This window comes from Shewanella sp. ENK2, from assembly GCF_043568515.1.
In the GTDB taxonomy this organism is placed as follows: Bacteria; Pseudomonadota; Gammaproteobacteria; order Enterobacterales; family Shewanellaceae; genus Shewanella; species Shewanella japonica.
On the sequence record NZ_CP171406.1, the window covers coordinates 1,895,418 to 1,953,088 of the forward strand.

General features: G+C 40.8%; 41 protein-coding genes, 3 rRNA genes and 8 pseudogenes (2 of these 52 cut by a window edge). 30 read left to right on the forward strand and 22 right to left on the reverse strand.

All coding sequences use genetic code 11. The features are described 5' to 3' along the window. A pseudogene (locus ACGEDC_RS08435) lies at positions 1–5 on the reverse strand (multidrug effflux MFS transporter); it reaches 1,197 nt to the left of the window's first position. Positions 6–104: 99 nt separating this feature from the next. Between ACGEDC_RS08435 and ACGEDC_RS08440 the strand changes: the two are divergent. Next, complete coding sequence (locus tag ACGEDC_RS08440) at positions 105–524, forward strand: MarR family winged helix-turn-helix transcriptional regulator (protein WP_394497631.1); 420 nt, start codon at positions 105–107, stop codon at positions 522–524. Positions 525–657: 133 nt separating this feature from the next. On the opposite strand, the gene ACGEDC_RS08445 is transcribed toward ACGEDC_RS08440, so the two are convergent. Beyond that, positions 658–2,001 (reverse strand): alanine/glycine:cation symporter family protein, encoded by a 1,344-nt coding sequence (locus ACGEDC_RS08445; protein WP_394497633.1) that lies wholly within the window; start codon positions 1,999–2,001, stop codon positions 658–660. A 155-nt stretch (positions 2,002–2,156) separates the two neighbouring features. Here ACGEDC_RS08445 and mioC point away from each other — a divergent pair, with 155 nt between their 5' ends. The 19 genes from mioC (at position 2,157) to deoD (ending at position 21,423) form a co-directional block, all read left to right on the forward strand. Continuing rightward, entirely contained in the window at positions 2,157–2,609 is a 453-nt protein-coding gene (gene mioC / locus ACGEDC_RS08450) for an FMN-binding protein MioC (protein ID WP_192021811.1), read from the forward strand. A 452-nt stretch (positions 2,610–3,061) separates the two neighbouring features. Then, positions 3,062–4,951: a tRNA uridine-5-carboxymethylaminomethyl(34) synthesis enzyme MnmG gene (mnmG, locus tag ACGEDC_RS08455; protein ID WP_394497636.1), complete on the forward strand. Its 1,890-nt coding sequence runs from the start codon at positions 3,062–3,064 to the stop codon at positions 4,949–4,951. Positions 4,952–5,070: 119 nt separating this feature from the next. Next, positions 5,071–5,691 (forward strand): 16S rRNA (guanine(527)-N(7))-methyltransferase RsmG, encoded by a 621-nt coding sequence (rsmG, locus tag ACGEDC_RS08460; protein ID WP_119969580.1) that lies wholly within the window; start codon positions 5,071–5,073, stop codon positions 5,689–5,691. Positions 5,692–5,749: 58 nt separating this feature from the next. Beyond that, positions 5,750–6,532: a ParA family protein gene (locus ACGEDC_RS08465; RefSeq protein ID WP_055025458.1), complete on the forward strand. Its 783-nt coding sequence runs from the start codon at positions 5,750–5,752 to the stop codon at positions 6,530–6,532. A gap of 15 nt (positions 6,533–6,547) precedes the next feature. Continuing rightward, positions 6,548–7,441, forward strand: a complete 894-nt coding sequence (locus ACGEDC_RS08470) for a ParB/RepB/Spo0J family partition protein (RefSeq protein ID WP_394497639.1) — start codon at positions 6,548–6,550, stop codon at positions 7,439–7,441. 224 nt (positions 7,442–7,665) lie between these two features. Continuing rightward, positions 7,666–8,049 (forward strand): ATP synthase subunit I, encoded by a 384-nt coding sequence (locus tag ACGEDC_RS08475; RefSeq protein WP_055025456.1) that lies wholly within the window; start codon positions 7,666–7,668, stop codon positions 8,047–8,049. A gap of 12 nt (positions 8,050–8,061) precedes the next feature. After that, the gene (gene atpB, locus ACGEDC_RS08480; RefSeq protein WP_055025455.1) at positions 8,062–8,883 is read left to right on the forward strand and encodes a F0F1 ATP synthase subunit A; all 822 of its coding nucleotides are present in this window, start codon (positions 8,062–8,064) and stop codon (positions 8,881–8,883) included. 32 nt (positions 8,884–8,915) lie between these two features. Then, the gene (gene atpE / locus ACGEDC_RS08485) at positions 8,916–9,173 is read left to right on the forward strand and encodes a F0F1 ATP synthase subunit C (RefSeq protein WP_012157432.1); all 258 of its coding nucleotides are present in this window, start codon (positions 8,916–8,918) and stop codon (positions 9,171–9,173) included. Positions 9,174–9,199: 26 nt separating this feature from the next. Further along, a complete protein-coding gene (gene atpF / locus ACGEDC_RS08490; protein ID WP_055025454.1) occupies positions 9,200–9,670 on the forward strand; it encodes a F0F1 ATP synthase subunit B in 471 nt (156 codons plus the stop codon). 16 nt (positions 9,671–9,686) lie between these two features. Next, positions 9,687–10,220, forward strand: a complete 534-nt coding sequence (atpH, locus tag ACGEDC_RS08495) for a F0F1 ATP synthase subunit delta (protein WP_055025453.1) — start codon at positions 9,687–9,689, stop codon at positions 10,218–10,220. Between the two features lie 14 nt (positions 10,221–10,234). Further along, the gene (atpA, locus tag ACGEDC_RS08500; RefSeq protein ID WP_055025452.1) at positions 10,235–11,776 is read left to right on the forward strand and encodes a F0F1 ATP synthase subunit alpha; all 1,542 of its coding nucleotides are present in this window, start codon (positions 10,235–10,237) and stop codon (positions 11,774–11,776) included. A gap of 51 nt (positions 11,777–11,827) precedes the next feature. Then, a complete protein-coding gene (atpG, locus tag ACGEDC_RS08505) occupies positions 11,828–12,688 on the forward strand; it encodes a F0F1 ATP synthase subunit gamma (RefSeq protein WP_055025451.1) in 861 nt (286 codons plus the stop codon). Between the two features lie 33 nt (positions 12,689–12,721). Next, positions 12,722–14,113 carry a F0F1 ATP synthase subunit beta gene (gene atpD / locus ACGEDC_RS08510; RefSeq protein WP_055025450.1) on the forward strand — a complete coding sequence of 464 codons (1,392 nt, stop codon included), beginning with the start codon at positions 12,722–12,724 and terminating at the stop codon, positions 14,111–14,113. Positions 14,114–14,146: 33 nt separating this feature from the next. Further along, entirely contained in the window at positions 14,147–14,575 is a 429-nt protein-coding gene (locus ACGEDC_RS08515) for a F0F1 ATP synthase subunit epsilon (RefSeq protein WP_055025449.1), read from the forward strand. A 194-nt stretch (positions 14,576–14,769) separates the two neighbouring features. Next, positions 14,770–16,137: a bifunctional UDP-N-acetylglucosamine diphosphorylase/glucosamine-1-phosphate N-acetyltransferase GlmU gene (gene glmU / locus ACGEDC_RS08520; protein ID WP_394497646.1), complete on the forward strand. Its 1,368-nt coding sequence runs from the start codon at positions 14,770–14,772 to the stop codon at positions 16,135–16,137. 173 nt (positions 16,138–16,310) lie between these two features. Further along, positions 16,311–17,084 (forward strand): DeoR/GlpR family DNA-binding transcription regulator, encoded by a 774-nt coding sequence (locus ACGEDC_RS08525; RefSeq protein ID WP_080917547.1) that lies wholly within the window; start codon positions 16,311–16,313, stop codon positions 17,082–17,084. A gap of 28 nt (positions 17,085–17,112) precedes the next feature. Continuing rightward, the gene (gene glmS / locus ACGEDC_RS08530) at positions 17,113–18,942 is read left to right on the forward strand and encodes a glutamine--fructose-6-phosphate transaminase (isomerizing) (RefSeq protein ID WP_394497649.1); all 1,830 of its coding nucleotides are present in this window, start codon (positions 17,113–17,115) and stop codon (positions 18,940–18,942) included. Between the two features lie 490 nt (positions 18,943–19,432). Then, on the forward strand, positions 19,433–20,659 hold the full coding sequence (locus ACGEDC_RS08535; protein WP_220754413.1) for a NupC/NupG family nucleoside CNT transporter: 1,227 nt from the start codon (positions 19,433–19,435) through the stop codon (positions 20,657–20,659). Positions 20,660–20,712: 53 nt separating this feature from the next. Then, entirely contained in the window at positions 20,713–21,423 is a 711-nt protein-coding gene (deoD, locus tag ACGEDC_RS08540; RefSeq protein WP_394497652.1) for a purine-nucleoside phosphorylase, read from the forward strand. Between the two features lie 67 nt (positions 21,424–21,490). Here deoD and ACGEDC_RS08545 read toward each other — a convergent pair whose 3' ends face one another. The 6 genes and pseudogenes from ACGEDC_RS08545 to ACGEDC_RS08570 form a co-directional block, all read right to left on the reverse strand. After that, positions 21,491–21,850, reverse strand: a complete 360-nt coding sequence (locus tag ACGEDC_RS08545) for a hypothetical protein (RefSeq protein ID WP_394497654.1) — start codon at positions 21,848–21,850, stop codon at positions 21,491–21,493. 211 nt (positions 21,851–22,061) lie between these two features. Next, on the reverse strand, positions 22,062–22,313 hold the full coding sequence (locus ACGEDC_RS08550) for a hypothetical protein (RefSeq protein WP_394497656.1): 252 nt from the start codon (positions 22,311–22,313) through the stop codon (positions 22,062–22,064). 148 nt (positions 22,314–22,461) lie between these two features. Beyond that, positions 22,462–23,211 (reverse strand): phosphate ABC transporter ATP-binding protein PstB, encoded by a 750-nt coding sequence (pstB, locus tag ACGEDC_RS08555; RefSeq protein WP_394497658.1) that lies wholly within the window; start codon positions 23,209–23,211, stop codon positions 22,462–22,464. A 58-nt stretch (positions 23,212–23,269) separates the two neighbouring features. After that, a complete protein-coding gene (gene pstA, locus ACGEDC_RS08560) occupies positions 23,270–24,139 on the reverse strand; it encodes a phosphate ABC transporter permease PstA (protein WP_282167354.1) in 870 nt (289 codons plus the stop codon). A 2-nt stretch (positions 24,140–24,141) separates the two neighbouring features. Further along, positions 24,142–25,046: pseudogene (gene pstC / locus ACGEDC_RS08565) on the reverse strand (phosphate ABC transporter permease subunit PstC). Between the two features lie 100 nt (positions 25,047–25,146). After that, a complete protein-coding gene (locus tag ACGEDC_RS08570; protein WP_055025424.1) occupies positions 25,147–25,956 on the reverse strand; it encodes a phosphate ABC transporter substrate-binding protein in 810 nt (269 codons plus the stop codon). A 550-nt stretch (positions 25,957–26,506) separates the two neighbouring features. Between ACGEDC_RS08570 and ACGEDC_RS08575 the strand changes: the two are divergent. Next, positions 26,507–27,705: pseudogene (locus tag ACGEDC_RS08575) on the forward strand (potassium/proton antiporter). 18 nt (positions 27,706–27,723) lie between these two features. Here the strand turns inward: ACGEDC_RS08575 and ACGEDC_RS08580 are convergent. Together ACGEDC_RS08580 and ACGEDC_RS08585 are read right to left on the reverse strand one after the other, a co-directional pair. Beyond that, positions 27,724–27,918, reverse strand: coding sequence for a DUF2061 domain-containing protein (locus tag ACGEDC_RS08580; protein WP_055025422.1), 195 nt, complete (start codon positions 27,916–27,918; stop codon positions 27,724–27,726). A gap of 209 nt (positions 27,919–28,127) precedes the next feature. After that, complete coding sequence (locus tag ACGEDC_RS08585; protein ID WP_394497661.1) at positions 28,128–28,862, reverse strand: NUDIX hydrolase; 735 nt, start codon at positions 28,860–28,862, stop codon at positions 28,128–28,130. 327 nt (positions 28,863–29,189) lie between these two features. On the opposite strand from ACGEDC_RS08585, the gene ACGEDC_RS08590 reads away from it, so the two are divergent. Beyond that, positions 29,190–30,338, forward strand: coding sequence for an endo-1,4-beta-xylanase (locus ACGEDC_RS08590; protein WP_394497663.1), 1,149 nt, complete (start codon positions 29,190–29,192; stop codon positions 30,336–30,338). Between the two features lie 116 nt (positions 30,339–30,454). Here ACGEDC_RS08590 and ACGEDC_RS08595 read toward each other — a convergent pair whose 3' ends face one another. Both ACGEDC_RS08595 and ACGEDC_RS08600 read right to left on the reverse strand, forming a co-directional pair. Further along, complete coding sequence (locus ACGEDC_RS08595; RefSeq protein WP_065108835.1) at positions 30,455–31,357, reverse strand: 1,4-dihydroxy-2-naphthoyl-CoA synthase; 903 nt, start codon at positions 31,355–31,357, stop codon at positions 30,455–30,457. Between the two features lie 83 nt (positions 31,358–31,440). Continuing rightward, positions 31,441–31,791, reverse strand: coding sequence for a hypothetical protein (locus tag ACGEDC_RS08600; RefSeq protein WP_394497666.1), 351 nt, complete (start codon positions 31,789–31,791; stop codon positions 31,441–31,443). Positions 31,792–31,956: 165 nt separating this feature from the next. On the opposite strand from ACGEDC_RS08600, the pseudogene ccoG reads away from it, so the two are divergent. From ccoG to ACGEDC_RS08625, 5 genes and pseudogenes are all read left to right on the forward strand, one after another. Beyond that, positions 31,957–33,383 (forward strand): annotated as a pseudogene (ccoG, locus tag ACGEDC_RS08605) (cytochrome c oxidase accessory protein CcoG). A 529-nt stretch (positions 33,384–33,912) separates the two neighbouring features. Then, positions 33,913–35,454 (forward strand): 16S ribosomal RNA (locus tag ACGEDC_RS08610). Positions 35,455–35,803: 349 nt separating this feature from the next. Continuing rightward, positions 35,804–38,695, forward strand: a 23S ribosomal RNA gene (locus ACGEDC_RS08615). Between the two features lie 168 nt (positions 38,696–38,863). Further along, positions 38,864–38,979: ribosomal RNA gene (rrf, locus tag ACGEDC_RS08620) — 5S ribosomal RNA — on the forward strand. Together the 16S, 23S and 5S rRNA genes form the textbook arrangement of a ribosomal RNA operon. Before the next feature lie 665 nt (positions 38,980–39,644). Continuing rightward, on the forward strand, positions 39,645–42,155 hold the full coding sequence (locus ACGEDC_RS08625) for a bifunctional diguanylate cyclase/phosphodiesterase (protein ID WP_394497668.1): 2,511 nt from the start codon (positions 39,645–39,647) through the stop codon (positions 42,153–42,155). 7 nt (positions 42,156–42,162) lie between these two features. Here the strand turns inward: ACGEDC_RS08625 and ACGEDC_RS08630 are convergent, their stop codons facing one another. Further along, positions 42,163–43,107 (reverse strand): alpha/beta fold hydrolase, encoded by a 945-nt coding sequence (locus ACGEDC_RS08630; protein ID WP_394497670.1) that lies wholly within the window; start codon positions 43,105–43,107, stop codon positions 42,163–42,165. A gap of 152 nt (positions 43,108–43,259) precedes the next feature. Further along, a pseudogene (locus tag ACGEDC_RS08635) lies at positions 43,260–45,094 on the reverse strand (DUF885 domain-containing protein). 225 nt (positions 45,095–45,319) lie between these two features. Here ACGEDC_RS08635 and add point away from each other — a divergent pair. Then, positions 45,320–46,314: pseudogene (gene add, locus ACGEDC_RS08640) on the forward strand (adenosine deaminase). A 62-nt stretch (positions 46,315–46,376) separates the two neighbouring features. Here the strand turns inward: add and hemN are convergent. From hemN to ACGEDC_RS08665, 5 genes and pseudogenes are all read right to left on the reverse strand, one after another. Then, positions 46,377–47,753 carry an oxygen-independent coproporphyrinogen III oxidase gene (gene hemN, locus ACGEDC_RS08645; RefSeq protein WP_080914512.1) on the reverse strand — a complete coding sequence of 459 codons (1,377 nt, stop codon included), beginning with the start codon at positions 47,751–47,753 and terminating at the stop codon, positions 46,377–46,379. Positions 47,754–47,998: 245 nt separating this feature from the next. Beyond that, positions 47,999–48,418, reverse strand: a complete 420-nt coding sequence (locus tag ACGEDC_RS08650; RefSeq protein ID WP_394497673.1) for a DUF2489 domain-containing protein — start codon at positions 48,416–48,418, stop codon at positions 47,999–48,001. Positions 48,419–48,546: 128 nt separating this feature from the next. Continuing rightward, complete coding sequence (gene yihI, locus ACGEDC_RS08655) at positions 48,547–49,086, reverse strand: Der GTPase-activating protein YihI (RefSeq protein ID WP_065110308.1); 540 nt, start codon at positions 49,084–49,086, stop codon at positions 48,547–48,549. Positions 49,087–49,141: 55 nt separating this feature from the next. After that, positions 49,142–49,803, reverse strand: a pseudogene (locus ACGEDC_RS08660) (methyltransferase domain-containing protein). An 813-nt stretch (positions 49,804–50,616) separates the two neighbouring features. Beyond that, complete coding sequence (locus ACGEDC_RS08665; RefSeq protein WP_055025819.1) at positions 50,617–51,237, reverse strand: c-type cytochrome; 621 nt, start codon at positions 51,235–51,237, stop codon at positions 50,617–50,619. Positions 51,238–51,404: 167 nt separating this feature from the next. Between ACGEDC_RS08665 and yihA the strand changes: the two genes are divergently transcribed. Continuing rightward, complete coding sequence (gene yihA / locus ACGEDC_RS08670) at positions 51,405–52,067, forward strand: ribosome biogenesis GTP-binding protein YihA/YsxC (protein ID WP_055025820.1); 663 nt, start codon at positions 51,405–51,407, stop codon at positions 52,065–52,067. Positions 52,068–52,694: 627 nt separating this feature from the next. On the opposite strand, the gene polA is transcribed toward yihA, so the two are convergent. Then, the gene (gene polA / locus ACGEDC_RS08675) at positions 52,695–55,454 is read right to left on the reverse strand and encodes a DNA polymerase I (RefSeq protein WP_394497677.1); all 2,760 of its coding nucleotides are present in this window, start codon (positions 55,452–55,454) and stop codon (positions 52,695–52,697) included. Positions 55,455–55,839: 385 nt separating this feature from the next. On the opposite strand from polA, the pseudogene elbB reads away from it, so the two are divergent. Beyond that, positions 55,840–56,492 (forward strand): annotated as a pseudogene (gene elbB, locus ACGEDC_RS08680) (isoprenoid biosynthesis glyoxalase ElbB). 101 nt (positions 56,493–56,593) lie between these two features. Here the strand turns inward: elbB and glpG are convergent. Together glpG and glpE are read right to left on the reverse strand one after the other, a co-directional pair. Then, positions 56,594–57,448, reverse strand: coding sequence for a rhomboid family intramembrane serine protease GlpG (gene glpG, locus ACGEDC_RS08685; protein ID WP_394497679.1), 855 nt, complete (start codon positions 57,446–57,448; stop codon positions 56,594–56,596). After that, positions 57,445–57,671 carry the 3' portion of a thiosulfate sulfurtransferase GlpE gene (glpE, locus tag ACGEDC_RS08690; protein ID WP_055025824.1) on the reverse strand. It continues 82 nt past the right edge of the window, so 227 of the gene's 309 nt are visible here — the last part of the coding sequence; its start codon lies beyond the right edge, outside the window; its stop codon occupies positions 57,445–57,447. Before glpE ends, glpG begins: the two co-directional genes overlap by 4 nt.

Here is a 57,671-nt window from a genome sequence, read left to right on the forward strand (position 1 = left end):
TGCATTTACACCTCTAAAGTACCTTTCCAGAAAGATACTAGCTAGATTTTAGCTTTCTAGCAAGATATATTACTTGCAACACCCACTGATTAAATGAATAGATTTTGCCAAAACAGGAAAGTGTCGATAGCATTTTACAATCAACAAAAATTAATTGGCCTGAAGCATACGACCATATTTCTCCGTCGATTCTTAAATTGCTCAGAGCTCATCATCACATCAGAACAGATCTCGAAGAGCTATTAGGTCATTACCAAATACAAGGTGCAGACTTCGGTATTCTGGCAACCTTAAGAAGAAGTGGCGAGCCTTATTGTTTGTCACCAACCACCCTTTACCACTCTCTACTATTCAGTTCAGGCGGTTTAACAAAAGTCCTAAACAGGATGAAGCAAGCTGAGCTAATAGAAAGACTGGATAATCCTGACGACAAGCGTAGCAAGCTGGTTAAGTTATCACCAATGGGAAAAGAACTGGTTGACGCTATCATCGTTGAGCTTCATAAAAATGAGCAAAAAAATTAGCAATTTTGTCAGAAGATGAGATAAAGCAACTAGATATACTACTTAGTAAACTACTCTTGAGTTGGAATTAACACTAAACAGCAATAAAAAATGCCAGCTAAATGTTAGCTGGCATTTTATCTATTTCTATTCATTAATGATGATTTGTAGTCAATGACTTATTGGCAAGTTTGGCAAAGTAACGTTTAGATTCTGCCCTCACCTTTGGCGCAAGTAAAATAGCAGACGTCATCGTCGGAATAGCCATTAAGGCATATGCCGCATCAATAATATTAACAATTTCTTGAATACTTGCCGTTGCAGCAAATAAAATCGCACACAAGAAAAAGTACTGATATAAACGTAACCGTTGACGACCAAATAAAAATGCAAAGCACTGGCCACCATAAAATGCTTGAGTAAAAATGGTACTGATACTGAAAAACACCACACACAATATCAACAGATAAGGCCCTACTCCTGGCATTGTCATTTCAAACGCTTGGGCAGATAAATTAACCCCTTGTGCTTCACCTGTTTGCCAAACCCCAGAAATCAAAATTATCATTGCTGTTGCAGTACACACTAACAAAGTGTCAATGGCTGGACCAAGCATAGCGACAAGGCCTTCTTTAACAGGTTCATTGGTTCTCGCACTACCATGAGCCATTACTTCGGTACCAATACCCGCTTCATTTGAAAAAGCCGCACGACGAATGCCAATTAGCATAGTACCTAATATGCCGCCTCCAACTGAGTTTAATGAAAAAGCCTCTGTAAAAATTAATGCAAAGTAATGAGGTATTTCAGTTATATGAGTCGCAATAACATAAAAAGCACAGCTCATATAAATGAGGATCATCAATGGCACCACCTTTGATGCCACAGATGCAATACGTTTGATCCCGCCTAAAATAACGCTAGCAACAATCAGCATAACGACGATACCCAGTGATAAATCGATCCAAAAAGTAGATTCATTAGCTGGAAAATATCCTGGTTTTACAATTAGCCATTCACGAATAATCTGTACCAGTTGATTAGAGTTAAATAATGGAAAGTTACCCACTAGGCCTACAACACAAAAGAAAACTGCTAAAAAGTGCCACTTTTTAGATAACCCTTGAGTAATAATGTACATAGGGCCACCTTGTACATCGCCATTTTCATCTTTACCTCGATACATTATCGCTAAGGTACAAGTAAAAAATTTGGTCGCCATTCCAACAATGGCACTGATCCACATCCAAAAAATAGCGCCTGGACCACCCACCATGATTGCGACAGCGACACTGCCGATGTTGCCCATTCCAACGGTACCTGCCATTGCACTGGAGAGTGCACCAGCGTGACTAATATGCCCTTCTGCACCTTTATCTGGATGTTTACCCCTTACAATATTAATGGCATGACCAATATATCGAAACGGAATAAACCTCGAATAAATAAGGAAAAAAGCCCTCCACCCACAAGTAATACCAACATATGTGGGCCCCAAGCTAAATCGGCTATTTGGGCAGTAATAGAAACAAGAGACATGAAAAGTTATATTTTTGTTAAATGTAACTATTGAAAATACGGACAAAAACCGCTTTGTGCAATGATAAATCAGCGTAAACTATGACAATTAACGGTTAATTCAAAGGCAATAATATGGCAAAAATCGAAATTTTAGTCGGTACAACGCAAGGTGGTACTGAATATGTAGCAGACGATATGGCTGCAGAATTAGACAAATTAGGCCACGAAACTCAAATACATCTCGCTCCTAATTTATCTGAATTAGACCCCAAATCCCTATGGATGATCGTCAGTTCTACACATGGAGCAGGTGATCTTCCCGACAATATAGCGCCTTTTTATCAACAATTGATCGCCACAAATGATGATCTTACAGAGCTAAAATATGCGTTATGCGCTATTGGTGATTCAAGTTACGATACTTTTTGCCAAGGCCCAGAAAAAATAATTTCAAGGTTAGATCAACTCGGTGCAATCTCATTTGTGAATAAGATCCAAATCGATGTTCAAATGGATCCAGTACCTGAAGATGCCGCGCTTGCTTGGTTAGCTCAATGGCAATCGTCGATCACTTCCACTAATTAAGTTAATATCTTCATTTATACTCACAATAACAGCCAACCTTATCCACAATAAGTTAATTTACAAGATAACTATGTGGATAAGGTATTATTTTATCCGATCATAACTTTGTATTGATCCACACCTGATCTGGTTAAAGATCCCCCTGTGGATAAGTAGCCGATCTATCCCCAACTTATATTTAATTAGATCGCAGTTAGAACACAAGAACGTTTATCCATTACCCATTGAATATAAAGAAAAATTAGGCTTACCCACAGAAAAGTACGATCCTAATAATAAACATAACAAAGAGATCTTTAAAAAGATCTTAAGATCTATTAAGCAAACCTCCTCTGATCGAAAGACGAAAATTGATCATTCCCGAAAAGCAAACCAGGTGCTAAAATACTCGGCTCAGAGAGTCTTTCGTTTAAAGATCTAAATTAGAAATTTATTTTATCCAAGGTTACAAAATGCATTTTCATGAACGGTTTGATGTAATTGTTGTTGGTGGTGGTCATGCCGGAACCGAAGCAGCCTTAGCTGCTGCCAGAATGGGATCAAAAACCCTATTACTAACACACAATATTGATACCCTTGGACAAATGTCTTGTAATCCAGCCATTGGTGGGATTGGCAAAGGCCATTTGGTAAAAGAAATTGATGCCTTAGGCGGTGCAATGGCAACCGCAACTGACTTTGCAGGTATCCAATTTAGAACATTAAATTCAAGCAAAGGCCCAGCTGTTAGAGCGACTCGTGCACAAGCTGATAGAGCTTTGTATCGTCAAAAAATACAACAAATTTTACAACATCAACCCAATCTACGTATTTTTCAACAAGCTGTAGACGATTTAGTTGTTGAAAACAATAAAGTTTTAGGTGTTGTTACTCAAATGGGCTTAGCATTTGAAGCACCAAGCGTTGTATTAACAACCGGTACTTTCCTAAGTGGTAAAATTCATATCGGCTTAGAAAATTACAGCGGCGGAAGAGCAGGTGATCCACCTGCAATTGCACTCGCTAATAGACTAAAAGAATTATCAATTCGTGTTGGACGTCTAAAAACGGGCACGCCACCAAGAATTGATGCAAACACGATTGATTTCGATAAAATGCAAGAACAAAAAGGTGACAGTCCGTTACCTGTCATGTCATTCATTGGTGATGTTAGCCAGCATCCTGAACAAGTTTCTTGTTACATCACACATACCAATGAAAAAACTCACGATATTATTCGTGGAGGACTCGATCGTAGCCCAATGTACTCAGGTGTTATTGAAGGAATTGGTCCAAGATATTGCCCATCGATCGAAGATAAAATTAATCGTTTTGCAGACAAAAACTCCCATCAAATTTTTATTGAACCAGAAGGGTTAACCACTAATGAGATCTACCCTAATGGGATCTCAACAAGTCTACCTTTCGATGTACAATTGAATTTGGTTAGATCTATTCAAGGTATGGAAAATGCTGAGATCATTCGTCCTGGATACGCCATTGAATATGATTATTTTGATCCAAGAGATCTTAAAAACTCTTTAGAAACTAAAAATATTGATGGTTTATTCTTTGCTGGACAAATTAACGGTACAACCGGATATGAAGAAGCGGGTGCACAAGGTTTGTTAGCTGGTATGAATGCATCGTTGCAAGTACAAGGCAAAGAAGTTTGGTGTCCAAGACGCGATCAGGCATACATTGGCGTATTGGTTGACGATTTATCAACACTTGGCACAAAAGAACCTTACCGCATGTTTACCAGTCGTGCTGAATACCGTTTGTTACTTCGTGAAGACAATGCTGATTTACGTCTCACTGAAAAAGGCCGTGAATTAGGCTTAGTTGATGATGAGCGCTGGCAGAAGTTTAGTGAAAAACAAGAGTTAATTGAAACTGAATTACAGCGTTTACGCAGTAATTGGGTTCATAAAAACTCACCGTTACTGGATGTATTGAATCCTGAATTAAATACACCTATTTCACGTGAAGCATCATTTGAAGATTTATTACGTCGTCCAGAAATGGATTACGGTAAATTAATGAGTTTAGAAGGTTTCGGCCCAGGTGTTGACGATCCGCGTGCTGCAGAGCAAGTTCAGATCCAAGTGAAATATTCAGGCTATATTCAAAGACAGCAAGGTGAAATTGACAAAGCAATCCGTCATGAAACGACTGTTTTACCATTGGATTTGGATTATCAAGAAGTGCAAGGTTTGTCGAATGAGGTCATTGCTAAGATGAATGAGCATAAACCTGAAACCATTGGCCAAGCTTCACGTATTTCTGGAATGACCCCAACCGCCATTTCAATTTTGCTTGTACACCTTAAAAAACGTGGTTTATTACGTAAAAGCGCATAAATCGCAGTAAAAAGTTGTGTTTTAACCAATAAGGGAAGCATTGAGACTTCCCTTAGTCATTTCTGCCATTCATAATACCCGATGATTAACGATTCCCTTTGATTTAGAGGTCACTTAGCGTGTTAGCCGATCAACTTAAGATTTATCTTGCTGAAACTGGTATATCAGCAACAGAAACTCAACAACAACAGCTTGTTGGGTTTGTTACCATGCTAAACAAATGGAATAAAGCTTATAACTTAACTTCGGTTAGAGATCCTGAACAGATGTTAATCCGTCATGTTATGGACAGTTTAGTGGTTTCTCCTTATCTTAAAGGGCAGCGTTTTATTGATGTTGGGACTGGACCTGGTTTACCTGGGATCCCACTAGCAATTCTTAATCCCGATAAAGAGTTTGTGTTACTTGATAGTTTAGGAAAACGTATTCGTTTTCAAAAACAGGTTCAATTTGAATTAAAGATTAATAACATTACTTCAGTTGAAAGTCGTGTTGAGGCTTATGAGCCCGATCAAAAATTTGATGGCGTAATTAGCCGTGCTTTTGCATCAATTGAAGACATGTTGACTTGGTGTCATCACTTACCAGCTGACAATGGCCAATTTTATGCGCTTAAAGGCCAACTTAGTGATGCAGAAATGGCCAGTATTCCTAACGAGTTTACAGTCACTGAAACCATTTCGTTAACAGTGCCAAAGCTCGATGAACAAAGACATCTGTTAAAACTGACCAAGAAATAATAGTCAGGAAAAAAATAAATATTATCGGACATCGTAAATAAGTCCTTAGGGTGAACACGTGGGTAAAATCATTGCCGTAGCCAACCAGAAAGGTGGCGTTGGAAAAACAACAACTTGTGTTAATTTAGCAGCATCACTTGCAGCCACAAAACGCAAAGTGCTGTTAATCGATCTTGATCCGCAAGGTAATGCCACTATGGGCAGCGGTGTCGACAAATATGAAGTTGAAAATACCGCATACGAATTGCTTGTTGAAGAAAAGCCGTTCGAAGAGATAGTGATCAAAGATACGACCGGTAAATATGATCTTATTGCGGGTAATGGTGATGTAACTGCAGCAGAAATTAAGCTAATGGAGTTTTTTGCAAGAGAAATTCGATTAAAAAATGCTTTGGCAGCAGTAAAAGATGATTATGATTTCATTTTTATTGACTGTCCGCCGTCGCTCAACATGTTGACGGTCAATGCGATGTCTGCCGCTGACTCTGTATTAGTGCCAATGCAGTGTGAATATTATGCATTAGAAGGCTTAACTGCATTGATCGATACCATCACCAAATTAGGTGCGATGGTTAACCCTAATTTGAGCATCGAAGGGATCTTACGAACCATGTATGATCCTCGAAATCGTTTATCTAATGATGTGTCCGATCAGCTAAAACAACATTTTGGCGAAAAAGTATATCGCACCGTTATTCCAAGAAATATCCGTTTAGCTGAAGCGCCTAGTTTTGGTGCTCCTGCGATGTATTATGATAAATCAAGTGCTGGCGCCAAAGCCTATTTAGCTTTAGCGGGTGAAATTATTCGCCGTGCAGAGCAACAAACAGAATCAAAGTAAGCGTAAGGGAATAAAATGACGTTAAAAAAACGTGGTTTAGGTAAAGGTTTGGATGCATTACTAAGCAACAGTAGCGCTGCTAATAGAAAAACAGAACAGACTCAACCTAACATCAATATCGACCAAGCGCCGAAAGAAGATGGTTTATTAATGCTAGATGTGGATTTATTGCAATCTGGTAAATATCAGCCGCGTAAAGACATGTCACCAGAAGCACTGGATGAATTAGCTGAATCTATTAAGTCACAAGGTATCATTCAGCCTATTGTTGTTCGTAAAGTTGATACTGAAAGATACGAAATCATTGCTGGCGAACGTCGTTGGAGAGCATCGCAAATTGCTCAATTAGAGCAAGTTCCTTGTATTGTTAAGCAAGTACCTGATGAATCCGCCGTAGCAATTGCCTTGATTGAAAATATCCAGCGTGAAGACCTTAATGCAATGGAAGAAGCCATTGCATTACAACGTTTACTTGAAGAATTTGAATTAACCCATCAACAAACGGCTGATGCTGTCGGAAAATCTAGAGCAAGTGTTTCTAACTTATTACGATTAAACAGTTTAAATGAGCCAGTAAAACGTTTATTAGAGTATGGCGATATTGATATGGGTCACGCTCGAGCATTATTGGCTATTGAAGGTGATGAGCAAACAAACCTTGCTCGATTAGTCGCTTCTAAAGAAATGACAGTTCGTGAAACTGAACGATTAGTGAATAAAGCCCTAAATCCTACCAAAGAAGCCGAAAAGCCAGCTAAAGATCATGATGTAACCCGCTTGGAGCAACAGTTAATTGAAAAATTAGGTGCTAAAGTGGCTATAAATCATGGCAGTAAAGGTAAAGGTAAAATTGTAATAAACTACCAAGATCTTGCTGAATTAGATGGAATACTTAGCAAAATCCACTAAATCCTCCAACAAAGTCATTTCAATAGTAACTTTGTAACAAGGCGTAAATTTGAGATTTTAGAAATTTAGTCTCAAATCACGCCTAATATCACTGTTTAACCTCTCATCAAAGTTGCAAACAAGGTGTGAAAAGGTATACTTTGCATGCTTTTTTCCTGTCTGAGTTGTTAATGATCACATTAACCGCCCAGAAGAGAAATAAGCATTAATGCGGAGATTAAAAATTGAGTAAGGTTTTAGCGCGTCGTGGCCGGTGGTCAGCCTATAGAATAGTGTTGTTGCAGGCGGCGGTAGCTGGGGGAACTTCAATTTTATTTTTCGCTCTGTGGGGAGCTCAGTATGGCTTATCTGCTTTAGCAGGTGGTCTCATTGCTGTACTCCCTAATTTTGTATTCGCAACCCTTGCTTTCTCTCATGCGGGAGCTAAAGCGTCAGGAAAAGTCGTTTGGATGTTTTTCTTGGGGGAAGCGGTAAAGTTGCTGCTAACCATTGTGTTATTCGCCATTGCATTTGGCATGCTGAAAACGCCATTTATGCCGTTATTTAGCTGTTATTTGTTGGCGCTATTAATACCTTGGACAGCCCCTTTATACTTCAAGCAAAATTAAGTGAGATTAATCATGGCGACAACTGGTGAAGCATTAAATGCTTCCGAGTATATCCAGCATCACCTGACTAATGCGAAAATGTGTTCTGCTGATGGCGGAATTGCTTTTAACTATGCATGTCAAGATGCCGGGTTTTGGACTTGGCACATTGACTCACTTTTGTTTTCAGTAGGTCTTGGGGTTCTATTTTTGTGGGCATTCTTCAAAGTAGGACAAAAAGCAACAACTGGCGTTCCAGGTAAATTTCAATGTTTCGTTGAAATGTGCGTGGAAGGTGTAGATAAAATCGTTAAAGACTCATTTCATGGTCGTAACGCGGTTATCGCACCATTAGGTCTGACTATTTTTGTCTGGGTTTTCCTGATGAATTTAATGGACTTAATTCCGGTTGACTTTGTACCTGAAGCCGCAAACAGATTTTTAGGTGTTCCTTACCTTAAAATTGTACCAACAACTGACTTAAACGTAACTCTAGGTATGGCCTTGAGTGTGTTTGCGTTGATTGTTTTTTACAGTATTAAAGTTAAAGGATTTGGTGGTTTCACAAAAGAAATGACCTTACAACCTTTCAACCATTGGTCACTGATTCCAGTTAACTTGATTTTGGAAACAGTTACTTTGGTTGCGAAGCCGATTTCATTGTCGCTTCGTCTGTTTGGTAACCTGTATGCAGGTGAGTTGATCTTTATTCTGATAGCACTGATGCCTTGGTGGGCTCAGTTCGCATTATCAGTGCCTTGGGCTATTTTCCATATTTTGGTTATTGTGCTGCAGGCGTTTATCTTCATGATGCTTACGATTGTATATCTAAGCATGGCACATGAAGAACATTAATTTAATAAAATTAGTTATTTATCGGAGATAAAATGGAAACTGTAATTAGCTTTACAGCAATAGCTGTTGCAATCATGATTGGCTTAGCAGCGCTAGGTACTGGTATTGGCTTTGCTATCTTAGGTGGTAAGTTCTTAGAAGCTTCAGCTCGTCAACCAGAACTTGCTCCAGCATTACAAACTAAGATGTTCATCGTAGCTGGTCTACTTGATGCGATCTCAATGATTGCAGTTGGTGTTGCATTATTCTTCGTATTCGCTAACCCATTCTTAGGTCAATTAGCTGGCTAATCGCCCCCTTAGAAGGAGTTGTCGTTATGAGTATTAACGCTACCCTGCTAGGCCAAGCGATTTCTTTTGCACTCTTCGTGTGGTTTTGCATGAAGTTTGTATGGCCGCCATTGATGAACGCTATCGAAGAACGCCAGAAGAAAATTGCCGATGGGCTAGCTGATGCAGGACGTGCTGCAAAAGATCTAGAGTTGGCTCAAGCGAAAGCTAATGAGCAACTAAAAGAAGCGAAGGCGACTGCTAATGAAATTATTGAGCAAGCTAATAAGCGCAAAGCTCAAATAGTTGAAGAAGCTAAAATTGAAGCTGATACCGAACGTGCGAAAATTATCGCTCAAGGTCAAGCTGAAATTGAAAACGAACGTAATCGCGTTAAAGATGACTTGCGTAAGCAAGTTGCTACTCTTGCCGTAACTGGTGCAGAGAAAATTCTTCAACGTTCGATTGATCCAGAAGCTCACAGTGACATAGTTAATAAACTTGTTGCTGAAATTTAATTAAGGAATCGGAGTTATGGCTGAAATAAGCACCATTGCTCGTCCTTATGCAAAGGCAGCTTTTGATTTTGCTGTTGAACACAAAGCAATTGAAGATTGGGCAGAAATGCTTAACTTCGCGGCATTGGTAAGTGAAAACGAATCAATTAAACCGTTGCTTGGTGGTTCATTGGCTAGTGCACAACTTGCCTCACTATTTATCGAAGTATGTGGTGAGCAAATGAATGCGCAAGGTCAGAACCTTATTAAGGTGATGGCTGAAAACGGTCGTTTAGAGATACTACCAACAGTATCTTTACTTTTTGCTGAATACCGCAATGAGTGGGCTAAAGAAGTTGAAGCAACTGTTGTTTCAGCGACTGAGCTGAGCTCTGAGCAACAAGAGCAAATTAGTGTTTCTCTTGAGAAACGTCTCGCACGCAAAGTTAAGCTGAATTGTAGTGTAGATGCATCGCTTATTGGCGGTGTAATTATTAAATCAGGCGACCTAGTCATCGATGGCTCGGTTAGCGGTAATTTATCGCGCTTGTCTGATAAGCTACAATCGTAATTGGGAGTTTGAGCATGCAACTGAATTCCACTGAAATCAGCGATCTGATTAAGCAGCGGATCGAGCAGTTCGACGTCGTTAGTGAAGCTCGCAACGAAGGTACAATCGTTGCAGTAAGTGACGGCATCATTCGCATTCACGGCCTTGCCGATGTAATGCAAGGTGAAATGATCGAACTGCCTGGTGGCCGTTTTGCAATCGCGTTGAACTTAGAACGTGATTCTGTCGGTGCCGTAGTAATGGGTCCTTATGCTAATTTAGCAGAAGGCGCAAAAGTTAAGACCACTGGTCGTATTCTTGAAGTACCAGTAGGTCGTGGTTTATTAGGCCGCGTAGTTAACACCCTTGGTGAGCCAATTGACGGTAAAGGACCAATCGATAACGATGGTTTCTCTCCTGTTGAAGTAATTGCTCCTGGTGTAATTGAGCGCCAATCAGTAGATCAACCAATCCAAACTGGTTATAAAGCCGTTGACTCTATGATCCCAATTGGTCGTGGACAACGTGAATTGATCATTGGTGACCGTCAGACTGGTAAAACAGCGATGGCTATCGATGCAATTATCAACCAGAAAGATTCAGGCATTAAATGTGTATACGTTGCTGTAGGCCAAAAGGCTTCTACAATTGCTAACGTAGTACGCAAGCTTGAAGAGCACGGTGCATTAGCTAACACTATCGTTGTAGTAGCAACAGCTTCTGAAGCTGCAGCATTACAATACTTAGCACCTTACTCAGGTTGTTCAATGGGTGAATACTTCCGTGACCGCGGTGAAGATTCTTTAATCGTATATGATGATCTATCTAAGCAAGCAGTTGCTTACCGTCAGATCTCTCTACTATTGAAGCGTCCACCAGGACGTGAAGCATACCCAGGTGATGTATTCTATCTACATTCTCGTTTATTAGAACGTGCTTCACGTGTAAACGAAATCTACGTAGATAAATTCACTAACGGTGAAGTAAAAGGTAAAACCGGTTCTTTAACTGCGTTACCGATTATTGAAACCCAAGCAGGTGATGTATCTGCATTCGTACCGACCAACGTAATTTCTATTACAGATGGTCAGATCTTCCTTGAGACTGACTTATTTAACTCTGGCTTACGTCCAGCTGTTAACCCTGGTATTTCTGTTTCTCGTGTTGGTGGTGCGGCTCAGACTAAGATCATCAAGAAACTGTCTGGTGGTATTCGTACCGCGTTAGCACAGTATCGAGAGCTTGCTGCGTTCTCACAATTTGCATCTGACTTAGATGATGCAACTCGTGCTCAACTTGAGCATGGTGAGCGTGTTACCGAACTTATGAAGCAAAAGCAATATGCTCCAATGAGCATCGCTGCCCAAGCTATCTCAATCTTCGCAGCTGAAAAAGGCTACTTGAAGACTGTTGAATTAAGTAAAATCGGTAGCTTCGAAGCTGCTCTGCTTTCATTCATGAACAGCGAACATGCTGAGCTTGTTAATACTATTAATGAAACTGGCGATTACAACGCAGACATTGAAAGTCAATTAAAAGCTGGCCTGGACAAGTTCATTGAAACCCAAACCTGGTAATAATTATCGAGGTGTCGTAAGGCGCCTCAGGTCCCAGATTGGAGAGTAGAAATGGCCGGCGCTAAAGAGATTAAAACCAAGATCGCGAGTGTTAAAAACACTCAAAAGATCACTTCTGCAATGGAAATGGTGGCTGCCAGCAAAATGCGCAAAGCGCAGGATCGCATGGAGTCGAGCCGTCCATATGCAGAGCATATGCGTAAGGTGATCGGTCACGTAGCGCAAGGTACTCTTGAATATAAACATCCATATTTGGAAGTTCGAGATGCCAAGCGGGTTGGTTACATTGTTGTGTCAACCGACCGTGGCCTTTGTGGTGGTCTGAACGTTAACCTTTTCAAAAAGGTTGTGTCAGATGTGAAGGATTGGAAAGACCAAGGGGCAGAAGTTGAATTTTGTCCAATTGGTGCACGAAGTGTGCAATTCTTCAATAGCTTTGGTGGAGAAATCTCTGCCCATGCCTCAGGTTTAGGCGATGCGCCTAAGTTAGCCGATTTAATCGGTACCGTGAGAGTTATGCTACAAGCTTACAACGAAGGCAAACTGGATCGTCTGTTTATCGTATTCAACAAATTTGTGAATACTATGACTCAGACTCCTGTGATCGAACAGCTGCTACCTTTACCTAAATCGGAAGAAGAAGTAGCTAAGTATCCTTGGGATTACATTTACGAGCCAGATCCAAAAGATATTTTGGAAGTATTGTTGACTCGTTATGTTGAGTCTCAAGTTTATCAAGGTGTTGTTGAGAATATTGCGTCTGAACAGGCTGCCCGTATGGTAGCAATGAAGGCTGCAACTGATAACGCTGGTGAGCTGATCGATGATCTGCAATTAGTCTATAACAAGGCACGACAAGCTGCGATTACGCAAGAATTGTCGGAGATTGTTTCAGGCGCTGCAGCGGTTTAGGTTAGGTAACTAATAAAGTTTAGAGGATTAATCATGAGCACAGGTACTGTTGTCCAAGTAATTGGCGCGGTTGTGGACGTAGAGTTTCCACAAGATTCTGTACCTCAGGTATATGACGCTCTGAAGATCACAGGTGAAGGCGACTGTAATGGCTTGGTGCTGGAAGTTCAGCAACAGCTAGGTGGTGGTGTAGTTCGTGCCATCGCTATGGGTTCTTCTGATGGTCTGCGTCGTGGTCTAGAGGTAGCAAACTCAGGTTCACCAATTTCTGTTCCGGTTGGGGTTGCAACCCTTGGCCGTATCATGAACGTATTGGGTGAGCCTATCGATGAAGCGGGTGACATTGGTGAAGAAGAGCGTTATGAAATTCACCGTGAAGCACCTTCATACGAAGATCAGTCAAACACAACTGAACTTTTAGAGACTGGTATCAAGGTTATCGACCTTGTTTGTCCATTCGCTAAGGGTGGTAAAGTTGGTTTATTTGGTGGTGCTGGTGTTGGTAAAACCGTCAACATGATGGAATTAATCAACAACATCGCAAAAGCACACTCAGGTCTTTCTGTATTCGCTGGTGTTGGTGAGCGTACTCGTGAGGGTAACGACTTCTACTACGAAATGAAAGATTCTGGCGTTCTCGACAAAGTAGCCATGGTATATGGTCAAATGAACGAGCCTCCAGGAAACCGTTTACGTGTAGCATTGTCTGGTTTGACAATGGCTGAAAAATTCCGTGACGAAGGTCGTGACGTACTGTTATTCGTTGATAACATCTACCGTTACACTTTGGCCGGTACTGAAGTATCTGCACTATTAGGCCGTATGCCTTCTGCAGTAGGTTACCAACCAACACTAGCTGAAGAAATGGGTGTTCTACAAGAACGTATTACTTCAACTAAGTCTGGTTCTATTACCTCTGTACAAGCGGTATATGTACCTGCGGATGACTTAACCGATCCGTCACCAGCAACAACCTTCGCTCACTTAGACGCGACTGTTGTACTGTCTCGTAACATTGCTTCGCTAGGTATTTACCCAGCGGTTGACCCACTGGATTCGACTTCTCGTCAATTAGATCCATTAGTTGTTGGTCAAGAGCATTACGATGTAGCAAACGGCGTACAAACTGTACTTCAACGCTACAAAGAGCTAAAAGACATTATTGCTATCTTGGGTATGGATGAATTATCTGATGAAGATAAAACAACTGTATTCCGCGCACGTAAGATTGAGAAATACTTATCTCAACCTTTCTTCGTAGCAGAAGTCTTTACAGGTTCTCCTGGTAAGTACGTTTCTCTTAAAGACACTATCCGTGGCTTCAAGGGTATCTTGAATGGTGAGTTTGATCACATTCCAGAGCAAGCGTTCTACATGGTTGGTTCAATCGACGAAGCTGTCGAGAAAGCTAACAAAAAGAAATAACTGAGCATTAGCTTAGTATTTTAGGAGATCTTGATGGCAGCCATGACAGTCAAACTTGATATAGTAAGTGCAGAGAACAGCATGTACAGCGGTGACGTGACCTTCTTAGAAGTGAGCGGTACTGAAGGTGAGTTAGGTATTATGCCTAACCATGCTCCTTTGCTAACTAAAATCAAACCTGGCATGGCGCGCATGATTAAGGAAGATGGAAGTGAAGATGTATTGTATTTATCAGGTGGTATCCTGGAAGTACAACCAACTTCAATTTCTGTACTTGCTGACGTCGCTATGCGTGCCGATGATATTGATGAGCAAGCTGCACTTGAAGCTAAGCAACGCGCAGAAGCGAGTATCGCTAATGCAGGCGCTGACTTTGATTACGAAGCTGCAACAATCGAATTAGCTAAATCTTTAGCTCAACTTCGTGTTGTTGAAACCATCAAAAAGAACATTGCCAGATAAAGGTTATTGTTTTAAAAAGGCGACCCTTGGGTCGCCTTTTTTGTGTCTGTTATTTAAATATCCCTCTCCAGGTGTGTCACTAACCATAGCTAATGAACCAGAATAAGCAGAGAACTGCACATTTCCATTTCTAACATTCAATATCTGCGATAAAATAAACGGCTACTAACTCAATTGTTGCTCAAGGAATCCTGATGTCATTAAATGTTGTCATTCTCGCTGCTGGTAAAGGAACACGGATGCGTTCAGACTTGCCAAAAGTACTACACCCCATTGCTCATAAAAGCATGGTACAACATGTTATTGATACCGCTAATTCGCTTGGTAGTAATACTATTCAGCTGGTTTATGGTTATGGCGCAGATAAACTTCAAACTGTTTTAGGTGAACAAGCTGTAAATTGGGTTCTACAAGCTGAGCAATTAGGTACTGGCCATGCTGTGGCTCAAGCTAATCCAAACATTAATGACGACGACACCGTGTTAATTCTTTATGGTGATGTGCCTCTAATACAGCAGTCGACCTTAGAAAAGTTATTAGCAGCTAGACCAGAAAACGGTATGGCTATTTTAACGGTCAATTTAGTTAACCCAACAGGTTATGGTCGAATTGTTCGCGAAGCGGGTAACGTGGTTGGTATTGTTGAGCAAAAAGACGCTAATGCTGAGCAGTTACTGATTCAAGAAGTAAACACCGGCATCATGGCGGTTCCTGGTAAACAACTTAAATCTTGGTTAGGTCGCTTATCAAATGCTAATGCTCAAGGTGAATACTATCTAACGGATATTGTTGCCATGGCAAAAGAAGATGGTGTGGCCATCGATACAGCCCAACCTGAATCAGCTGTAGAAGTTGAAGGGGCGAATAATCGCATTCAACTTGCACAACTTGAAAGAGCTTATCAGGCAAGAGCGGCTGAAAAGTTAATGCTTGAAGGTGCAAACCTTCGTGATCCTGCTCGACTTGATATTCGCGGTGATGTCAGCGTCGGCATGGATGTAATGATTGATATCAATGTTATTTTCCAAGGAAAAGTGACGATTGGTAATAACGTGACGATTGGTGCTGGTGCCATTCTTATTGACTGTGAGATTGCTGATAACGCTGAAATTAAACCTTATTCAATAGTCGAAGGCGCCAAGCTAGGTAAAGCCGCTAGTGCTGGGCCATTTGCTCGTTTACGCACCGGTGCTGAACTCAAAGAAGATGCCCATATTGGTAACTTTGTTGAAATGAAAAAAGCGGTATTGGGTGAGGGGTCTAAAGCGGGTCATTTAGCTTACCTAGGTGATGCGAGTATTGGTCGCGGTGTAAATATTGGTGCTGGCACTATTACGTGTAATTACGATGGTGCAAATAAATTCCAAACGACTATTGAAGATGATGTGTTTGTCGGTAGCGACTCGCAACTTATTGCGCCAGTGACTATTGGTAAAGGCGCCACATTAGGTGCTGGTTCTACGATTGCTAAAGATGTCGGCGAGGGTGAGTTAGTTATTACTCGTGTTAAGCAGCGTCACATTAGTGGTTGGGCAAGACCAGTCAAAAAGCCTAAATCATAAAATTGAGCTTTAAAAACTGACATAAAATCAGTTTATTAATCAAATTTATAAACGGTCTGTTAAAACAGGCCGTTTTTTTATGCCTAATGAAACTGGATATTAATTGTTTGAAATATTGTCTAAAAAGTTTCGTTTGTTTATAATTATCTTTCGAATCGAAACTTATGGTTATTATGAACAAACGTAATACACAACAACGCAGACATAATATTATCAGTATTTTATCTCAGCAAGGTGAGGTGAGTGTTGATGAGTTGGCGTTACGGTTTGAAACTTCTGAAGTCACAATCCGAAAGGACTTAGCGACATTAGAAGAAGCAGGATTATTGCTGCGTCGTTATGGTGGCGCAGTTGCGGTTCCTGATGAGGTTACTCAACAGTTTAGCTCCAAAATTGCCCCAAATAAGTTGTCTATTGCTAAAAAAGCTGCGCAACTTATTAAAGATCATAATCGCATTATTATTGATAGTGGCAGTACAACATCAGGTCTTATTCAGCAGCTTGATAATTTGCGGGGCTTATTAGTCATGACTAATTCCCTGCAATTAGCGAATGCTATTCATGAATTAGAAAATGAACCGACTTTATTGATGACCGGTGGTACTTGGGATCCGCATTCTGAGTCTTTCCAAGGACAAATTGCCGAACAAGTACTGCGCTCTTATAACTTTGATCAACTCTTCATTGGTGCTGATGGTATTGACCTTGAGCGTGGAACAACTACGTTTAATGAATTAACTGGTCTCAGTAAAGTGATGGCTGAAGTATCACGAGAGGTTATTGTGATGCTTGAATCAGATAAGTTTGGTCGCAGAATTCCCAACCTCGAGCTTGCCTGGGAAAACATCAGTGTTTTAGTGACTGATGACAGATTACCTGCGGATATGGTCAACAAAATTACTCAATATGGCGTTAAAGTCTTATTAGCGCCATATAAAAACAAATAAATCAGTTTTATAAATTAGGTATTAAATTATGTGTGGAATTGTAGGTGCAGTAGCGCAAAGGGATGTGGCAGAAATTTTAGTAGAAGGCTTAAAGCGTCTTGAGTATCGAGGTTATGATTCCGCAGGTGTTGCCATCATCAATCAAGGTGAATTAGGACGGACTCGTCGAGTCGGTAAGGTACAAGAACTAGATGATGCACTAGCAACTTCTCCTTTAGCAGGTGGAACGGGTATTGCTCATACTCGCTGGGCAACTCACGGTGAACCGAGTGAACGTAATGCACACCCTCATTTATCGGAAGGTGATATTGCGGTCGTGCACAATGGTATTATTGAAAACCACAACAAACTGCGTGAGATGTTAAAAGGCTTAGGTTATACCTTCGCATCAGATACTGACACAGAAGTGATTTGTCATTTAGTTCACCATGAATTAAAAAGCCATGACACGTTACTGGCTGCAGTTCAGACCACAGTAAAACAGCTTGAAGGCGCATACGGAACAGTCGTTGTAGATCGTCGTGATAGCGAGCGTATGGTTGTTGCTCGCAGTGGTAGCCCATTGGTTGTAGGCTATGGTCTAGGCGAGAACTTTGTTGCTTCTGATCAGTTAGCCCTATTACCTGTAACACGTTCATTTGCTTTTTTAGAAGAAGGTGATGTCGCTGAAATTACTCGTCGTGAAGTCAGTATTTTTGATGTTGATGGTAATCCGGTTGAGCGTGAGGTAAAAGAATCTGAAGTGACTCATGATGCTGGCGATAAAGGCGAGTATCGTCATTACATGCTTAAAGAAATTTATGAGCAACCAACAGCAATTGCCCATACTCTTGAAGGCCGAATTGCTGCTGGTAAAGTGTTAGATTCAGCATTTGGTGAGAATGCGGCAGAATTTTTAAAAGACATAAAGCATGTGCAAATCATAGCATGTGGTACCAGTTATCATGCTGGTATGGCAGCCCGTTATTGGTTAGAAGACTGGGCTGGCGTATCGTGTAATGTTGAAATTGCGTCTGAGTTCCGTTACCGCAAATCACACATGTTCCCTAACAGCCTGTTAGTGACTATCTCTCAGTCTGGTGAGACTGCAGATACCTTAGCGGCGATGCGTTTAGCAAAAGAGATGGGCTACAAAGCGACCTTAACTATTTGTAATGCGCCAGGTTCTTCATTAGTTCGTGAGTCTGATATGGCTTATATGATGAAAGCTGGTGTTGAAATTGGTGTGGCATCGACGAAAGCCTTTACAGTACAACTTGCTGGTTTATTAATGCTAACCACTGCAATTGGTCGCCATAACGGTATGACTGAAGAGATGGAAGCTGAGATAACTCAAAGCTTACAATCTATGCCTGCTAAAGTAGAGCAAGCGTTAAGTTTAGATGATGCGATTGCTGAACTTGCAGAAGACTTTGCTGATAAGCACCATGCTTTATTCTTAGGTCGTGGCGATCAATATCCAATCGCGATGGAAGGTGCGCTTAAGCTAAAAGAGATTTCTTACATTCATGCTGAAGCTTATGCATCGGGTGAGCTAAAGCACGGCCCATTAGCACTGATTGATGCCGATATGCCGGTTATTGTTGTCGCGCCAAATAATGAATTGCTTGAAAAGCTTAAATCAAATGTTGAAGAAGTCCGTGCCCGTGGTGGCTTAATGTACGTCTTTGCTGATAAAGATGCAGAGTTCGAATCTGATGACACCATGAAGGTGATTCCGGTTCCACATTGCGATGAGTTTATGGCGCCGCTTATCTACACCATTCCATTACAGTTATTGTCATATCATGTGGCATTAATTAAAGGTACTGATGTGGATCAGCCACGTAACTTAGCGAAATCAGTCACGGTAGAATAATATTTGGCGTGTTAGCAAAACACTCGTGCACAGTTAAGGTAAAACTCACGCATCATAACTGTGATTAGTGCAGCCTTTAAACCTCCTCGTAAGTCTTACTTACGTGGAGGTTTTTTTATTTGTATTTATTAAACGCAAAAATGCGCCATTTTTACTCAATTTTAAGTAGTTTAATTTCAGAATTGATATGCCAATAACACAATTAATAGAGCGAAATTTTGCTTTATTGAATATGGCTTCTCTACAGGGTGAAAAGTGAATGTTTACACATCTTATGGATTGGTTTAGAAATGTTTGTTTTGTGATTTTTATGTGTTTTTCATATTTGTTAAATGCGGTATTTGTTTTGGTTTTTTAGGTGCTATTTCGGCATTTTCTCCACATTCTTATCTTTTACTAAAATAGTTATTTCTGACGACAAACAAGGCTTGAGTCCGTTTATTTGCTCGATAAACTGCATGTATCAAATCGTTTCACGAGTCAAAAATGTATGGAAGTTTTCATCAGTTTACTAGGCATGTGTGCCTTGATTGGTTTAGCTATTTTATTGTCAGAAAAACGCAGTGCAATTAAGCCAAGAACGGTAATCGGTGCACTCGCATTTCAAATCGCATTTGGTGCATTTGTCATGTATTTACCTATGGGGCAAAGCATGTTGGATGGCGCATCTAGCGCAGTAATGCATGTGATCAACTATGGTAATGAAGGCTTAGCGTTTGTATTTGGTGATTTAGCTAAATTCAGTGTTGGTTTTATCTTTGTTATTAACGTTCTGTTTGTTGTGGTGTTTATTAGTGCCTTGATTGCAGTGCTGTATTACCTCGGCATTATGCAACTGATTATCGGCGTTATCGGTGGTGGACTATCTAAACTATTAGGCACTAGCCGTGCTGAATCATTATCAGCAACCGCGAATATTTTTGTCGGCCCAATTGAAGCGCCATCAATGGTGAGACCGTTTGTTAAACATATGACCCGTTCAGAGTTGTTTGCTGTGATGACAGGTGGCTTAGCTTCTGTTGCTGGTGGCACCATGATTGGTTACATACAAATGGGCGTGGACATTAAATACGTTCTTACCGCAGCCTTTATGACGGCTCCAGCTGGATTACTCTTTGCTAAGTTAATGTGGCCTGAAACAGAAACGCCACGCAATGATATTAAGCAAGTCATGGATGAGCAAGAAGACAAGCCTACCAATGTCTTGGATGCAGCAGCAAGCGGCGCAGCTATGGGGATGCAACAAGTGCTTGCGGTCTCAGCTCTGCTCATTGCCTTTGTTGGCTTAATAGCCATGGTTAATGGCTTAATTGGTGGTGTTGGTGGTTGGTTTGGTCATGGTGATATCACCATGCAAGCAATCTTAGGTTATTTTTTAGCACCATTAGCTTGGTTAATGGGAGTACCGTGGAGTGAGGCTACTCAAGCTGCTTCGTTTATTGGCCAGAAAATGGTGATCAATGAGTTTGTTGCTTATATTGATTTCTTAAAAGTCGCCGAAGATTTGTCGCCTAAAACTCAAATTATCATCAGTTTTGCTTTATGTGGTTTCGCTAACCTTGGTTCATTAGCCATGGTGATTGGTGGACTGGCCGCTCTGTGCCCTGAGCGCCGCCATGATTTAAGTGAAATTGGTATGAAAGCATTGATTGCTGCAGCATTAGCTAACCTAATGAGCGGAACCATTGCAGGCTTATTATTTAGCCTAGCAAATTAATTTTAACTGTATGTTATGCCTGCTGACGCAGCAGGCTTTTTCGGAGTAACAAGATGACACCACATATTAATGCCCCTGAAGGCGCTTTTGCTAAAACTGTTTTAATGCCTGGCGATCCTTTACGTGCTAAATATATCGCTGATAATTTTCTTGAAAATGTCGAGTTAGTGACTGATGTTCGTAATATGCTGGGATATACCGGTGAGTTTAATGGCAAACGTATTTCTGTTATGGGTTCAGGCATGGGAATACCATCAATTTCTATTTATGCTAAAGAGCTAATTACCGAATATGGTGTTGAGAATATTATTCGTATTGGTTCATGTGGGGCTGTTAGCGACAAGATCAAATTAATGGATGTGGTAATGGCGATGGGCGCGAGTACTGATTCAGCGATTAACCGTACCCGTTTTGCAAACACTGACTTTGCCATGATTGCAGACTTTAACATGTTGCGCCTTGCGGCTGACGCAGCAGAAAAACAGGGTGCTAGTTACCACGTAGGTAACTTGTACTCGTCAGATTTATTCTATTGCGCTGACGATTCACGTTACGACTTGATGGAAAAGTACGGTATTTTAGGTGTTGAAATGGAAGCGGCTGGTTTATATGGCGTTGCAGCTGAATATGGTGCTAAAGCATTGGCTATGATGACAGTGACAGATCATTTAAGACAAGGATTACATTTAACAGCTGAAGAGCGTCAGCAAACCTTAAATGACATGATTAAACTTACCCTTGAAGCGGTAAGTCATTTAGACTAAACATTAACACTCCGCTCGGTTGCTATAGATAACAATCGGGCGGAATGCATCAAGCTACATATTGAGGTTATCTCATTCCTAAACTGGCAATACTGCTGTCTTGAGTATATTTAATTGCCTCTGCACATAGACTCGTCTTTTGTTGTTCATCAGATGATTTGAACTGTGAAATATAAATATCTAATTCGTCGTTTGTCTTTTTCGTCATCATCATCTCTTCAATGCCTGTTTTATACTTTTCTACCAATAATTTTTTGATGACAGTTGCCTGTGTAGCAGCTTCTTCGGTATCAATATCACTATAAAATACCTCGCAAAACATTAAGCCTGCCATGCCAATTGCATCTTCAGTGGTAAGTTGTTGAGCAGCAGATGCAGGCCCAATAAGTAAACAGCTAGCAATAGCAGCAGAGATCAATCTTTTCATTTGTTACCTCTATTAAAGCTAAAATATTCAATAAAATTGAATCCATTTTTTAAATGTTAACTAAATTTCGGGGGGTAAATTGTTATTGAGCTCTAGAGGGAGTGAGTTTTTAGTCTTTTTTATTTATTAAATGAGTCGAATAAAGGGAGGTTATTGAAGGTGTAAAGCTAGCTAGAACGGAGTTACATTATTTTTTGTATTATGACTCAAATCATTTCATCGTGACTTTGCCACCAATCATTTTATAAGCAGGAGTTCCACGAACTAAAGTATCTCTAGCGAAAGGGGTATCACATTGGGGGCAGATACAAGGTTTCTCGGTGTAATCATCGACTATACGTTCTTTAAAGCATTTAACTAATGCACCCTTTCCTCCTTTACGATACTTAAAAAGCTGAGTTTTACATTTAGCGCAGAATACATCAACGGTGCGGGTCGGTCCTTTTGCGTTTGGTTTAGCCACTGTTATTTCCAATATGAATAGAAGTTAAATGGTAAAGCAAACGCAAAAAAGTTAATAGTGGCGAAAAATGTATGGGCAATAAAAAAGCCTTCAATAAAATATTGAAGGCTTTTGTTTTAAGCTATTTGCTCAATAGTCAGCAACTATATTAACCGAACTCACCGCTCACATAACCTTGAGTTCGTGAATCTTGTGGGCTATTAAACACTTGTTGTGTTTCACCTTGTTCAACCAACTCCCCCATCCAGAAGAAAGCCGTTCTGTCTGAAATACGCTTTGCTTGGTTCATTGAGTGAGTCACGATAACAATGGTGAACTTTTTACGTAATTCATCCATTAGCTCTTCAATTTTGTGGGTCGCAATAGGATCAAGTGCACTGGTTGGTTCGTCCATTAAGATCACTTCAGGTTCCATCGCAATAGCGCGAGCAATACAAAGGCGTTGCTGTTGACCACCTGATAAACCAAAAGCAGGTGTATTTAGTCTGTCTTTAACTTCTTCCCATAAAGCTGCGCCACGTAATGAGTCTTCAACAACTTTATCTAATACGGCTTTATCTTTAACGCCTTGGGCTTTAAGGCCAAAAGCGATGTTTTCATAAATACTCATCGGGAAAGGGTTTGGCTTTTGAAACACCATACCTACTCGCATTCTTAGGTTTTTTACATCAACGTCGGCATAAATATCTTCACCTTCGAATGCCACAGTACCTGTAATTTTGACTCCTGCAACCAAGTCATTCATTCGGTTTAGCGTGCGTAGCAGTGTTGACTTTCCGCAACCTGATGGCCCAATTAAAGCCGTCACTTGGCGTGATGGGATGTTAATTGAGATATCTTTTAACGCATGGTTTTCGCCGTAAAATAGGTCTAAGTTGTTTACTTCAAGTTTGTTCATGATCTGGCCTTTAATTAACACGATGTTTTACGTGTTATTACTATTCGTTTGTTTAATGCTAAGAAGATTTATTTAATCGGGTAGCAATGACTTTGGTTGCTAAATTTAGTGCTAATACCAATACAATTAAGATGGTTGCAGTGGCATAAGCTTGATCCCATTCGTGCTGAGTAAATAACTCTTGGGTTAACTTATATAAATGAACAGTCAATGTTCGGCCTGAATCTAATACAGAGTCAGGAATTTGAGTCACCATACCAGCGGTTAAAAATACTGGTGCTGACTCTCCAATAACGCGGCCAGTACTTAAAATGACCGATGTAACAATACCTGGTAAAGCGCTTGGTAATATTAAGCGCCAAATAGTGTAAATTTTACTACTGCCTAATGCATAACCACCTTCACGGTAGCTCATTGGGACAGCCATTAAGGCTTCTTCCGTAGTACGAATGATGACGGGTAAAATCAACATAGCTAGCGTTAATGCACCCGACAAGATTGAAAAGCCTAAGCCTAAGGTCGTGACAAAGAATGTCATACCAAATAAGCCGTAAACAATTGATGGAATACCCGCTAATGATTCAGTACAAAAACGGATAACCTGTACAAATTTACTGCCAGGTTTTGCATATTCAGTAAGGTATATCGCAGTCATAATCCCAATTGGTGCGGCGAAAGCGAGTGAAAGCAATACCATGTACACCGTTGAGACAATCATCGCCCAAATACCAGAAGCTTCGCCAATGCGGGTATAGGCACCAGTAATAAACTCCCAACTAACATGGCTTAATCCATTTGAGAGAATGTGCCAAACCACCCATAACAAAAATAAGATAGTGATACCGGCAGCAGCCCAAATAGCGCCATGAAGCAATTTATCTTGATTCTGTCTCGATACTAATGAGTTTGATTGAGTAAACTTAGACATGATTAATACGCTCTCTTGCGATTTAGGTATAACAATGAACCGTTAAGCAAAACGATAAATGCCAATAAGACAATACCTGTTGCATACAGTGCACTTGAATGGATGCCTGTTGCGTAAGACATTTCCATTGCGATGTTAGCGGTAAGTGTACGTGCAGGCTCCAATAACGAACCTGGCATAGCCGGTGCGTTACCCATAACCATAATGATGGCCATTGTTTCACCAATTGCACGAGCAACGCCCAGTGCAACGCCTGTAAAGATGCCGCTTTTAGCGGCAGGGATCAGTACTTTAAAAATACTGTATATATGCGATGCGCCCAAGGCTAGCGCACCTTCCTTATACACTGAAGGTAAGGCTCTAATAGATGTTTCTGAAATAGTAATGACGGTTGGCAAAATCATAATTGCCAACACAATGATTCCCGCCAAAATAGTGTTACCAGCAGGAATATTAAAAATCGTTTCAATGGCTGGGACAATAATCACCAATCCAAAAAATCCGTATACAACAGAAGGAATGCCAGCCAGTAACTCAACTGCTGGTCTAACTAAATCTGCTAACCATTTAGGGGCAATTTCTGCCAAAAATACAGCGGTTAAAATAGCAATAGGGACACCAATGATTACAGCACCAGCTGTTGATATCATTGAGGCAACAATCATAGGTAAAATGCCATAAAGTGCTGGTGGCAGCCATTCTTTACCTGTTACAAACTCAGTAACACCTGCTTCTTTAAATGCAGGTAAACCTTCGTTAAATACAAACCATCCGATGGTGGAAACCGATAGTACGCCAACCATAGCGCAACATAGGAAAAGGCCATGAAAGAAGATTTCTTTTATGTCCATGGCTTTTTTGGTGCAAGTTGCAGTCCTTGTGATTGGACTTTAGTTGCTGTATTCATCATATGCCTCGAGGTCGTACTGATGATTAATCATTTTTAATATTTGATAGAAACTACAAAAGAGGAGCATAAGCTCCTCTTAATATACCGTGGTCAGCTATTACTGAACGCGGATGTAACCTTCTTCAGCAACAATGCTTTGACCGTCATTTGACATGATAAAGTCGATGAAGCTTTGTGCATTCGGGTGTGGCTGGTCATTCACTAAAACGATGAATGGACGAGCAATTTGGTATTCGCCAGCTGCAATGTTTGTGTCAGTAGCTTCAACGCCACCTACACTTAGAGCAACTAAAGAATCATCAACTGAACCAAGAGAGATATAACCGATGGCGTATGGGTTATTCGCAACGATTGTTTTGATCATACCGTTACCATTACCTACTTGAGCTGTAGGTGTAATAGCCGTTACCTTGTGGCCATTAACAGTACGTTGTAAGTCCATGATTTCTTCGAAAGCGCCACGAGTACCAGAACCGTTTTCACGAGTTACTACAACGATTGGACGAGCTTCGCCACCTACTTCGCTCCAGTTTTTGATTTCGCCGCGGTAGATTTTTGAAATTTGTTCTTGAGTTAAGTCTTGAACTGGGTTTGCTTTGTTTACTGCAGCAGCAATACCGTCACGAGCAATAACGATTTCTTTTGTTGTATCGTTTAACTCATTTTCTTTAATGTTACGAGAAGACATACCAATCATGCTGGTGCCGTCTTTCGCTGCACGAATACCAGCAGAAGAGCCAGTGCTTTGTACTTCAACATTCTTTTTAGCAGTGTTTTGATAGTTCTCTGCTAGCACTTCCATAACGTGTGCAACAGATGTTGAACCAGATACTGTCACTGTACCAGCTTGAACAAGAGGTGCCGTCATTAAGCCAACAGCAGTTAATAAACCAATCACTTTTTTCATCACAAATTCCACTTATTATTTGTACTTAAATTTGTACTTAATACCCATCTTGGATATTGAAAGTTAGGGTGCTTCTTTCTCGCTGTAATTTGAAGCGAGTGCATTAAGACAGATCAATATGACAGTAAAGTTACAGTGTTCTTTGTTGAAATTGGATTATCTAAAGCTACCTAAGCTTATGTTTTTTTATGTTATGTTTATGTGTGGTGGATGTGTTTATTAACTATAATTCAGTAAAAAAACGCTGAATACCTTAAATTGCTATTGAAGGGGTCAAAGCCAAGTATTATTGAAGTGTAATGGTGTTCAATTTGACTGAATAAGCGCAAAATGCTTTTAGTGTTAATCTTGGATTAAGCTTAAGTTAAGGTGGGTTTGAGGATTGATGTTATATTGCCGCCAAATTATTTAGCGTAAAAATTTTTATTAAAGTTTTATTACACTCAAGCACTGCCAATAATTAAGTTATAAGCTGCGATGTCTTTATAACTTAAGTTTGATTTTGGTGGCCTTCTCAGTTCATTTTCTTATCAAAATAAAAAGGGACGTTATGACCACAGAAATGATTATGATTGGAATGTCTATTCTGATCGTTATTGGCATTTTATTGCATCATCCTTCTCGTACCTTAGGGATCCCGTCGCTATTCATCTTTATGGGAGTGGGTCTTTCACTTGGTAATGGTGAGTTTAATTTTGTTTATGACAATTTGGACAAAACTGCATGGATTGGTGGCTTAGCGCTAAATGTGATTGTTTTTGTTGGTGGCCTTAATACCTCGACGGATAAAATTAAGATAGCGTATAAAGAAGGGGTGTTTTGGCATCCTTTGGTGTGATATTTACCACTCTTATCTTCGCTTGTATTTTATATTTGCTGCTCGACTTCAATTTTGTAATTTGCCTACTATTTGCCGCTGTTGTGTCTTCAACGGATGCGGCGGCTGTATTTTCGATTTTAGAGTCGAAAAAGTTAAAGTTAAAAGAAGAAACCGACACCGTCTTGGAGTTTGAGTCAGCAACCAATGACCCAGTAGCTATGCTCATGGTTATTGTATTAACAGAGATGGCACTGTCTTCAACACAATCGGTTACTGTATCTTCTTTAAGTTTGAGCTTGTTTACTCAAATCGCTGTTGCAATTATCGTCGGATTTTTAATTGGTAAGCTTGCTGTAACACTGCTAAATAAGATTAGTTTGTCAGAGTATGGCTTGATACCAGTGTTTGTATTAGCCAGCTTTATTATTGCGACTTACGGTGCTGATTTATTGGGGGGCAATATATTATTGGCTTCTTACATTGCGGGTGTCGTTATTGGGAACGGCATTAAAAGAGGGCAGCAAGTTAACTTGCACTTTTTTAACAGTTTATCTTGGTTGGCTCAGGCACTAATGTTTATTGTGTTAGGTCTACAAATATTCCCACAGACGCTGATGACCGTATTCTGGATATCTATACTTCCAGCTTTATTACTCATATTTGTTGCAAGGCCGCTTGCTGTTCAACTGTGCTATTTACCTTTTGTAAAAGCCAGTTGGAAAAAGCGACTATTCATTTCTATGATAGGCCTAAAGGGGGCAACACCTATTGTGTTTGCGTTAATACCTGCTGCAGCTGGTGTTCCAGGCGCAATTGATATTGTGCATATGGTGTTTTTCTTTGTATTATTTTCTATCTTTATTCAAGGTGGAGCGATAGCGCCATTGGCAAATAAGCTAGGACTTGAAAAAGACAAACCTGCAAAGTAGTTTTCTTAATATGAGGCACTAGCTGATAGCGTTAGCTAAGCTGTTTGCCTCTATTTTATTCCAAACTTTGTCATGGAAATAAAAAACAATTGTATTTACGGCAGGTTCTATTAATGCCACAGCACCACCAATGACAATACTTCCAGTTAGTAAATATGTAATGGTGAATGCAACACTGAAATGCAAAATAGCGAAAGTCATGGTTTTTTTCATGTGAACCTCGAGTAAGTTTGTTTTTAACCACTCAAATGATAACGGTTATCATTACCATTTAAAGTGTTTTTTACAAATTAAGTCAAAAGGTTTATTCGATTAAACTGGAGTATCTCGTCGGGTCGTGTATATCTATCTGATTGAGAAGAATAAAAAAGTCGCTTAAGCGTATCTTAGGCGACTTAATAACGTTTCATTAGCGGATTGAATTAAAATTCGAAGTTAAATCCATACTGTTTAAGCTGTTCGTAAACCACTTTATCAAAACAAAATAATGCGGCAGCACGATGAGCTACGTTCTTTTGTTTTTCGTTGCAATTGATCAATAGATTCATTTTTAATATCTTGCGTCTAAAGTTAGGCTTATCGAGCTTACTGTTAAGAATTGATTCGTAAATCTCTTGTAACTGCAGCAGGGTAAATTTCTCTGGTAATAAATTAAAGCCAATTGGTTCGTGGTGGACTTTATATTTAAGATTACTTAGTGAGCTTTTAATAATTTCTGCGTGATCGAAAACGAGCTGCGGTAAGTTATAGACATCAAACCATTCAATTTCATAGGCGTTATTGCCCATGGCTAAACGTGTTTCATCAAAACGTACTAAAGAATAAAAGGCAACCGTAATGATACGACGGGTAGGGTATCGATCGACTTGACCAAATGCGCCTAGCTGATCCAAATATAAGTTATCGACACCTGTTGTTTGTTTCACAACCCTCGATGCTGCATCTTCAAGGTTTTCATCCATCATTACCCAATGACCAATAAGACCCCACTTGTTTGCCGCTAATCCTCTATTGTATTTCACTAATAGAATTTTCAGCTTACCTTCATGCATAGAGAAAATAAGATTATCCACCGACACATTCGTGATGGTGTTATCTGGCAAAGCTTCTTCTTGGGCTAACTCATTGGCATTTAAAATCGGCTTTACTTTCATCATAGTACCTAGCATATGTAAAACGTTGGCTATATCGGTCAGATATAAAGGTTATTTAGCTTAATCTAATGAAATCACGATAAAAAGAAAAATAAATTTTAATCAATAAGAGTAAATTAAGCGCACTTTGGGCGCAACGAATTCTGTTGTTTACAAAAAATCAATTGAAATGAATCTTGGTTTTAGGAATATTATATGTAATAGTCATTTTAACAATAAGCTGTGTTTTGTTAAATTTTGTCCGTTTTACCCTATGAAGCGAATCGTGTCCTCACTTCTTAGATTATCGAAATGCGACTTCATTATTACTATTAACATAAAGGGATTGATATGTTTGTACCTGATAATTCGCTAATAAGCTGCGCTGGTTTGAAGAGGTTTGTACCATTACTTGCTTGCCTACTTTTGCCTGTAACTCTGCAAGCCGCTGATGCTAAGACAGAGTTACAATTAAAAGATCACTTTGCTGAACAATTTAAAATCGGTGCAGCATTAAGTGAAGCGCAAATCTTAGATAAGAAACCAGGTGTATTAGATTTGGTTGCTCAGCAGTTTAATAGTTTAACTGCTGAAAATGTTATGAAATGGGAAGAAATTCACCCAAGCCCTCAGCAATATAACTTTAGTACGCCTGATAAATTGGTGAGTTTTGGTCAGAAACATGACATTTATATGGTAGGACATACATTGTTATGGCATCAGCAGACGCCAGATTGGGTATTTGAAGACGAGAAGGGTAATTTACTTGAGCGTGACTCTTTACTTGAAAGGCTACAGTCACATATCAATACCGTGTTAGGGCAATATAAAGGCAAGGTGCAAGCATGGGATGTTGTTAATGAGGCATTTAATGAGGACGGTACACTTCGCGATTCAAAGTGGTTAGCTATCATCGGCCCTGACTATATTGAAAAAGCGTTTGAATATGCACATCAAGCTGATGCTGATATTGCGCTTTATTACAATGACTACAATTTATTTAAGCCTGCAAAACGTAAAGCGGTGGTTAAGTTAGTTAAGCAACTTCAATCAAAAGGTATTCGCATTGATGGTGTTGGGATTCAAGGGCATTATGCATTGGATTATCCTGATTTAAATGAAGTTGAAAACTCAATTAATGCATTTGCTGATACAGGCGTCACCGTTATGTTTACAGAGGTTGATGTATCAGTATTACCCTTTCCAGATGAAGACAATCAAGGCGCAGATATCAGCTTAGATATGGCATTGCAGCAACAGTTTAATCCTTATGCTGACGGACTTCCTTCAGATGTTGAGCAACAACTTGCGCAGCGTTATAAGCAAATCATTGATTTATTTATAAAGCACCAACAAAAAATCGATCGTGTGACATTTTGGGGTGTCGATGATGGTCAAACTTGGAGAAACGATTGGCCAATGACAGGCCGAACAGATTACCCATTGCTATTTGATCGTGAGCTGCAATTAAAACCGTTTGTAAAAGACATCATAAACTAAGTCAGGTTTGATTGAGGGTACGCATTTATAGTCAAAAGGCGTGGCTAACGATAAAGTAAGCCACGCCTTTTTCAATTATTGGCGAAACAAGTAACTTAAGGTTAATTAAGCTTGTTTTAGTAGTGCCAAGGGAATTTAGAAAAATCTTGGTCGCGTTTTTCTAAAAAGGCATCACGGCCTTCTTGTGCTTCATCAGTCCCATAAGCAAGGCGAGTCGCTTCTCCTGCAAATAGTTGCTGACCGACTAAACCGTCATCTGGCAGGTTAAAGCCATATTTAAGCATACGCATGGCAGTTGGCGATTTGCTGTTAATTTCTTTTGCCCAAGCTAAAGCTTCTGTTTCTAACTCTGCGTGAGGAATTGAGCGGTTAACCATGCCCATATCGAATGCTTCATCGGCTGAGTAATTAAACCCAAGGAAGAAAATTTCACGAGCACGTTTTTGACCAATCATTTTGGCTAAGTAAGCACTTCCATATCCAGAGTCGAAACTGCCGACATCAGGATCGGTTTGTTTGAAAACGGCGTGCTCTTTTGAAGCAAGGGTTAAATCGCAAACAACGTGTAAGCTATGACCTCCGCCAACAGCCCAGCCAGGAACTACTGCAATAACCACTTTCGGCATAAAGCGAATCAAGCGTTGCACTTCTAATATATGAAGGCGACCCATACGGGCGACATCAGGTTTACCTTCTTCAGCCCCTTCATACTTATAGCCGTCTTTACCGCGGATGCGTTGATCTCCTCCGGCACAGAAAGAGTGTTGGCCTTTTGCTGATGGACCATTACCGGTAATGAGCACACAGCCAACGTCTGACCATTGGCGAGCATGATCTAACGCAGTATAAAGCTCATCAACTGTTTTAGGTCGGAAAGAATTGAGACAATCAGGGCGGTTTATCGCAATACGAACAGTGCCTTGATCTTTTGCTCGGTGATAAGTGATATCTTCAAAGTCGAAACCACTAACTGTGTCCCAAAGAGAAGGGTCAAAAATATCTGAAACCTGTTGAGTCATGTTTACTAGCCTTTTTCAAACGATTATCCAAAGGCTAGGCTGATTTAAATCTCAGGTCAATTACAGATGTCGTAAAGCTCGAATTAAATCTTGTCACAGATTAATTGAAGGTTATCTTTACCAAAAATAGGATGTTTTGATCCAAAACCACAATATTCTGACTTAAAATTGGCAACCGATTCATTGTCAGTGAAAATGTCTTTAAACGCGTTAACCTCTTTACCTGACAATCTTTCTATTACACCTGAAGGTATTTTAATGACCTTGTCACTTTTTCTAATGATTTTTGTGCCTGTCATTGAAGATATTTTATCATCTGCATTGTCCATAACTGATTGTATTTCAGCTATCGGCTCATCGAGTTTATCGGTTTCGGTAGCAAAGTAGTAAATTACACCGGCAATCAGTGCGATTAGGATCCAACCTCTCATCATTTAGTCCAATTAAAGTGAATAACCATGAATAATACGAGTATAATATACTCAATTAACACTCTGTAAACGAGTGTGTAGCAGTTTCAGTAGATTATTATTTTAAAATATTAACTTTTTCTGCAATCACAATAGAGTTTGCCCCTTTTTAAGTAGTAAGGCATCGAGATGACAAAAGAATCGACATCTAAAGATTTTTCCAAACAAAAGCGGATTAAAATCCATCAGCCAGATGCTAATAAAGCAGATCGTTTCAATCCAAGTAACAGTATTTATGTGCGTGCTGTAACCGGACTTTGGACAACAGTAAGAAGACGTATTGGTTGGGCAACCATGTCATTCTTTCTGATATTGCCATGGTTACCATGGGGAGACCGTCAAGCCGTTTGGTTTAATCTAGGTGAACAGAAATTCCATATCTTTAGTTTGACTATTTGGCCTCAAGATCTGACTTTGTTAGCAGCACTATTTACTATCGCTGCATTCGGCCTCTTTTTGTGACCACTTATCTAGGCAGGGTATGGTGCGGCTATACTTGCCCACAAACGGTTTGGACGTTCATCTTCATTTGGTTTGAAGAAAAATTCGAAGGTGCCAGAAATAAGCGTATCAAGTTGGATCAAATGCCATGGAGCTTTAATAAACTTTGGCGAAAAACGGCGAAGCATACTTCTTGGGTACTTGTTTCACTATTAACTGCAATGACCTTTGTGTCTTACTTTGTACCAAGTCGTGAAGTCTACATTGATGTTTTCACCCTAAACGCGGATCTAAGCATCTACTTCTGGGTCGTATTCTTTACTTTAGCAACCTATGGTAATGCTGGTTGGATGCGCGAGATTATGTGTATTCATATGTGTCCTTATGCTCGCTTTCAGGCTGCTATGTTTGATAAGAATACATATATAGTTGGTTATGATGCAAAGCGTGGTGAAACTCGAGGGCCAAGATCTCGTAAAGCAAACCCTGTAGAAATGGGATTGGGCGACTGCATAGATTGTGATTTATGTGTGCAAGTGTGCCCAACCGGAATCGATATTCGTAATGGCTTGCAATATGAGTGCATTAATTGCGGTGCTTGTATTGATGCCTGTGATACGACTATGGAAAGAATGGGCTATGACAAAGGCCTAATAAGTTACACCACCGAAAATAAACTTGAGAATATTAAAGAGACAATTGTTAGGCCAAAACTTGTTGGCTATGGCGTAGCGCTAACAGTCATGATACTCGTCTTTGTATATGCCAGCGCAACTATTGCGCCAGTGCGTATGGATGTCATTAGAGATAGAAATGCTTTATATCGTATTACTAATGACGGGCTTGTAGAAAATACATATACATTGAAGCTGCTCAACAAAACTGAACAAGCCCAAGAGTATCAACTTTCGATGACAGGTTTAGATAACTATCAGTGGACCGGTCCGACAGACGTTTCTATACAAGCTGGAGAAGTATTAACGCTTCCTGTCAGTATTGCGGTTGATCCAGGTGCTTTAGAGCGAACAGTGACAAAAATTAATCTAATTGTGATTGCAAATATCGATGGAAAGCCTGTTTCTATCAAACAAGAGTCAAGATTCTTTGGTGATTAAACCTAGGTATTTTAGGTAAAAGGGGCTGTTTAGCCCCTTTTTTATGCGTTTCGTTCAAAATCTCAGCTGTTAACCCTGTTTTATTAAATTAATTCAATTTAGCCCTTGCACGGTTTCATAATCTCCCTATAATGCGCATCCACTGACACGGCAACAGGCACTAGCCAACACTGAGTCAGCTTGATTTGAAGCGGTTTTAACCACCTAAAATCAACAGCGAAAAGAAGTTTGAAAAAACACTTGACGCTGACAACGGGAAGTGTAGAATACGCATCCCTGACCAACACGGTCAACGCTCTTTAACAATCAAACAAGTAAATCTGTGTGGACACTCACAGGTGTTGAGTTAATCGAAATTGCTGACTTCTTTCTTGTAAAGAATGGAGCAATCAAAATTATTATCAATATTTTCTGAATCACGTAAGTGATGAGTGTTCATAGCAATATGTACAAACAGGATGTAGATTCTTCCGAGTCTGCATAATGTAATCAGAATTCATTGAGCCGAGACTTAGTCTCAAAAAAACTTTAATTGAAGAGTTTGATCATGGCTCAGATTGAACGCTGGCGGCAGGCCTAACACATGCAAGTCGAGCGGTAACAGAAAGTAGCTTGCTATTTTGCTGACGAGCGGCGGACGGGTGAGTAATGCCTAGGGATCTGCCCAGTCGAGGGGGATAACAGTTGGAAACGACTGCTAATACCGCATACGCCCTACGGGGGAAAGGAGGGGACCTTCGGGCCTTTCGCGATTGGATGAACCTAGGTGGGATTAGCTAGTTGGTAAGGTAATGGCTTACCAAGGCGACGATCCCTAGCTGTTCTGAGAGGATGATCAGCCACACTGGGACTGAGACACGGCCCAGACTCCTACGGGAGGCAGCAGTGGGGAATATTGCACAATGGGGGAAACCCTGATGCAGCCATGCCGCGTGTGTGAAGAAGGCCTTCGGGTTGTAAAGCACTTTCAGTAGGGAGGAAAGGTAGCAGCTTAATACGTTGTTACTGTGACGTTACCTACAGAAGAAGGACCGGCTAACTTCGTGCCAGCAGCCGCGGTAATACGAGGGGTCCAAGCGTTAATCGGAATTACTGGGCGTAAAGCGTACGCAGGCGGTTCATTAAGCCAGATGTGAAATCCCCGGGCTCAACCTGGGAATTGCATTTGGAACTGGTGAACTAGAGTCTTGTAGAGGGGGTAGAATTTCAGGTGTAGCGGTGAAATGCGTAGAGATCTGAAGGAATACCGGTGGCGAAGGCGGCCCCCTGGACAAAGACTGACGCTCATGTACGAAAGCGTGGGGAGCAAACAGGATTAGATACCCTGGTAGTCCACGCCGTAAACGATGTCTACTCGGAGTTTGGTGCCTTGAGCACTGGGCTCCCAAGCTAACGCATTAAGTAGACCGCCTGGGGAGTACGGCCGCAAGGTTAAAACTCAAATGAATTGACGGGGGCCCGCACAAGCGGTGGAGCATGTGGTTTAATTCGATGCAACGCGAAGAACCTTACCTACTCTTGACATCCAGAGAACTTTTCAGAGATGAATTGGTGCCTTCGGGAACTCTGAGACAGGTGCTGCATGGCTGTCGTCAGCTCGTGTTGTGAAATGTTGGGTTAAGTCCCGCAACGAGCGCAACCCCTATCCTTATTTGCCAGCGCGTAATGGCGGGAACTCTAGGGAGACTGCCGGTGATAAACCGGAGGAAGGTGGGGACGACGTCAAGTCATCATGGCCCTTACGAGTAGGGCTACACACGTGCTACAATGGCGAGTACAGAGGGTTGCAAAGCCGCAAGGTCTAGCTAATCTCATAAAGCTCGTCGTAGTCCGGATTGGAGTCTGCAACTCGACTCCATGAAGTCGGAATCGCTAGTAATCGTAGATCAGAATGCTACGGTGAATACGTTCCCGGGCCTTGTACACACCGCCCGTCACACCATGGGAGTGGGCTGCACCAGAAGTAGATAGTCTAACCTTCGGGAGGACGTTTACCACGGTGTGGTTCATGACTGGGGTGAAGTCGTAACAAGGTAGCCCTAGGGGAACCTGGGGCTGGATCACCTCCTTACCTATACGACTAACTTGATGTTTGTTGAGTGTTCACACAGATTGCTTGTTACTCCTTTATGGAGTTGAGCGAAATGCGCCGCCAGCCGGTTAGCATTGTTCTTTAACAATTTGGAAAGCTGATAGTATTTAATTGCATGAGTCTGTCATGTTAATTAATACAAATCGTATTATTGGGAAGTTAATCCCTTTTCAGTAATACATTGAGTTCTCAAAACACTTTATTAAGTGTCTTGAATATTCTAAAAACTAAGGCGAATTTGTGTAGTGTTCATTCACATGCAAATTATGTAATAAACCAGCTAGTTACGGTACAACTTGAGTTTCTTTGAAACTTATTTGGGTTGTATGGTTAAGTGACTAAGCGTATACGGTGGATGCCTTGGCAGTCAGAGGCGATGAAGGACGTAGTAACTTGCGAAAAGCGTTGGCGAGCTAGTAACAAGCATTTGAGCTAACGATGTCCGAATGGGGAAACCCGGCCACATAAGTGGTCATCATACAGTGAATACATAGCTGTATGAGGCGAACTCGGGGAACTGAAACATCTAAGTACCCGAAGGAAAAGAAATCAACCGAGATTCCCCTAGTAGCGGCGAGCGAACGGGGATTAGCCCTTAAGTCTATGGGGTGTTAGTGGAATGTGTTGGAAAGCACAGCGGCACAGGGTGATAGCCCCGTACACGAAAACTAACCATAGATGAAATCGAGTAAGGCGGGACACGTGACATCCTGTTTGAATATGGGGGGACCATCCTCCAAGGCTAAATACTCCTGACTGACCGATAGTGAACCAGTACCGTGAGGGAAAGGCGAAAAGAACCCCTGTGAGGGGAGTGAAATAGAACCTGAAACCGTATACGTACAAGCAGTGGGAGCGGTTCTTGAGACCGTGACTGCGTACCTTTTGTATAATGGGTCAGCGACTTACGTTTTGTAGCGAGGTTAAGCGAATAGCGGAGCCGTAGGGAAACCGAGTGTTAACTGCGCGTTTAGTTGCAAGGCGTAGACCCGAAACCGAGTGATCTAGCCATGGGCAGGTTGAAGGTTGAGTAACATCAACTGGAGGACCGAACCGACTAATGTTGAAAAATTAGCGGATGACTTGTGGCTGGGGGTGAAAGGCCAATCAAACTCGGAGATATCTGGTTCTCCTCGAAAGCTATTTAGGTAGCGCCTCGAGCGAATACCACTGGGGGTAGAGCACTGTTAAGGCTAGGGGGTCATCCCGACTTACCAACCCTTTGCAAACTCCGAATACCAGTGAGTACTACTCGGGAGACAGACGGCGGGTGCTAACGTCCGTCGTCAAAAGGGAAACAACCCAGACCATCAGCTAAGGTCCCAAAGTTATTGCTAAGTGGGAAACGATGTGGGAAGGCTTAGACAGCTAGGATGTTGGCTTAGAAGCAGCCATCATTTAAAGAAAGCGTAATAGCTCACTAGTCGAGTCGGCCTGCGCGGAAGATTTAACGGGGCTAAGCAATACACCGAAGCTATGGGTTTGCACTTAGGTGCAAGCGGTAGAGGAGCGTTCTGTAAGCGGTTGAAGGTGAAGGGGTAACCCACACTGGACGTATCAGAAGTGCGAATGCTGACATGAGTAACGATAATGGGGGTGAAAAACCTCCACGCCGAAAGACCAAGGGTTCCTGTCCAACGTTAATCGGGGCAGGGTGAGTCGACCCCTAAGGCGAGGCTGAAAGGCGTAGTCGATGGGAAACAGGTCAATATTCCTGTACTTTTGCTAACTGCGATGGAGAGACGGAGAAGGCTAGGCTAGCGCGGCGTTGGTTGTCCGCGTTTAAGGTTGTAGGCTGTTCACTTAGGCAAATCCGGGTGAACATTAGGCTGAGAGCTGATGACGAGCCGCTAAGGCGGTGAAGTAGTTGATGCCATGCTTCCAGGAAAATCTTCTAAGCTTCAGGTTAGTAGGAATCGTACCCCAAACCGACACAGGTGGTCGGGTAGAGAATACCAAGGCGCTTGAGAGAACTCGGCTGAAGGAACTAGGCAAAATGGTACCGTAACTTCGGGAGAAGGTACGCTCCTGACGGTGATGAGACTTGCTCTCTAAGCTGTTGGGAGTCGCAGATACCAGGTGGCTGCAACTGTTTATCAAAAACACAGTACTGTGCAAAATCGCAAGATGACGTATACGGTATGACGCCTGCCCGGTGCTTGAAGGTTAATTGATTGGGTTATCTTCGGAGAAGCTCATGATCGAAGCCCAAGTAAACGGCGGCCGTAACTATAACGGTCCTAAGGTAGCGAAATTCCTTGTCGGGTAAGTTCCGACCTGCACGAATGGCGTAATGATGGCCACGCTGTCTCCAGCCGAGACTCAGTGAAGTTGAAATTGCGGTGAAGATGCCGTATACCCGCGGCTAGACGGAAAGACCCCGTGAACCTTTACTATAGCTTGGCACTGAACATTGAACCTACATGTGTAGGATAGGTGGGAGACTTTGAAGCTCAATCGCTAGATGGAGTGGAGTCAATCTTGAAATACCACCCTTGTAGTTTTGATGTTCTAACCGCGGCCCCTAATCGGGGTTCGGGACAGTGCCTGGTGGGTAGTTTGACTGGGGCGGTCTCCTCCCAAAGAGTAACGGAGGAGCACGAAGGTTGGCTAAGTACGGTCGGACATCGTACGGTTAGTGCAATGGCATAAGCCAGCTTAACTGCGAGACATACACGTCGAGCAGGTACGAAAGTAGGTCATAGTGATCCGGTGGTTCTGTATGGAAGGGCCATCGCTCAACGGATAAAAGGTACTCCGGGGATAACAGGCTGATACCGCCCAAGAGTTCATATCGACGGCGGTGTTTGGCACCTCGATGTCGGCTCATCACATCCTGGGGCTGAAGTCGGTCCCAAGGGTATGGCTGTTCGCCATTTAAAGTGGTACGCGAGCTGGGTTCAGAACGTCGTGAGACAGTTCGGTCCCTATCTGCCGTGGGCGTTGGATGATTGAAGGAAGCTGCTCCTAGTACGAGAGGACCGGAGTGGACGAACCGCTGGTGTTCGGGTTGTTATGCCAATAGCATTGCCCGGTAGCTACGTTCGGAATCGATAACCGCTGAAAGCATCTAAGCGGGAAGCGAGTCCTAAGATGAGTCATCCCTAGGAATTTAATTCCTCTAAAGAGCCGTTCGAGACTAGGACGTTGATAGGCAGGGTGTGTAAGCGTTGTGAGGCGTTGAGCTAACCTGTACTAATGACTCGTGAGGCTTAACCATACAACCCAGATGAGTTTTTATCTGAGTTGATGGTAACTAGATTTATTACTTACTGTTGAAGGTAAGACTTAGTAAAGAATACAAAGCGCTTAATAAAGTTGAAAACTCAAAGAAACAAACAGCTTTCCGAATTTAGTTAATTGCGATAAGCGATTAACACCGAATTTGCTTGGTGACAATAGCATTGTGGTCCCACCTGATCCCATCCCGAACTCAGTAGTGAAACGCAATCGCGCCGATGATAGTGTGGGGTCTCCCCATGTGAAAGTAGGTCATCGCCAAGCGCCTAATTTCTCTTTTAAGAGAGCAGAAAGCCCGTTACTCACGTAATGGGCTTTTTTGTGTCTGTTTGTTAAGTGGATTGAGTGTAGCGAAAGACAGTGTGGACGATATGCCCATGTGAAAGTCAGCTATGGTAAAGTGCCTAATTTGTTTTTTAAGAGAGCAGGTAGCCAGTTACTCATGCAACGGGCTTCTTGTGTGTGTAATTTAAGATATACATCTTCAGAAACGAAGCTAAAACAAGTTTAGACACGTGAACTGCTGATCGTGTGATTGATATGCCCATGTGAAAATAGCTCATCGCCAAGCGCCTAGTTTCTCTTTAAGAGAGCAGATAGCCCGTTACTCACGTAACGGGCTTTTTTGTGTTTGATCATTGAGGCAGATTCTTGAGAAAGTTATTCTCATTTTTCTGTGAGCTCATTATGAGCACTGGTAGATTATTCCTCACAATGTGTCACTTAATAAAACGAAATTTCTTATTTGTGTTTTTATCTAACAGCTAATTAATTAGTGTATAAAAATGCTGGAAGAGCGTTAATATCCCCTTAATAATCAGACAAATGTATTATGTTTTGGTTAAAGTCGTTTTTATAGTTGTTGATTGTGTTTGTCTTTAGTATGTTATCAATGCGATACATTCTTATTAACAACTAACGGTGTACATTTGCCAAAGCGACCTTCTTTTTCACTATCGTTCTTAGTGCCATTTTTCTTATGTTCTCTGTACTTATTATTAGTTAGCGGAGAATTTTACTATGAGAGAGATGAATTACGTTCAGAGGTCGCAGCAAGAGAGTCTAAACAGATTCAGAAAGATCTATTTAGAATGATCCATGTGGTAGAGTCTGCTCTGTCTGTACAAGATATTTCGAGAATTGAGCAAGAAGTATCCTTAGTTTCTACTGATAGCCATATGATGGTGTATGTCATTCTTGATGCTTCTAGTAGGATCAAATTTGCTAACCATGTAATTTGGCGAGAAAGTGATGCTCAGAATGTTGTTGAAGGTTATTCAAACGATATTCATCAACAAGTTGTTGCCGATGGTGAGTCTTTTATCAAGGTCAATAAAGACCGTTTATCAATTCAAGCTTATTACCCTATTAACACATCTTCTAATTACAGCTACTCAAGTGCTGTAGATGTGATTTATCTAGAATATGACATTTCTTCACTTATTGCTGATGCATCAGATCAGTTACAAAAGCGCTTTGTTTTCATTTGGGGAGCAGGTGGCTTACTTGTCGTATTTTTCTGTTGGGCTTTATATTGGCTATTAGTCAGACCGGTAAAGCAATTAACTACAAGAGCAAAAAATGTTCTGCAATCTAAACCAGATAACACAAGAATTAATTGTCTAGTTGAAGAGGTGTATAACCTTGGCGAATCGTTATTACAGGCCGAAAAGCTAATTCAAGATAATAACCAAAAGGTGACCAACTCTGAGCAGCGTTGGCTGTATTCAATCAGTGCTAATAATAATGGCATATGGGATTGGAATACCCAGACGAATGAGGTTTTCTTATCTGATAATTGGAAAGAAATATTAGGTTATGAGACGAATGAAGTTACAAATAATTATGACGCGTGGGAATCTAGACTGCACCCAGATGAGAAAAACACTGTACTACGCGCTATTGAGCAATGCTTAGCGAATAAAACCGATCACTATGAGAGCGTGCACCGGTTACTCAATAAAAGTAACGAGTACATATGGGTGCTGGATAAAGGACAGATTATTCAGTGGGATGACAAAGGTAATCCGATTCGAATGATTGGGTCTATTACTGATGTCACTGCAGAGCTGCAAAATCAAAAAATTACTGTAGAGCGACAAAGCCATGCTGGTGTGTCTGATATTAAAGACCGTGAAGCATTAGCAAATGAACTATTTGATTTACAGGCTTATGCACGTAAGTCTGGTCAGTATTGCACTATGATGCTAATTAATTTAAGCAATATTAAGCTGGTTAATGAAGCTGTTGGCGAGCAATTGAGTGACAGATTATTAATGCAGATATCAGCACGATTAGCGGGGTCTTTTGCAGGAAGTTGCTTATTGAGTCGCTTAGGTGATGATGAGTTTGTTATTGCAGCTAAAAACTTAGGAGCGAACTTAGAACATGCTAACAAACGGGCTTTAGCGTTAGCGAGCGAAGTCAGGCAAGTTGTTGGACGAAGCTTTAACCTCTCAGGACAAGACTTTTCTGTTTTTACTCAAATCGGCATGGTGGTATTTGATGGTAAGGAGTCTTTAGACCCGAGTCAGTTATTATCTAGAGCTGATACTGCTTTAGGTAAAGCAATTGAGAGTCCCAATAACAGTTGTGTGTTACATAGTCTGCAGCTAGATGGAAGTCATCACGAACCTCAAAAGCTTCATCAAGAATTAAAGAAAGCCATTAAGCTCAATCAAATGTCTTTAGTGTATCAACCTGTTGTTGATATTGATGGTAATACAGAAAGTGTCGAAGTACTGATGCGTTGGCATCATCCTGAGTTCGGTTACATTAGTCCTAAGCAGTTTATTCCAGTCGCAGAGCTGTCTAACTCTATTTTTGAGCTTGAATTATGGATGTTAGATGAAGTGTGTCGTTTCATCGATAGCTTGCACAATACAGAACTTTCTTGTCCTTGTTTTTCGATCAATATTTCCTCGAGGCACTTTCATCAAGATATGTTTGTCAGTGTTATCCAATCAAAAATTGAGTCTAGAGGTGTAAAACCGGAATATATTCAATTGGAGTTGTCAGAGGATATCTTTTCGATTAATCCAGTGACGGCGAAAGCTAAAATACAAACGTTGCAACGTTTAGGTGTCAGAGTCGCTTTGGATGACTTTGGCTCAGGATTATGTCCGTTATATCGTTTACATGGGATCCATTTTTCACAAGTTAAGTTTGCAGCGAGTTATATCAACGATATTACGATTTCTGAAGACTCGAGAAACATATTCACCTCATTGGTTAATATGACTACAGAGCTTAACTACCCTGTCGTGGTAAAACAAATAGAAGACCGACAGCAATTAACCACACTCAGTCAGCTGAAGAGTAATCTATTCCAAGGATATGTGATTAGCCGACCGCTAACTCAACAGGACATAAAACACCTTCTAGAGTCAGAGTTGACCTTAAGTGTGGTTTGGAAGGTGCCTTTTAATGCCTTGTCTTAGTGCCTATTCAATACTGATTTAAAAAAGTGACTAAACTACGTAGTGCTTGGTTGCGTGCCTCATCAGCTTCGACAAAGACTTCATGGCGACAGTTAGCAATCCTTTTTATCTGGCAAAGGTTATTCTCAGCTCTATTTTGCGCCATGTTATCGACAATTTCATCATCTAGCGCTTGGAGTATCAGGATTGGCTTAATGCTTAATGCTGCTGCATTTATTGCGCGCTCTGCGGCATCAATTGCTTCAAGTAACCAATGATTAGTGGGTGAGCCTAGTTGAATTTCAGGGTGTTGAGCAAACACATCTAAAATCTGTTGGTACCTTGCTTGACTATGTGTCAGATGGTTTTTTTCGAACTCTACTGCTTGGTAATTGGTACCGCCGAGTACGTAGTTAGGCTGTTTATTTGGTTGTTTTTCATTGTAAGTATCTAATAGTGTTGCCAATGAGCGGATGAAAGCCTTATTAAATGGCAACTTTATTCCATACATGGGGGCGGAAAACACAGCAGCATTAAATACTGTCGGATGTTGCTGCATATATAAGGTTCCAATTGTTCCCCCCATTGAATGGCCAACTAAATATAAATCTTGGTGCGCTTGGGGTTTAACCACTTGCTCAACAAAGTCATTTAGATCATTAATGTATGTTTGGAATTTATTAATATGCCCTTGATGCTTGTTGGTGGTTGTTCGAGTTGAAAGTCCCTGACCTCTATGATCGAGAATATATAAACTAAAGCCTTGTTGATAAAGATCGAACATTAGTTCTTTGTACTTCAAATAGCTTTCAACTCGGCCACTGCTTATTACAATCGCTTTGCGACTATGTGGGTGAATAACATGAGCATAGGCGATGGAGATGTTCTCTTTGACCATGGTGGATTGCGTGACTGTTTGCCAGAATGCTTGTTGTTGATCGCTATTGAGTTGTTGTTCTGACGAAAAATACAAATCACTCACCTTTGGTTATCTGAGAATATATCGATATAAGATTGGGGCAGTGTAGCAAACTAACAGATGATATTTTAGTGAAAGTGATGTGTTGCGAGGAAACTTGCTATATTGACTGGTTTAGAGAACCAGTCAATATAGCGTTGACTCAGTTAAGCTTGTTTCTGTTGTTCCGCTATAAACTCATTTACTTTTTGCTCTAAAATTTCCATGGTGATTGAACCATTTTCTAGTAACGCATCGTGAAATAATCGGATATCGAAGTCTTCGCCTAATGCTTCTTCAGTTTTATTGCGTAAACGCTTAATCGTGAGCTCACCGATTTTGTATGATAATGCTTGTCCTGGCCATGAAATATAACGGTCGATTTCTGTGGTCACATTGTGCATTGATAGCGCAGTATTACTTGCCATAAAGTCAATGGCTTCTTGTCTTGTCCAACCTTTAGCATGCATGCCAGTATCGACGACAAGTCTTGCAGCGCGCCACATTTCATATGTTAAGCGACCAAAATTACTATACGGGTCTTGATAAAAACCTGCTTCAAGGCCGAGATATTCAGAGTATAAACCCCAACCTTCACCAAATGCAGAGATATAACTGTATCGTCTGAAGTTAGGTAAATCAGCTAGCTCTTTGTTTAATGATATTTGTAGATGATGACCCGGTACAGCTTCGTGTAAGGTGAGTGCTTCCATTTCATAAAGTGGACGTTTATCTAAGGCATAGGTATTGACCCAGTAATAGCCTGGCTCATCGTCTCTATTGGAGCCAGAGTAGCGACCTGTTGTGTACTTAGGCGCTATTTCCGCAGGTACTGGTTTAATACCATAAGGCGTGCGGGGTAGCGTTGCGAAGTATTTAGGCAATACGGCATCGGCTTTTTTGGCAATATAAGCCGCTTCTTTTAATAGTTCTTCTGCCGTTTTGGGGTAGAACTGAGGATCTGTACGTAAAAGTGTAGGAAGTCAGCGAAGCTGCCTTCAAACTCAACATCTGATATCACTTGTTCCATTTCCGCTTTGATTCTCGCTACTTCCTCAAGACCGAGCGCGTGTACTTCATCAGCTGTCATATCAAGAGTTGTGTAGTAAGCAACTCTGTTTTGATAAAAAGCTTTGCCATTAGGTAGATCGTTAGCAGCAATCGAGGTTCGCGCATTCGGGATATATTCTTGCGTCATAAAGTCAAAAAACTGCTGATACAAGGGGAGTACTTGTTCACTGACCACTTGTTTACCTTTTTTCTCAAGTTTCGCTTTTTGCTCAGCAGTAAAGTGACTTGGAAATTGGGTAAATGGTTTGAAGTATCGACTTTGCTCTACAGGCACAATGTACGCGCTAATGCTGTCTTCGAACCCTGTTAAAGTCGCTTTAGCTGGTGTAATACCACTACTTAGCCCTTGTTTTAACCAAAAGGTCTGTTGAGCAAAGTAATTTGATAACGCTGCTAATTTGGTTAAGTAATTTTCATAATCTTGAGTTGTGTTGAATGTGGCGTTAGCCATAGATGCGACATATGCATGGAAACCACTTTCTGCGGTTATTGGTAGGTAATGATCTTTATAACGGTATAAATCAACCTCATTTTGCAGTTGGTATTGTAGCAACTGTGCATTTATCTTACCTGTTGCAGATAGCGTGTTTTGGTCAAGTTGCTTTAAAGATGACAGGAGTTCTTGCTGACGTATGTTTTTGGCTGCCAGTGTCTCAGGCGACAAATCGGGTAGTTGTGAAGCTTTGGATTCATCACCAAGTGAATAAGCGAGCTGAGGAGAAAAATCTAAGTTAACTTGCCAGGCTTTATCTATAATTGATTGAATATCCATGTCTTCAACTTTTTTGCTGACTGAGACATTTTGCGTTTCGCTTGCGACTTCTTCACTTTTGTAATTATCGCCAAGATAATATTGGGCTTTTGAGCCAGTGGTCATTTTACAGCCAGTTATTGACAGCATGATTATCGCGGGCAAGATTAGCTTACGCATGTTGTATCCCTATGTAGACTTTGAATTTTGGGTTAAATTTCTCAGTTACAACATAACAATTCAACAGTTAGCACGCTAGCGGTTCAGGCGGAAATATTTGTTACTGATTATACTATTTAGGCGATTAAAACGTCATTTTTTTGTGGAGGCGTGTTAAACTTCGCCATGCTAGATGTTCATTATAAAGAAAACAGATTTAGCTTAAAAAATTAATAGGGGTTAATAATGATCAATACATCCATTCCATTAGTTGATTTGCATCGTCACTTAGATGGCAACGTTAGAGTCAATACCATTTGGGAACTCGGACATCAGCATGGAATTAAGCTGCCTGCACAAACGTTAGAAGCTCTTGCTCCGTTTGTTCAGATCCAAGGTAAGGAAAACAGCTTAGTCGCTTTTTAAAAAAGCTGGATTGGATGGTAGCTGTATTAGCGGACTTAGATGCAGTCAAACGTGTCGCATATGAAAATGTCGCAGATGCAGCGATATCAGGATTAGATTATACCGAGTTACGCTTTAGCCCGTATTATATGGCAATGAATCACAATTTACCGATTGAAGGTGTGGTTGAGGCTGTCATTGATGGTGTCAAAGCTGGTGTGAAGGAGCACGATGTTAAAGTTAACCTTATTGGCATCATGTCGCGTTCGTTTGGTCAAGAAAAATGCCGCTTAGAGCTTGAAGGTCTGCTTGCTCACCGTGATGCATTAGTTGGTATGGATTTAGCCGGAGATGAATTGGGTTTCCCTGGTGACTTATTTAATGAACATTTTAAATTAGTCCGTGATGCAGGCTTACAGATTACAGCACATGCTGGTGAAGCTGCAGGTGCAGAGAGCATGTGGCAAGCGATTCAAGAGCTAGGTGCGACTAGGATAGGGCATGGTGTAAATGCTATTCATGACCCTAAGTTGATGGAGTATTTGGTTAAACACTCAATAGGTATTGAATCTTGCCCTACCAGTAACTTACATACTTCTACAGTGGCTGATTATGATGCTCACCCATTTACGCAATTCTTAGATGCGGGTGTATTGATTGGACTCAATACCGATGACCCTGGTGTGAGCAATATTGATATTCAGCATGAATATCGTATTGCTAAGTCTGAACTTAACCTATCAGATGAGCAAATTGCCCAAGTACAACGTAATGGCGTTGAAATGGCATTTCTATCAGACAGTGAAAGAAAAGCACTATACGCATCAAAAAAGTAATGAATGCTTAGATAATAAAAAACCGCTGAAATCAGCGGTTTTTTTGTTTTCATTTCCGTGTATTAGATAACACGTGAGAACTGTTGTTGACGTGCTTTTTGACGATAATAAACATCAAAACACATACAAATATTACGAATTAATAAACGGCCTGTAGGGCTAATTGTTAGTTTACGATCAGTAATATCAACCAGTTTGTCATCGATGAAGGTTTGTAGCAGCTTTAAGTCTTCTGCAAAATATTCTTCAAAGTTCAAGTCAAATTGCTGTTCAATTTTAGTTAAATCCAAATCGAAGTGACAGATCATTTGCTTAATGACGACACGGCGAATTTCGTCATCACGATTTAAGCTACAGCCTTTCCACAATGCATGCCCAGTTTCATCAATTGACTCGTAGTAAGGGCGAATATCTTTCTGGTTTTGAGCGTAACAATCACCAATCTGGCTGATTGAAGAAACACCTAAGCCCAGCAAGTCACACTCTTCTTGCGTTGTATAACCTTGGAAATTACGGTGAAGCTTACCTTCGTTTTGCAGCTTAGATAACTCGTCGTCAGGCTTAGCAAAGTGATCCATGCCAATGAACTGATAACCTGCAGAGGTCAATGATTCAATGGTTTGGTGCAGCATGTCGAGCTTTTGCTGTGGCGAAGCCATGTCTTCATCTTTAATTTTACGCTGTGCTGCAAAACGAGACGGTAAATGAGCATAGTTAAAGATTGATAAACGATCAGGTGATAGCTCAATAACACGCTGAATTGTTTCAGCGAAAGTTTCTGGTGTTTGATGTGGTAAGCCGTAAATTAAATCGGCATTAGTAGACACAAACCCCATGTCTTTTGCTTTAGCCATTAGGTCAAAAATGAATTTCTCATCTTGCTCACGGTTAACAGCAACTTGTACTTTTTTATTGAAGTCTTGAACACCAATAGAAATACGATTAAAGCCAGCTTCTTTAAGTGTATCCAACATCGATAGTTCGATTTCACGTGGATCGACTTCAATTGAGAACTCGCCTTCATCAGCAAAGTTAAAGTGACTTTTTATTAATTTAGACAGGGTTAAGATTTGCTCTGGGTTTAAGAATGTCGGTGTACCGCCACCCCAGTGCATTTGAGTCACGGTGTAGTGTTTGAATAAAGGAGCGCGTTTTATGATTTCGCTGGCAAGATATTCAATATACTGATCAGCCTTATGAGCATGACGAGTAATGACTTTATTACATCCACAGTAATAACAAAGCTTGGCGCAGAAGGGGATGTGAATATATAAAGACAGCTTATCGCTTTTACTGGTTTCGATAGCAGATAGTAGGTTTTGCTCAGTAAAAGTATCATCAAACTCTAATGCCGTTGGATACGACGTATAGCGTGGACCACTGTAGTTATATTTTTCGATCATCGACTGATCCCAACTTATTTGTGTGGGCTGCTTCAAGGCGCGTCCTCCGAGTAAATTAGCAATAGACGAAGTATGCAGCCATCTTTGACAAAAAACCTTGAACTACGTTGTAAATTTGAAACTTGATGTTGCTAGAAAGGCCATATTTAGCCAGAAAGCTGTGAAGTTTTATGAATTTGTGCAATGGCTCACAGCCTTAGCTACGCACTTGGGGCAGAAACCTGCCTCATATTAACTTATTGATAATAATGAGACTTGTTATCAAATAGAAGTCTTAGTCGTTAATAAACTCTAATGCACGAAATGAAATTGTGTGATTTTTTTGCATCATCCAGTATGCCTTGTTCCAGTTTAGCTTCTGACTTCATCCGCGCTAAATCTAACTTCATTCGCTGTTGTTTGGCTAATGCCTTACGCTCTTCTTTAATAGGATGCGCTTTGATGCAGTCGTAATGCTCAAAAATACTCGGGAACTCAACAGCCATTTGTTCAGACATAGATAATGCTTCAAATAATTTAGCGATACGCATGACACCCTCTGAAGGCTCACATCGTTCTTCAAGCATTGCTGAAGCGATATATTTAATATCATCCAATACTTTCAGTTTTTTTGTTTGGCATCGTTTAAACGTTGCTGCTTGGCCGCTTGTGCTTCTTTTTGCTGTTTGTTGAGTTTGCTTAATAGGAAAACTGCGTAACACGCTAATAGAACAACAATAACAACGGCGATAACAATAACAATGCTAGACACAAACTATCCTTATTAACTTATTCACTATGCAAGATATAATAATGGCATGCCGACTAAAGCATGCCATCTAAAACACTCTTATGACTGGTAGTCTTTTAAGACATCGGCACCTGTTTCAAAGCGATCATATAAATCATCATCAGATGCCACTTTACCTGTTTGAGGTGGAAGTTCTTCTGCATCTGAAATACCCAATTTTTCCATTAAGGCTTCAATTTTAGAAAGTTGACCATCTAACCACTTTTGATCGTCAGCGGATAGGTTTTTACCTTCTTCTAATAAGTCCAGTAATTGGTTAAATCTTGGGTCTTCTTCAAGCTTAAGTAATTTTTGCTCATCTGTTAGCTTTGGCTGTTTTACTTTTGCTTCGGCTTTTTCTGCGACAGGCGCAATATTTAACGCAACAGGTTTTTTACTGCCATGGCGAGGATCGTTATTTTTCGTCGTTTTGATATGCGGTGATTGCTTTTCAATTAGCGCTTCATTATGACGACTGCCAGACTTACGGCCGCTTTCTGTTTTTTTGCCGCCAATGGCTTTACGCTCAGATTTTTTGACTCTTGGTGCTTGTTTAGGGCCATTTTCGCCGCCCTTGCGCGATTTTTTGCTACGAGCCATCGGTGATCTCATGTAGTTGTATAAATTTGGCTAGATGGGTATGAGCCACCTCGCACTAAATAAGGATGCGCTTTATATCAGACTTTGATGTTTTTTGCATCAATACGAGCTCTTTAGCTGCAAATAATAGCTTAAATTCGCTATTTTGTGCCAAATACTCGAAAGTTTGTTGGCTATAGAAGCTCACGTGGCTGGGATTGTTTTTAAAATGCCACTTCGAAAAAAGGCTTAAATCAGTTAGCAGTGAGGTGCTGATTGCTAACCAGCCACCTTCTTTTAATAAGCTAGATAATAAAGCCCATTCTTTAGCGGGTTGTTGAAAATGCTCAAGTACTCGATAGCAACAAATGAAATCATATTGGCGATTAAATATATGCTGATCAATTTTTATAAATGGGTCGTATTGATAAAGACTGTGTCCTGCATGTTCTATTTTATCTAAACTATTACTGTCCAATACTCGGCCAAAATTAAGGCCAGTTAATGGCCCATGTTGCTGAGCGCTAATTTGGGTAAGTAAAGGTTGGATGAATTGAACAAGCTGTTTTTGCTTTGAGGCTTTATTGGCTCTGCCATAGCGTTGTTTTAACGCTGCAGGCATTAGATATGATTGTGGGTTTGCAAAGACTAGATGGCAGTCAGAGCAGGTATAAAATGCTCTTTTTTGTCTTGAATAAAAAACTCAGCAGCATTGCTGCACAACGGGCATTTAATCATTGATATAAGAAGTGACCCAACAAAGATGATAATTATCAATCAATAGCAGATTTTTTGAAAATAAGAAATAAAAAAGGTGGCAGTAAACTGCCACCTTGAAAGATAGTGCTTATCGCACCAAATTTTGATTCCAAGTATCCATACTTGCTATGTGACTATCCCGGTCAGTATCCATCTTATTTTTAGAGCTTTCCGTGCATTTTTAGTTGTTATCGGTCTTCAATGACACTTTTTTTATATCCTGTTGCCGTCCTGACCACAGCTTCCGTAGATGGTCTTCAATGACTCATCAATATCCTTAGTTGTCTTCAATGACATGAGTAAACAATCCGTGTTTAAAAGTACCTTCCAGTGATAAACAAGCCTCCGCAAGTGCATCCTAAGCAAATTAGCTTCCTATGCTGCTACTTTAATCCTTAAAGTAGTGTCCTTATGGGGTTCTATCTCTGTTGCGTAAGGGAGTGCTATTTAAGCGTATCGACCAATAAGGTCTGTTCCTTACAAATTCTGTATGACCTGGATTTCAAGCTGAAATCACGACTCTTATTATTATTAGTGAGTGGTCTTATTTATATTATTGTTATTTATTAATTTTATTCTTATATCTTAAATGTAAACGTATCCGAAATCTGTGAAGTAGAATTAATATTTTTGTTCTCACAGTTGGGTTCATCTCGGTACGGGGCTATTTAACCCTAAAAGCGTGATCTCTGTCAAGAGTGAATATTGATAAGTTTACGTAAACGTAAACATTGAGTAATAAAAAAGGGTGAATAATCACCCTTTTAGCTTCATCAATTTATGAATAAAAAATTACTTAAGGCTTGAAATGTATTGAGATAAAACTTCAATGTCACTGTCAGATAACTTTTTAGACACATCCTGCATCATGCCATTTAAATCATTGTTACGACTTGTATCACGGAATTTGGTTAACTGAATCTTGATGTAATCAGCATGCTGACCACCAATCGCAGGGAAGCCTGCTAGCTCACCGCCTTTTCCGTCTGGTCCATGACAAGCCATACATGAAGTAATGCCACGAGCCATGTCTCCACCTTTATATAAAGCCTCACCTTCGGCTGGCACATTGGCCACATCAGCTACCGTTTGAGTTTGGCTTGCGTAATAAGCAGAAACATCTTTAATATCTTGTTCAGATAAAGGCAATGACATGCCAGTCATGGTAGGATCATTACGACCTTCTTTGCCGCCGCTTTTCGCTGCCGCTTGGAAATCATGTAATTGTTTTTCTAGATAAGATGCGTGCTGTCCGGCCAATTTAGGCCATATAGGAGCAATGCTGTTACCGTCAACACCGTGACAGGCAGAACACATAACTGATTTAGTTTTACCCGCTTCCACATCACCTTCAGCGATTGCAGGCGTTGATATAGCGGCAAATACAGACAGCGCAAGAGCTAACTTTTTCATGGCGTTCCAACTTCTTGTTTAATTTATTGTCCTGAGCTTACTAGGAAGACCCGCAAGCGTGGTAAAATCTACAAACTGTGATCAGGCTAATATTTTACACGAAAATGTGGAAAAGTAAGCAAATCTTACATAATTAAGGTATTACCTAAAAATTATTGGAGTAAATCGTGTCAGAAACGCGTATAGATTTTCGAAAAACCAAGTTTTTAATTAGTGCGCCAGACATTGCACATCTCGATCAGTACTTGCCTGGTGATACTGGAGTAGAAATTGCGTTTGCTGGCCGCTCAAATGCGGGTAAGTCTAGTGCTTTAAATGCACTTACTGAGCAAAAAAACTTAGCGAGAACCAGTAAAACCCCTGGGCGAACTCAACTGATTAACGTTTTTGAGTTAGATGAAAACCGTCGCTTAGTCGACTTACCTGGCTATGGTTTTGCTAAGGTACCTTTAGCGATGAAGAATAAATGGCAAAAAGCCTTAGGTGAATATTTGCAAGAGCGCGCCTGTCTAAGCGGTGTCGTTGTGTTGATGGATATTCGACATCCGTTAAAAGATTTAGATATGCAAATGATTGAGTGGGCGGTATTAAGTGAAATTCCAGTTTTAGCATTACTGACTAAATCCGATAAACTTGCTCAAAATGTCAAAATGAAAACGGTTAATGCCGTGCGCAAAGAGCTGGCTGAATTTGGTGACTGGGTAAAAGTTGAGCCTTTCTCATCATTAAAAGGCACTGGAAAACCTAAAGTCTTAGGTATTTTAAACGAGTGGTGCAACCCCAGCTGGTTGACTGAAGCTGAGCAGCAAGCAGAACAAGATAAAGAATAACTGATAGCGTAAACCGCTTTAATGCAGCCGTTGAGTTAATTCACTCAGCGGCTTTTTTGTGCTTAAGGTTTGAATATAACGGTATATTGGCACTAGACGGTGAATATTAAGCAAAAAAAACCGACGACATAATGTCACCGGTTAAAAAAATTAGCTCTTTTGGGGAGAAGCTAAATTCAACAAGACTCAAGTGCCACCTACTCATCGATGACGCTCAATAACGATATAGTAATCGTTTTTTACACAGATTTAAAGTATTTACTCTAAAATAAATTTTTGGCAAAAAAAGCTCCAGCACAAAAATGCTGGAGCGCCATAATTCGGCTTGTCACTATTTCTAGCGAATAAAAAAGGTCTGAAAGATGGAACATCTTAACCTCTGTACCCTACGCAGATGATAATACGTCATTAGCCTTAAAATGAAAAACTGTTTTTTGTAAAAATGAACAATAATGTGAAGTTTGACACAAATGTCGTTGAAAAAATCGCCTTGTCGATGAAATTAGCTTCAAAAAAAACAATCCCGCAGTGATAAAACTACGGGATTGTCGGGTTTTGTATTGAAGCTGTTGTGATTTTTATATGTTAGGGCAACTTATATAAACCGAAATAACATATTCGATATGGCTAATGCGCTTCATCCCAGTTGTCACCGATACCAGCTTCAGCTAATAAGGTCACATCAAGGCTTGCTGCTTGAGCCATCAATTCACATACTTTTGCCTGTAGTGCATCTGCTTTTGATTCATCAATTTCGAATACCAACTCATCGTGTACTTGCATGATCATGGTTATTTCGCCGTTTGTCTCTGACTTAATCCATTGGTCGATGGTGATCATCGCCTTTTTAATGATGTCAGCTGCTGTACCTTGCATTGGGGCGTTAATTGCTGCCCGCTCAGCGGCTTGGCGTCGCATAGCATTACGGTCTTTAATATCTGGCAGATACAATCTTCTTCCATATAGGGTTTCAACATAGCCGACTTCGGCAGCAAGCGCGCGCGTGTCTTCCATGTATTTAAGCACTCCAGGATATCGAGCAAAGTAGGTATCGATATAGGTTTGAGCTTCTTTACGTGGAATATCCAATTGCTTAGCCAGTCCAAAGGCTGACATACCGTAGATTAGCCCGAAATTAACCGCTTTAGCACGACGGCGCTGCTCAGTGGTGACTTCTTCAAAGTGAACGCCAAAGACTTCAGCTGCGGTAGCTTTGTGAATATCTTTATTCTCAGCGAATGCGGTCAATAAACCTTTATCCTGAGATAAGTGAGCCATAATACGCAGTTCAATTTGAGAGTAATCAGCAGCCAGAACTTTACGACCTTCTGGTGCGATAAACGCTTGCCTAATCCGACGACCTTCCTCTGTTCGGATAGGGATATTCTGTAGGTTGGGCTCGCTTGATGATAAACGACCTGTAGCGGCATTAGCTTGGTGGTAACTAGTATGTACTCGGCCCGTTTCAGCATTGACCATTAAAGGAAGCTTATCGGTATATGTGCTTTTCAGTTTGGATAAACTGCGGTGTTGTAAAATTAACTTAGGTAACGGGTAGTCTAATGCTAATTCAATCAATACATCTTCAGCTGTAGATGGTGCGCCTTTTGGCGTTTTTTTGATGATCGGGTATCCGAGCTTCTCAAAAAATAACGCTTGTAGTTGCTTTGGAGAGCTTAAATTAAACTTCTCGCCAGCAATGTCATAGGCCTGGGTTTCAAGCTCATCAATTTTCTGGGCTAACTCATCACTTTGCTGGCTCAGCAGCATGCTATCAATCAATACACCTTGGCGCTCAATGTCTGATAACACTTGAATAAGCGGCAGCTCTAGATCGTTAAATACCGAAGTTAGCTTGGCTTCTTTTTCTACTCTTGGCCATAAATGTTGGTGCAAACGTAAGGTAATATCAGCATCTTCTGCTGCATAAGGGCTGGCTACATCTAATTCGATTTGGTTAAAAGTCAGCTGCTTTGCACCTTTACCTGCAATTTCTTCAAAGCTAATATTTTTATGGCCTAAGTATTTAAGCGCTAATCCATCCATATCATGGCGTGAAGCGACAGAGTTAAATACGTAAGACTCAAGCATAGTATCAAACTGGACCCCTTTTAGGGTGATTCCTGCATTGGCAAAAATACTGATGTCGTACTTAAGGTTTTGGCCGACTTTTTTGATGCTATCACTTTCAAGAATAGGCCTTAGTTGCTCTAAAGCATATTCCATAGGAAGTTGCTCAGGTGCATCTAAATAATCGTGTGCTAGTGGAAGGTAAGCGGCTTTGCCCGCTTCAATGGCAAACGAAATGCCAACTAGCTTAGCTTCCATATAATTTAAGCTGGTGGTTTCGGTATCAACTGCAATGAGTTCAGCTTTAGACAGTTTACTAATCCAATTAGCTAAATCAGTTTCGGTTAGTATTGTCTCATATTCAACATCAATGGCTGGTGTAGCCTCTTGGACTTCGTTAGTCGTGGTGGCTGTAGCTGTAGAAAAGGCAGATTTGTTATCTAACACCTCAGCTAACCAGCGTTTAAACTCCATTTCCCCGAACAGTTTAATTAACTCGTCACGGTTTTGTGGTTGAATTTCGAGAGGCGCCCAATCATCATCCCATTCAACATCGGTTTTGATGGTCGCAAGATCGTAAGATAATTGAAGCATTTCTTTGTTGTCTTCAATCTTTTTAGGCATGGTTTTAGAGCCACGGAATGTCACATCTAAAACACTTTGTGGATTTGCGATTAGCTTATCGACACCTCCTACACCTGTCAGCATTGCCAATGCGGTTTTTTCTCCGACACCTGGTAAGCCTGGTATGTTATCGGCTTTATCACCCATCATGGCCAATAAGTCGATAATGAGCTCGGGTCCAACGCCAAATTTTTCGGTTACTTCAGCTGGGCCCATAATGGTATCTGTCATGGTATTAATGAGTGTGACATTGTCATCAACTAATTGCGCCATATCTTTATCACCCGTGCTGATAAGGGTGGCGCGGCCTTCTTTACTGGCTTTTAGTGCAATAGTACCGATGACATCATCAGCTTCGACACCTGGAATACAAATTAGGGGTAATCCCAGCGCATGAATAATGGCGTGAAGTGGGGCGATTTGTGAGCGTAAATCATCCGGCATAGGAGGACGCTGCGCTTTGTACTCACTATACATATCATTACGGAAGGTTTTTCCTTTAGCGTCGAAAACCACTGCAATATGGCTAGGGTTATAGCGACTCATTAAGCTGCGAAGCATATTGACTACACCATAAACAGCACCTGTTGCTTCGCCTTTTGAATTAGTCAAATGTGGTGGTGCATAAAACGCACGATAAAGATAAGAAGATCCATCCACAAGGACGAGTGGGTTATTGGGGATTGTTGGCATAGTCTGTTTTCATTTTCAGTATTCTGAGATGGCCTTAGAATGCCACATACAAGGATTTTCGGCCACGGAAAATTAACTCTCAGGCTGTGGATAACTCTGTGAGTGAATTAATTTATCTTATAAAGGTGTTTTAATTACGACTGGGAATAAAACGTTTAAACTATTGAAAATAAATGTTTTTTAATATTTTTGTGAGTTTAATTGTAGTTTTTAAAAATATTCCTAATTTGTGGACTTTTTTAATATCTTTCTTGATTTAGTCAATTATTTGGTACAGTTTTTAAACCATGAAATAATTTCGAGAAACTAAGTTAGCATGTTTTTTAATCAGATCAATAGATTTGTTTAAAAAAAGTTAAATTAAGCCACTTTATAGGGATCTAAAATGAAAAATATTGCTGTGTTACTGAGCGGTTGTGGTGTTTATGATGGCGCAGAAATACACGAGTCAGTGTTAACCTTGCTGGCGTTATCAAAAGCAGGGGCTAATTATCAATGCTTTGCACCTGATGTTGAACAAATGCATGTGGTGAATCATCTTAATGGCGAAATAAATGCTGCAGAAACTCGTATCGTTTTGCAAGAGTCTGCCAGAATTTGTCGCGGTGAAGTGCTAAACGTTCAGTCATTAGATATCACTGAATATGATGGTTTGATTGTGCCTGGCGGTTTTGGTGCGGCAAAAAACTTATGCGATTTCGCCGTCGCAGGAAGTGGCAGTAAAGTTGAGCCTAGTGTCGAAGCGTTTATTCAAGAATTTGCTTTAGTGAAGAAACCTATCGGGTTTATGTGCATTGCGCCGGTTATGATCCCTAGCATTTTTAAAACCAACCCTATTGGCACGATCGGTAATGATAGTGGAACCGCCCAGGCCTTCACGGAAATGGGGGCGAGCACCGTGATGCTACCGTTGAAGATATTATCGTTGATACACACAATAACATCGTATCCACACCTGCTTACATGCTTGCGAATAGCATTGCAGAGGCAAATGTAGGTATTGAAAAGCTAGTGGCTAAAGTACTTGAAATGACGTGATTAAAAAATGTACTTGTCATACATTACTCTTAACGCTGAACTGGAATGAAGGGAAATATTGATTCTCGATAGCTTAACCTGTGAAGCTATCGAGACAGGAGTTACTGATCGACCCGAGTATTGCTTTGTCTTTGGCTATCAAAAAAGCCTTGCGCTAACCCGACTAACAAGCCTCCGATATGTGCGCCGTTGGCTATTGGCATTCCCAGTTGATCGGTAAAGCCTAAAACTAACCAAATCAGCATAAAAGTCATATAACTATTGGGTAAGCCAATACCTGCATCTGGTTTTCGTTGACCCATAATCCAAGTATATCCAACAACGGCGTAAACGACGCCAGATAAACCACCAAAGTTAGGGCCTGTCATCATATATTGCACTAGGCTTGGCAAGGTGCCGGCAACGACCAGTAATATCAACAGTGGTCGTGTGCCAAGTTTTGTTTCTATTTTACCGCCTAAATACCACCACCAAAGTAAATTGAAGATAAGATGCATGGCTGAAAAGTGCATTAAGCTAGGGGTAAAGGCACGCCAAACTTGACTGAAGTCGCTACCAGGAACCGCCCCAAAGAAGGACAAAGCGCTAAAAACGTGATTAGCAAAGCCGAGGTTCATCGCAGCAAAGACAACCATGCAGATAAAAAAAGTGATTAGGGTTAAAGGGCCTGCTCCGGTAATAAATTGTTGCACTAGGCCTAAAGAGGACGAGCCATAATCAAGCTTAGTTTGGGTTGAACCATTATCCCAAGAGGCTTCTAAATATTTCTTTTGATATGGGTTTTGTCTAAAAAGCTCAAATTCATGCTTGGCTTGTTCAGCTTTTGTTTCATCATATACGACCAGAGATACCCCGTTTGCAGTCACAACGGGTACACACTCAATATCTAACCCTTTCAAGTAGTCGATAAAAGCTTGAGCTGCGCGTGCGTGGGGTAACTGGCCGATCTCAATCATGCGTGCGCTGCGCTCCAAGCTGTAAAGCCACCGTCTAAGCTATATACGTCATCAAATCCTTGTTCAATTAAGTAACCTGCTGCACCTTGACTACTAATGCCGTGATAACAGACAACGACTAATGGCATATCCATGTCCGCTTCTGCTATTACATGAGCAATGTTTTCATTAGTGAGATGAATTGAACCTTCAATATGACCTGCTGCATAACTCGCAGCATCAC

Coding starts and splice junctions, on each gene's coding strand:
- mioC (WP_192021811.1), top strand. CDS start 2,157: ATGGCAAAAATCGAAATTTTAGTCGGTACAACGCAAGGTGGTACTGAA.
- mnmG (WP_394497636.1), top strand. CDS start 3,062: ATGCATTTTCATGAACGGTTTGATGTAATTGTTGTTGGTGGTGGTCAT.
- ACGEDC_RS08470 (WP_394497639.1), top strand. CDS start 6,548: ATGACGTTAAAAAAACGTGGTTTAGGTAAAGGTTTGGATGCATTACTA.
- atpB (WP_055025455.1), top strand. CDS start 8,062: ATGGCGACAACTGGTGAAGCATTAAATGCTTCCGAGTATATCCAGCAT.
- atpE (WP_012157432.1), top strand. CDS start 8,916: ATGGAAACTGTAATTAGCTTTACAGCAATAGCTGTTGCAATCATGATT.
- atpF (WP_055025454.1), top strand. CDS start 9,200: ATGAGTATTAACGCTACCCTGCTAGGCCAAGCGATTTCTTTTGCACTC.
- atpH (WP_055025453.1), top strand. CDS start 9,687: ATGGCTGAAATAAGCACCATTGCTCGTCCTTATGCAAAGGCAGCTTTT.
- atpA (WP_055025452.1), top strand. CDS start 10,235: ATGCAACTGAATTCCACTGAAATCAGCGATCTGATTAAGCAGCGGATC.
- atpG (WP_055025451.1), top strand. CDS start 11,828: ATGGCCGGCGCTAAAGAGATTAAAACCAAGATCGCGAGTGTTAAAAAC.
- atpD (WP_055025450.1), top strand. CDS start 12,722: ATGAGCACAGGTACTGTTGTCCAAGTAATTGGCGCGGTTGTGGACGTA.
- ACGEDC_RS08515 (WP_055025449.1), top strand. CDS start 14,147: ATGGCAGCCATGACAGTCAAACTTGATATAGTAAGTGCAGAGAACAGC.
- glmU (WP_394497646.1), top strand. CDS start 14,770: ATGTCATTAAATGTTGTCATTCTCGCTGCTGGTAAAGGAACACGGATG.
- ACGEDC_RS08525 (WP_080917547.1), top strand. CDS start 16,311: ATGAACAAACGTAATACACAACAACGCAGACATAATATTATCAGTATT.
- glmS (WP_394497649.1), top strand. CDS start 17,113: ATGTGTGGAATTGTAGGTGCAGTAGCGCAAAGGGATGTGGCAGAAATT.
- ACGEDC_RS08535 (WP_220754413.1), top strand. CDS start 19,433: ATGGAAGTTTTCATCAGTTTACTAGGCATGTGTGCCTTGATTGGTTTA.
- deoD (WP_394497652.1), top strand. CDS start 20,713: ATGACACCACATATTAATGCCCCTGAAGGCGCTTTTGCTAAAACTGTT.
- ACGEDC_RS08545 (WP_394497654.1), bottom strand. CDS start 21,850: ATGAAAAGATTGATCTCTGCTGCTATTGCTAGCTGTTTACTTATTGGG.
- pstB (WP_394497658.1), bottom strand. CDS start 23,211: ATGAACAAACTTGAAGTAAACAACTTAGACCTATTTTACGGCGAAAAC.
- pstA (WP_282167354.1), bottom strand. CDS start 24,139: ATGTCTAAGTTTACTCAATCAAACTCATTAGTATCGAGACAGAATCAA.
- ACGEDC_RS08570 (WP_055025424.1), bottom strand. CDS start 25,956: ATGAAAAAAGTGATTGGTTTATTAACTGCTGTTGGCTTAATGACGGCA.
- ACGEDC_RS08580 (WP_055025422.1), bottom strand. CDS start 27,918: ATGAAAAAAACCATGACTTTCGCTATTTTGCATTTCAGTGTTGCATTC.
- ACGEDC_RS08585 (WP_394497661.1), bottom strand. CDS start 28,862: ATGATGAAAGTAAAGCCGATTTTAAATGCCAATGAGTTAGCCCAAGAA.
- ACGEDC_RS08590 (WP_394497663.1), top strand. CDS start 29,190: ATGTTTGTACCTGATAATTCGCTAATAAGCTGCGCTGGTTTGAAGAGG.
- ACGEDC_RS08595 (WP_065108835.1), bottom strand. CDS start 31,357: ATGACTCAACAGGTTTCAGATATTTTTGACCCTTCTCTTTGGGACACA.
- ACGEDC_RS08600 (WP_394497666.1), bottom strand. CDS start 31,791: ATGATGAGAGGTTGGATCCTAATCGCACTGATTGCCGGTGTAATTTAC.
- yihI (WP_065110308.1), bottom strand. CDS start 49,086: ATGGCTCGTAGCAAAAAATCGCGCAAGGGCGGCGAAAATGGCCCTAAA.
- ACGEDC_RS08665 (WP_055025819.1), bottom strand. CDS start 51,237: ATGAAAAAGTTAGCTCTTGCGCTGTCTGTATTTGCCGCTATATCAACG.
- polA (WP_394497677.1), bottom strand. CDS start 55,454: ATGCCAACAATCCCCAATAACCCACTCGTCCTTGTGGATGGATCTTCT.
- glpG (WP_394497679.1), bottom strand. CDS start 57,448: ATGATTGAGATCGGCCAGTTACCCCACGCACGCGCAGCTCAAGCTTTT.